Annotated in this window: 40 protein-coding genes, 1 tRNA gene and 4 pseudogenes; 9 read left to right on the top strand and 36 right to left on the bottom strand. The window is 35.2% G+C overall.

Annotated features, from left to right (window positions below):
- Positions 1-6,611 (bottom strand): KxYKxGKxW signal peptide domain-containing protein (locus KQI58_RS17650; RefSeq protein ID WP_216410309.1); only part of this gene is annotated, 6,611 nt, incomplete at its 3' end.
- Positions 6,612-7,209: 598 nt separating this feature from the next.
- On the opposite strand from KQI58_RS17650, the gene KQI58_RS17645 reads away from it, so the two are divergent.
- Positions 7,210-7,298 (top strand) — tRNA-Ser (locus KQI58_RS17645).
- A gap of 57 nt (positions 7,299-7,355) precedes the next feature.
- Here KQI58_RS17645 and KQI58_RS17640 read toward each other — a convergent pair.
- From KQI58_RS17640 to KQI58_RS17540, 21 genes and pseudogenes are all read right to left on the bottom strand, one after another.
- A complete protein-coding gene (locus tag KQI58_RS17640; RefSeq protein WP_216410308.1) occupies positions 7,356-7,988 on the bottom strand; it encodes a hypothetical protein in 633 nt (210 codons plus the stop codon).
- A gap of 22 nt (positions 7,989-8,010) precedes the next feature.
- Positions 8,011-9,402 carry a hypothetical protein gene (locus tag KQI58_RS17635; protein WP_216410307.1) on the bottom strand — a complete coding sequence of 464 codons (1,392 nt, stop codon included), beginning with the start codon at positions 9,400-9,402 and terminating at the stop codon, positions 8,011-8,013.
- A gap of 47 nt (positions 9,403-9,449) precedes the next feature.
- Positions 9,450-9,854, bottom strand: coding sequence for a hypothetical protein (locus tag KQI58_RS17630; protein WP_216410306.1), 405 nt, complete (start codon positions 9,852-9,854; stop codon positions 9,450-9,452).
- Positions 9,841-10,875: a hypothetical protein gene (locus tag KQI58_RS17625; RefSeq protein WP_253296017.1), complete on the bottom strand. Its 1,035-nt coding sequence runs from the start codon at positions 10,873-10,875 to the stop codon at positions 9,841-9,843. Before KQI58_RS17625 ends, KQI58_RS17630 begins: the two co-directional genes overlap by 14 nt.
- Entirely contained in the window at positions 10,862-11,854 is a 993-nt protein-coding gene (locus tag KQI58_RS17620; RefSeq protein WP_216410305.1) for a helix-turn-helix domain-containing protein, read from the bottom strand. The genes KQI58_RS17625 and KQI58_RS17620 overlap by 14 nt, the downstream gene beginning before the upstream one ends.
- Before the next feature lie 63 nt (positions 11,855-11,917).
- Positions 11,918-12,103 (bottom strand): hypothetical protein, encoded by a 186-nt coding sequence (locus KQI58_RS17615; protein ID WP_216410304.1) that lies wholly within the window; start codon positions 12,101-12,103, stop codon positions 11,918-11,920.
- Positions 12,104-12,171: 68 nt separating this feature from the next.
- The gene (locus KQI58_RS17610) at positions 12,172-12,618 is read right to left on the bottom strand and encodes a hypothetical protein (RefSeq protein ID WP_216410303.1); all 447 of its coding nucleotides are present in this window, start codon (positions 12,616-12,618) and stop codon (positions 12,172-12,174) included.
- Positions 12,619-12,642: 24 nt separating this feature from the next.
- Entirely contained in the window at positions 12,643-13,023 is a 381-nt protein-coding gene (locus KQI58_RS17605) for a DUF3110 domain-containing protein (RefSeq protein ID WP_216410302.1), read from the bottom strand.
- Positions 13,024-13,036: 13 nt separating this feature from the next.
- Positions 13,037-13,888: a hypothetical protein gene (locus tag KQI58_RS17600; RefSeq protein WP_216410301.1), complete on the bottom strand. Its 852-nt coding sequence runs from the start codon at positions 13,886-13,888 to the stop codon at positions 13,037-13,039.
- Positions 13,878-15,323, bottom strand: a complete 1,446-nt coding sequence (locus KQI58_RS17595; RefSeq protein WP_216410300.1) for a glycosyltransferase — start codon at positions 15,321-15,323, stop codon at positions 13,878-13,880. Before KQI58_RS17595 ends, KQI58_RS17600 begins: the two co-directional genes overlap by 11 nt.
- Positions 15,324-15,382: 59 nt before the next feature.
- Positions 15,383-16,267, bottom strand: coding sequence for an accessory Sec system protein Asp3 (gene asp3 / locus KQI58_RS17590; protein WP_253296016.1), 885 nt, complete (start codon positions 16,265-16,267; stop codon positions 15,383-15,385).
- A 13-nt stretch (positions 16,268-16,280) separates the two neighbouring features.
- Positions 16,281-17,867, bottom strand: a complete 1,587-nt coding sequence (asp2, locus tag KQI58_RS17585; protein ID WP_216410299.1) for an accessory Sec system protein Asp2 — start codon at positions 17,865-17,867, stop codon at positions 16,281-16,283.
- The gene (gene asp1, locus KQI58_RS17580) at positions 17,851-19,458 is read right to left on the bottom strand and encodes an accessory Sec system protein Asp1 (protein ID WP_216410298.1); all 1,608 of its coding nucleotides are present in this window, start codon (positions 19,456-19,458) and stop codon (positions 17,851-17,853) included. The genes asp2 and asp1 overlap by 17 nt, the downstream gene beginning before the upstream one ends.
- Positions 19,459-19,482: 24 nt before the next feature.
- Positions 19,483-20,697 (bottom strand): accessory Sec system protein translocase subunit SecY2, encoded by a 1,215-nt coding sequence (locus KQI58_RS17575; RefSeq protein WP_216410297.1) that lies wholly within the window; start codon positions 20,695-20,697, stop codon positions 19,483-19,485.
- A 39-nt stretch (positions 20,698-20,736) separates the two neighbouring features.
- The gene (gene secA2 / locus KQI58_RS17570) at positions 20,737-23,112 is read right to left on the bottom strand and encodes an accessory Sec system translocase SecA2 (protein WP_216410296.1); all 2,376 of its coding nucleotides are present in this window, start codon (positions 23,110-23,112) and stop codon (positions 20,737-20,739) included.
- A 64-nt stretch (positions 23,113-23,176) separates the two neighbouring features.
- Positions 23,177-23,830: a winged helix-turn-helix domain-containing protein gene (locus KQI58_RS17565; RefSeq protein WP_216410295.1), complete on the bottom strand. Its 654-nt coding sequence runs from the start codon at positions 23,828-23,830 to the stop codon at positions 23,177-23,179.
- A 446-nt stretch (positions 23,831-24,276) separates the two neighbouring features.
- Positions 24,277-25,380, bottom strand: coding sequence for a tyrosine-type recombinase/integrase (locus tag KQI58_RS17560; protein ID WP_216410294.1), 1,104 nt, complete (start codon positions 25,378-25,380; stop codon positions 24,277-24,279).
- 1,888 nt (positions 25,381-27,268) lie between these two features.
- Complete coding sequence (gene sstT, locus KQI58_RS17555) at positions 27,269-28,504, bottom strand: serine/threonine transporter SstT (protein WP_216410293.1); 1,236 nt, start codon at positions 28,502-28,504, stop codon at positions 27,269-27,271.
- Positions 28,505-28,542: 38 nt separating this feature from the next.
- Positions 28,543-29,491, bottom strand: a pseudogene (locus KQI58_RS17550) (IS30 family transposase).
- Between the two features lie 240 nt (positions 29,492-29,731).
- Complete coding sequence (locus KQI58_RS17545) at positions 29,732-31,267, bottom strand: hypothetical protein (RefSeq protein WP_216410292.1); 1,536 nt, start codon at positions 31,265-31,267, stop codon at positions 29,732-29,734.
- Between the two features lie 528 nt (positions 31,268-31,795).
- A complete protein-coding gene (locus tag KQI58_RS17540) occupies positions 31,796-32,086 on the bottom strand; it encodes a hypothetical protein (RefSeq protein WP_216410291.1) in 291 nt (96 codons plus the stop codon).
- A gap of 412 nt (positions 32,087-32,498) precedes the next feature.
- Between KQI58_RS17540 and KQI58_RS23210 the strand changes: the two are divergent.
- Positions 32,499-32,555: pseudogene (locus KQI58_RS23210) on the top strand (hypothetical protein); the annotation flags it as partial.
- Between the two features lie 42 nt (positions 32,556-32,597).
- Here KQI58_RS23210 and KQI58_RS17530 read toward each other — a convergent pair.
- Positions 32,598-32,964: pseudogene (locus KQI58_RS17530) on the bottom strand (IS30 family transposase); the annotation flags it as partial.
- Positions 32,965-33,036: 72 nt separating this feature from the next.
- On the opposite strand from KQI58_RS17530, the gene KQI58_RS17525 reads away from it, so the two are divergent.
- Positions 33,037-34,199, top strand: a protein-coding gene (locus KQI58_RS17525) for an IS3 family transposase (RefSeq protein WP_216410289.1) whose coding sequence is annotated in 2 segments (ribosomal slippage) — positions 33,037-33,313 and positions 33,313-34,199 — 1,164 coding nt in all. Because the reading frame shifts where the segments join, the coding sequence is not laid out codon by codon here.
- 195 nt (positions 34,200-34,394) lie between these two features.
- Here the strand turns inward: KQI58_RS17525 and KQI58_RS22830 are convergent.
- The 7 genes from KQI58_RS22830 to KQI58_RS17495 all read right to left on the bottom strand — a co-directional run bounded on the left by KQI58_RS22830 (position 34,395) and on the right by KQI58_RS17495 (position 40,968).
- Entirely contained in the window at positions 34,395-34,631 is a 237-nt protein-coding gene (locus KQI58_RS22830) for a hypothetical protein (protein WP_253296015.1), read from the bottom strand.
- Positions 34,632-34,673: 42 nt separating this feature from the next.
- Complete coding sequence (locus tag KQI58_RS17520) at positions 34,674-35,186, bottom strand: hypothetical protein (RefSeq protein ID WP_253296014.1); 513 nt, start codon at positions 35,184-35,186, stop codon at positions 34,674-34,676.
- Between the two features lie 22 nt (positions 35,187-35,208).
- A complete protein-coding gene (locus KQI58_RS17515) occupies positions 35,209-35,370 on the bottom strand; it encodes a hypothetical protein (protein WP_216410288.1) in 162 nt (53 codons plus the stop codon).
- Between the two features lie 13 nt (positions 35,371-35,383).
- Positions 35,384-36,268 (bottom strand): nucleotidyl transferase AbiEii/AbiGii toxin family protein, encoded by an 885-nt coding sequence (locus KQI58_RS17510; RefSeq protein WP_216410287.1) that lies wholly within the window; start codon positions 36,266-36,268, stop codon positions 35,384-35,386.
- A complete protein-coding gene (locus KQI58_RS17505; protein WP_216410286.1) occupies positions 36,269-37,135 on the bottom strand; it encodes a hypothetical protein in 867 nt (288 codons plus the stop codon).
- 350 nt (positions 37,136-37,485) lie between these two features.
- Entirely contained in the window at positions 37,486-38,400 is a 915-nt protein-coding gene (gene trxB, locus KQI58_RS17500) for a thioredoxin-disulfide reductase (RefSeq protein WP_216410285.1), read from the bottom strand.
- A 102-nt stretch (positions 38,401-38,502) separates the two neighbouring features.
- Positions 38,503-40,968: a CoA-disulfide reductase gene (locus tag KQI58_RS17495; protein WP_216410284.1), complete on the bottom strand. Its 2,466-nt coding sequence runs from the start codon at positions 40,966-40,968 to the stop codon at positions 38,503-38,505.
- Between the two features lie 164 nt (positions 40,969-41,132).
- Here KQI58_RS17495 and KQI58_RS17490 point away from each other — a divergent pair, with 164 nt between their 5' ends.
- From KQI58_RS17490 to trxA, 5 genes are all read left to right on the top strand, one after another.
- Positions 41,133-41,447, top strand: coding sequence for a rhodanese-like domain-containing protein (locus tag KQI58_RS17490; RefSeq protein ID WP_216410283.1), 315 nt, complete (start codon positions 41,133-41,135; stop codon positions 41,445-41,447).
- 1 nt (position 41,448) lies between these two features.
- Positions 41,449-43,110 (top strand): FAD-dependent oxidoreductase, encoded by a 1,662-nt coding sequence (locus KQI58_RS17485; RefSeq protein WP_216410282.1) that lies wholly within the window; start codon positions 41,449-41,451, stop codon positions 43,108-43,110.
- Entirely contained in the window at positions 43,103-43,402 is a 300-nt protein-coding gene (locus KQI58_RS17480; RefSeq protein WP_216410281.1) for a rhodanese-like domain-containing protein, read from the top strand. The genes KQI58_RS17485 and KQI58_RS17480 overlap by 8 nt, the downstream gene beginning before the upstream one ends.
- A complete protein-coding gene (locus KQI58_RS17475) occupies positions 43,399-43,659 on the top strand; it encodes a metal-sensitive transcriptional regulator (RefSeq protein ID WP_216410280.1) in 261 nt (86 codons plus the stop codon). Before KQI58_RS17480 ends, KQI58_RS17475 begins: the two co-directional genes overlap by 4 nt.
- 82 nt (positions 43,660-43,741) lie before the next feature.
- Positions 43,742-44,053 (top strand): thioredoxin, encoded by a 312-nt coding sequence (gene trxA, locus KQI58_RS17470; RefSeq protein ID WP_216410279.1) that lies wholly within the window; start codon positions 43,742-43,744, stop codon positions 44,051-44,053.
- A 229-nt stretch (positions 44,054-44,282) separates the two neighbouring features.
- Here the strand turns inward: trxA and KQI58_RS17465 are convergent.
- Positions 44,283-44,513: pseudogene (locus KQI58_RS17465) on the bottom strand (zinc ribbon domain-containing protein); the annotation flags it as partial.
- A 119-nt stretch (positions 44,514-44,632) separates the two neighbouring features.
- Between KQI58_RS17465 and KQI58_RS23205 the strand changes: the two are divergent.
- Positions 44,633-44,719, top strand: a complete 87-nt coding sequence (locus KQI58_RS23205) for a type I toxin-antitoxin system Fst family toxin (protein WP_216410310.1) — start codon at positions 44,633-44,635, stop codon at positions 44,717-44,719.
- Between the two features lie 257 nt (positions 44,720-44,976).
- Here the strand turns inward: KQI58_RS23205 and KQI58_RS17455 are convergent, their stop codons facing one another.
- The 5 genes from KQI58_RS17455 to KQI58_RS17435 all read right to left on the bottom strand — a co-directional run.
- Complete coding sequence (locus tag KQI58_RS17455) at positions 44,977-45,117, bottom strand: hypothetical protein (protein ID WP_216410278.1); 141 nt, start codon at positions 45,115-45,117, stop codon at positions 44,977-44,979.
- Between the two features lie 208 nt (positions 45,118-45,325).
- Positions 45,326-45,916: an immunoglobulin-like domain-containing protein gene (locus tag KQI58_RS17450; RefSeq protein WP_216410277.1), complete on the bottom strand. Its 591-nt coding sequence runs from the start codon at positions 45,914-45,916 to the stop codon at positions 45,326-45,328.
- Between the two features lie 193 nt (positions 45,917-46,109).
- Positions 46,110-47,297 carry a hypothetical protein gene (locus tag KQI58_RS17445; protein WP_216410276.1) on the bottom strand — a complete coding sequence of 396 codons (1,188 nt, stop codon included), beginning with the start codon at positions 47,295-47,297 and terminating at the stop codon, positions 46,110-46,112.
- Between the two features lie 3 nt (positions 47,298-47,300).
- On the bottom strand, positions 47,301-47,564 hold the full coding sequence (locus tag KQI58_RS17440; protein ID WP_216410275.1) for a hypothetical protein: 264 nt from the start codon (positions 47,562-47,564) through the stop codon (positions 47,301-47,303).
- 24 nt (positions 47,565-47,588) lie between these two features.
- Positions 47,589-47,874, bottom strand: a 286-nt coding sequence (locus tag KQI58_RS17435; RefSeq protein WP_216410274.1) for a hypothetical protein, incomplete at its 5' end; no start/stop codon positions are given.

The raw sequence follows: 47,874 nt of genomic DNA, 5'->3' as shown, positions 1-47,874 counted from the left end.
GTACTTACAGATGTGCTTCCACTATAGCTTCCTGACTCGCTTGATGATTCACTTACACTTGTCGAAATAGATTCGCTAATTGATGCACTGATTGAATCACTAATACTTGTGCTTTCACTATTGCTTTCGCTTGTGCTAGTTGAGTTCGAATCGCTGATCGAAGTACTTTCGCTTGTGCTGTCGCTCGTACTTACAGATGTGCTTCCACTATAGCTTCCTGACTCGCTTGATGATTCACTTACACTTGTCGAAATAGATTCGCTAATTGATGCACTGATTGAATCACTAATACTTGTGCTTTCACTATTACTTTCGCTTGTGCTAGTTGAGTTCGAATCACTGATTGATGTGCTTACACTTGTACTGTCGCTATCACTCACGCTTGTACTTTCAGATCTTGAATCACTGATTAAATCGCTAATACTTGTGCTTTCACTATCGCTTTCGCTTGTACTAATTGAGTTCGAATCACTAATACTTGTGCTTTCACTATTACTTTCGCTTGTGCTAGTTGAGTTCGAATCACTGATTGATGTGCTTACACTTGTACTGTCGCTATCACTCACGCTTGTACTTTCAGATCTTGAATCACTGATTAAATCGCTAATACTTGTGCTTTCACTATCGCTTTCGCTTGTACTAATTGAGTTCGAATCACTAATACTTGTGCTTTCACTATTACTTTCGCTTGTGCTAGTTGAGTTCGAATCACTGATTGATGTGCTTACACTTGTACTGTCGCTATCACTCACGCTTGTACTTTCAGATCTTGAATCACTGATTGAATCGCTAATACTTGTGCTTTCACTATCGCTTTCGCTTGTACTAATTGAGTTCGAATCACTGATCGAAGTACTTTCGCTTGTGCTGTCACTCGTACTTACAGATGTGCTTCCACTATAGCTTCCTGACTCGCTTGATGATTCACTTACACTTGTCGAAATAGATTCGCTAATTGATGCACTGATTGAATCACTAATACTTGTGCTTTCACTATCGCTTTCGCTTGTGCTAGTTGAGTTCGAATCACTGATTGATGTGCTTACACTTGTACTGTCGCTATCGCTTACGCTTGTACTAATTGAATTCGAATCACTGATCGAAGTACTTTCGCTTGTGCTGTCGCTCGTACTTACAGATGTGCTTCCACTATAACTTCCTGACTCGCTTGATGATTCACTTACACTTGTCGAAATAGATTCGCTAATTGATACACTGATTGAATCACTAATACTTGTGCTTTCACTATTACTTTCACTTGTGCTAGTTGAGTTCGAATCACTGATTGATGTGCTTACACTTATACTGTCGCTATCACTCACGCTTGTACTTTCAGATCTTGAATCACTGATTGAATCGCTAATACTTGTACTGTCGCTATCGCTTACGCTTGTACTAATTGAATTCGAATCACTGATCGAAGTACTTTCGCTTGTGCTGTCGCTCGTACTTACAGATGTGCTTCCACTATAACTTCCTGACTCGCTTGATGATTCACTTACACTTGTCGAAATAGATTCGCTAATTGATACACTGATTGAATCACTAATACTTGTGCTTTCACTATTACTTTCACTTGTGCTAGTTGAGTTCGAATCACTGATTGATGTGCTTACACTTATACTGTCGCTATCACTCACGCTTGTACTTTCAGATCTTGAATCACTGATTGAATCGCTAATACTTGTGCTTTCACTATCGCTTTCACTTGTGCTAGTTGAGTTCGAATCACTGATCGAAGTACTTTCACTTGTACTGTCGCTATCACTCACGCTTGTACTTTCAGATCTTGAATCACTGATTGAATCGCTAATACTTGTGCTTTCACTATCGCTTTCACTTGTGCTAGTTGAGTTCGAATCACTGATCGAAGTACTTTCACTTGTACTGTCGCTATCACTCACGCTTGTACTTTCAGATCTTGAATCACTGATTGAATCGCTAATACTTGTGCTTTCACTATCGCTTTCACTTGTGCTAGTTGAATTCGAATCACTGATCGAAGTACTTTCACTTGTACTGTCGCTATCACTCACGCTTGTACTTTCAGATCTTGAATCACTGATTGAATCACTAATACTTGTGCTTTCACTATCGCTTTCACTTGTGCTAGTTGAATTCGAATCGCTGATTGAAGTACTTTCACTTTTACTTTCACTATCACTTAATGAATCAGAAATTGATTCGCTGATACTCTTGCTTTCACTATCAGATAAACTTTCGCTTTCTGAAACTGATAACGATTCAGAATCAGAAACGCTATTCGACGTACTTTCACTATCAGACAGACTGCCGCTTTCGCTTTCACTTTCGCTCAATGAATCAGAAATTGATTCGCTGATACTCTTGCTTTCACTATCAGATAAACTTTCGCTTTCTGAAACTGATAACGATTCAGAGTCAGAAACGCTATTCGACGTACTTTCACTATCAGATAGACTGCCGCTTTCACTTTCGCTTTCGCTCAATGAATCAGAAATTGATTCGCTGATACTCTCGCTTTCACTATCAGATAAACTTTCACTTTCTGAAACTGATAACGATTCAGAATCAGAGACACTTTCTGATATACTTTCACTCTCAGATATGCTCTTACTTTCGCTTTCTGATTCAGAAATGGATTCACTTTCTGATAGTGATTCCGATAGTGATCCACTTTCACTTTCTGACTCAGAAGTAGAATCACTTTCTGATGTCGATTCTGATAATGATTCACTTTCACTTTCTGAATTAGAGTTAGATTCACTTTCTGATAGTGATCCACTTTCACTTTCTGATTCAGAAGTGGAATCGCTTTTTGATGTTGATTCCGATAATGATTCACTTTCACTTTCTGACTCAGAAGTAGAAATTGACTCGCTCTCAGATATGGATTCTGATTTAGAAATACTTTCGCTTTCTGATATTGATTCGGAAACTGACTCAGAAGTAGAATCTTCAGACTGAGAGATCGATTCACTTTCTGAAACAGATTGAGACTCTGAAGACGAGCTGCTTTCTGATGTCGAATTCGAAATTGATTCACTTTCACTTTCTGATATTGAAGTTGATTCACTTTCCGATGTGGATGTTGATTCAGAAATTGGATCCACCTCATAGTTGACGACAAAGGCTTGTGGAGATCCATCAATTGAAAGTCCGGTATTTGATGTCGTGTCAAAAATACCATTATTAGCTAACGCTTCAGCTAAAGAATTGTAAACTTGTCCATCTGGACCTGTAATTGTATAAATATAACCATTTCTAACTAAATCTGCATCTGTTACGCCTAACGTAATCGTTCCATTAGAGACACCCGCAGTCCCGTATTGACCTTCGGAGACATTTGTTGGTATTTGCTCATATAGGTCTCCCGTTGCTGGATCAGTTGCTGGTTGGTTATTGGAAATTACTCCTGCTAACTGATAATCTGGATATAATGTGATCGTTAATGATTGTGGATCAGAGTCAGTTGTACTCGTTCCGTTTGGAGTCAAGTCAAAAGTGAACACGCCTGTACCATCCACATAGTATCCAGCTTCAGTCAAATAGCCGTATACTAAATCAGCATAACTAACTTCTGCACCAGAAGTACCATTAATGGAAACATTTGGTACTTGACCTACTAAAGAAGTCCCATCAGAATTTACAAAAGTAACATTAACGGTCTGAACATCAGCTGTAACATAAATTGTTACTAAAGTTGCATCCGTTCCTACTGTCGTACTTGTTGGTTGTACAAATCCGTTCAATTCAGATCCAGTGGCGTAATGATAGCCGTCAGCAACATTTGTCTTAGTATAATAATCGTTTAACCAATCAATCACATTTCCATAGTTCGCTGGTGGTAGATTAGTTCCCGATGCTTCTTGACCGGAACTTAGATAGTCCGCAGAAACGACCATACCTGTCTTAGCATCCACATATTGATATTGAACGTTATTATTTGCTACACCATAAACATAGATGTTATATGTTAATTCATTTCCAAACATTGGAACCAATGCATAATTTGCCTGTCCATAGGAATCTCCGTTATCAAGTACAGAATTGGAATCTCCTCCAGATTGTCTATCAGCTATAGCTCCTGAATATACTTGAGATGCCAAAGCCCACATATAATTTTCTGGCATATTTACAGTTGCATACTCTGATGTTGCTAAATCAATAGTCTGTCCAATATAATTATCAGCATCACTCAAAGGAATTTCTATCGTACCTACAACTTTACCATAGGAATCAACATAATTTACTTTAACTGTACCAACTGATAATTTATTAGTCGTAAAACTATTTATATATCCAACATTTGAGTTTAAGTAGCTTCCTGCATCATTAACTTGATTTGGCACGCCCATAGATGACGAGGACGTAGATATTATTAAATTAGTAAATTGACTTGTTTTATTCGCTGATGCATTTCCATATACCCCTCTAAAGTTAATTGAAGAGTTATTTATTTGTACAGATGAATTAGCGTTTGTAACATATATCGCTCTTCCGCTTCCTGGTGAACCATCCGAATTAACTCGTGCAATCGTAAAGGTTCCTGGATTATCAAATATAACTTTTGTATTAGCACCAGAAATATGAATAACGTAATTATCCACAGTATTTAAAGATATATTAGAATTTGCTCCAAAATAAGCATATAGATTTCCATCAGATCTAATAGCAGCAGTTGGAGATTTTTCCACATCAATGTTACTATTCTGTCCAAAAATAACCTCTCTTTGTGCTGCTGTGTTACTAGAGTTATAGGTACTATTACCTCTATTGTCATCAATAAAGTATTGTGCCCCCATTTGTTTCCATGTGACTCCATCACCAGCAATAATTGATTTCCAATTGTAATACACAGTGGCATATGAAGGTGACCGATATGCGTCTACAAAAGTCAAGTTAGCTCCATCACCAACAGTGAAAGCATGAGAAGCTCCAGTATCAGTTGCATAGCTACTTGCTCCTCTTCCTCCTCCGATATATGAGAAGAAGAAGGAAACTCCCTGACCACCACCATTTGCTTTTTGAACTTCTAAACTAGTGCCATTCGCAATAGAAACACTTCCGTAATTGACAAATTCTGCCTTAGTTACAAAGTAGTTATTACCAGAGAAGTTTAAAGCGGTATGATCTCCATCAATCAACCGATTCGCATAGTTAGCAGCAGTTGATCCCGATGGATCCAATTTTACTCCCGTAGCATCGGTCATAATAATATTATCAAAATTGAATGTATAGTTCCCTAATGCACTGTTATTAGTCAACGTGATGACATTTCCGCCAGTTTGGTTTCCTAATCCTGCTGTTGTTGAATCCACACCTGAATAAGTTGATCTTTGATGAAGTTTTAAACTAGTAAGTGTAACAGACGGTTGTCCACTTGCCGGTTTACCAAAAGCTAAAACATTATTTAAGCCTAAACCTAATAAGTGTTGATTACTACCTCCATCAATAATTAATTTAGACGAACTCGTTCTTGCATTGGCAGCTCCTAATGTTGCTGAACCAGTTGAAAAAGAAACATTATTGGTTAATTCAATATAAGTAATGCTATTGTTCTTGTATGCAGTAACAAATCCATCCCAACTACTAACGGCTGCATATGTTCCTTTAGCTATTGCATCAGCCTTATAGGCTGCTTTATTGGCAACTTCATCTGGTGTTTCTACTAGTACAGATGTTGGACTTGATGTGTTCCCATTATTAATCTTATCTTCAAAATCCTCACGATTAACATCTGGATCAGCTGAAACATTTACTTTTGTTGATTTACCATTTACTCCACGAACTGAGAAATAAGCGATTAAATCGTTTGCTGCCGCATATTTCTGTGCTGCATGAATCAAAGCAGTACTAGGAGCCATCCCTGTTTTCATTGTGAAAACAAGTTCCTTTGTTTTTGAATCAACTTTTATTTCAGTTCCTTTAGGAATAATTTGATCGAAGAGCTCTTTTGCTTTATTTGTTTCATTTTTACTTTGTTCTTGTACAGAAGGTTGTTTGCTTTTTTCTACACTTAGAGATTTTGCAGTACTTCGTTGTTCAGAATTACTCATTGACTCAGAGAGACTATCTGAAACCCATGAACTTGCAGATTCAGAATTACTCATAGATTCAGATATACTAGTTGAGTGTTTCTCATCAGTTGCTGCAAGTGCACTAGATGATGTAGATTCACTAATTGATATTGATTGACTCATTGAATCCGATAAACTAATTGAGTCTGACGAACTAATTGAGTCCGATAGACTAACTGATTCAGAAATACTAGCTGAATCAGTGTTACTTTCCGACTCTGTTTCACTTTCTGATGCTATTTCACTTTCTGATTCAGTACTACTAGTAGATTCTGTTTGACTGGAAGATTCTACCGTATTTTCTGAATCTTTGACAATTGAATTGGTTGTACTTTCTGATTCTACAGATGTACTATTTTGCGTTGAAGATGCTGGTATCTGGGTGGTGTCCTGATTCGCGAGAATCTGATCTGTATCTGCCTCCATCCCAGCATCATTTTGAGGACTAGTTGATGTTGCATGTGCATCTTGTGTAATCAAGGTACTAGTACCCAAAACACTCGTAAATGCTGTAATTGTAGCAAACATCCAGTGTTTACCACTTTTATACATTTTGTATCGTTCTTTCTTATTCGATCTTAAAAGCTTGTACAAATTATTTTTACGACTCATAATTCAGTACAACTCTCCTTTCTCTTCATTTTTTCTATATTTTTTGAAGCGTTGAAAGAATTATCTCACAGCAAATTGCAACCAGATTAAAATGTACCAATATTGGGAAGTGTTTTTTTCTTAATATATTTTTATTAATCAAAAGCCAAACACTTTTGATTACAAAATGAATATTAAGCATTAAATTTCTTTGTTTTTTTTAACCCTTTTATTATCAAAGTTTTATAGTTCACTTTATTTCACATACGAATGAGCGGTCTTGATGTATAGAAATATAAAAGTGCTGAATATCAGCACATATTTCTTTAATTTCAAAAAATAGAAAAATTTCTTTTTTTGTAAAAAAAAATCAAAATCTATTCCAACCGATAATTACAACATTTTTATATTTCCTTTAATTTTATAACTCATTTTCCGTTAAACTTAACAATATCAATCATTATTTTTCTCTATAAAAAAGCTATTTTCTGTCTTTTTCTTTTGGAAAATGATTGGTTGACTAGAATTTAACTATTCGTTTATAATAAAAAAGTCAATTGGGGAAGTACTCAAGTGGCTGAAGAGGCGCCCCTGCTAAGGGTGTAGATCGATAATCTCGGTGCGAGGGTTCAAATCCCTCCTTCTCCGTAAAATTTATTATATTAAAATCCCCGTCCAACTAGTTGGACAGGGATTTTAATATATCTAATGACTTACGTTTAAATCAAACGTTGCTACTCTTTGTTCCCCAGAAACAAAATCAATTTCTACATTGTCAAACTTTTCTCCATCAACAGGCAGCTTCCAAAAAATTTGAGTCGTACCTGACTTTCCCTTAGGTACTTCATTTTGTCCTCGCTGTTGATTAATTGCTTCTAGGCGTTCCCCTTTTTTCGAATAAGCTTGAAAAGACTGCGCATAAGGTAAAAATGGTGTATCCATATTTATATTAGAATACTCAATTTTTACAGCAAGCATCTGTTTGGTATCATAGTTTTCGAGTTCAATCATTCGCTTTGGAAATGCTGACTGTTTTGTTGTAACTTGTACTACTTTCATTTCTGCTAATTTTTTTTCACCATCTCCGAACTCAATAGCTTCATTCGCAGAAAAACTTTTGACTTCTTGTGTAAATCTAGCTTTTTCACTGGGGTGAGTTTGTTCTTCATTTGTTCTAATTTCTGACAATTCCTTTTTTAATTTAGAATTCTCAGTTTGCAATTTTGTGATTTCAGTTTGCAAACTAGAATCTGTGGCAGTAGAACCGTCCTCAGAACATCCAGTTATCAGGAAAAGTAAAACTATAAACAAACTTACAACTACTTTTTTTAATTCCATAGTCCAATTCTCCTTATAACTTCTATAAAGAGTCCTCATCTATCTCAACTAATGAACTTAACAGATCATTTTGTTCTTTTAATATAGCCTCAATTTCTGCTTCTTCTGAAATCTCTGCTACTTGCTCATCATTTTCATTAACTAATCCTTCTGCATTCGAAAAATCAGCTTGTTTAGATTCAGATTCTATTACTCGCTCATCTAATTCTTGAACATTAGCCATCTCAATTTCCATTGATGTAGAACTAGTCTCTTCCATTTCAAGATTCGGTTCAACCATCTCTGAAGCAGCTGTCTGTAAAATACTCTCTGATTGTACTCTCTGATCATCTTCAATACTGTTGAGAAAGTTATCTCCTAAAAAAGTAGTTCCAAAAATATACAAACCTTTGGCGCTTTTATTATCAAAGCTTGTACATTGCAATCCAAAATTATCAAGGTACTGATTGACAGTGTTTTGATTGATAATGCTCATTTTTAAATCTCTAACAATAATGTTATCCGCATATTGAACATCTTGGTCCTTAGTTAAATAGGATAAAACTTTCTTTGTTTCCTCTGTAATTTCCGCCTGAATTAACGCATCTAAATTGATTTGCTGGCGTCCATTTATCGTAAGAATGCTTTCATTATTGGTTATTGTGTTATATACCATATCTCTATCAATTTGAAAGGCCCTCTTATTATTTTGAACACAATTGGTTTTGTATTCCTGAACAATTCGATCTGAAAATTCATATATTCCATGAGAAACATTCTCACTTTTTATTAGTTCGCCATTATCATATACATCACATTTCACAAAATGATCACTTACATCAAGAACATAATTTAATCCATCAAACGCTTGCATTGCTTCCTCAGTGGTTTCAAAATTTCTTCCTTCATTTTCTAGGATAGAACAAAATGTTTTTGGAACTAGAGCTACTTTTTCTACATTAATAGAATATTCTTCACCATCAATCAAAGTAGTATATTTTCCTTCAAACTTATATTCAAATTCATCTAATTCATTTGAACTTTGAGAATTTACACCAATACATAAAGAGCAACTAAGTTGATTTTTGTCTCTTTCTTCAAATAATTCACGTTGATTCTTTGCTAAATAAGATAAAACACATCGAACAAAATTCACTGTATCGACTGTGTCTAGTCTATTAAGCACATCACCAAACGTATGATACGCCTTTGAACGTCGACTTTGACGTTTCTTTATTCCCCAAGAAATTGAATCTGAAAATTCTTCTAATTTTATTTCGCATCCTTCTATTCCACCAGATTGTTCTTTAATAAAAGAAGGTTTCCATGAGTTCTTTTTAACATCTGAGTAGAGTGAACTAAAAACCTCTTCATATTGTAGTCCATATACTCCTACCCTAAACTGATCAATATCTAATGCAATTATTCTTTTCACTGTAAGTACCTCCGATTGCTATATCTATTTTTTTATTTCTGTTGGTTCTACTGCTGCTCCGAATTCTGAGTGAGATTCTCAATCAAACCTGGTGACATCACCAAAGTAGAGAGCTCTTTTAACTGTTCTTCTTGTTTCTCAATCATACTGGAGACACTAGTTAGATCTTGCATCAAAGGTCCCACTTGTTTATAACATGCTGTAAATCCTTTAATATAAGAACTTATTTCATTAATTTTTGTGTATTCTACTGTCAAATGATTGATCTCTTCTCTTAATTGGATAAAATTATCTATTGAAACCCTCTTTTGATCCTTTACCATCGAAACTAACTTATTTACTTCATAAATTTTCTCATCACGAACTTGTATGTGTGATTTAATTTGTTTCAACAACTCATTTAAGGTTGCTTTGCTGGCAATAGGTCCATTCTCTAATTCATTTACTGTCATTCACTATCTCCATTTCTTTAAGAAGAAGAAATTGTTCTACTTGAATTAACGCTTTTTTAGTAAAAATTCCTTCTCTTAATAAATAGCTGAATTTATTTACTCTATTTTTTAGATATATTTGTTCATCTTCATCGATATGCTCCATTAATGAATCGATTTCAGCCAACGAGTCAATGGAGTATCCTAAGTGATATTTATCAATAAACTCTGAAACAGCAGAGTTACGCCAAACAATTACTGGAAGTCCTAAAGACAAATATAACGAAACTTTATGCGGTGCATTATATTGGGTATATTCTCGATACTTTCCGCCATTAGGCAAATCATCATCCCAAGCAATCCCAAAGCAATTTTTGGGTATTACTCTTAGCAAATCAAATTGAGAATAGACACCCTTATACTCTACATTTTTTCCTAATTTCGAATCATCTTTTGCTCCAAAAACTTGAATTTTGGTTTGATAGTCCCAGTCTTTTAAAAAAATAGATTTTTGAATATTCCCCGCAAAAACAATGTCTTTTTCCAAAGAATCTTGCATCAATATTTGTTCATTCGGTATCAGATAATCAAATAATTCTTTGGATACCATTGTCGTACTAATTCCGAATTTTTTTAATTCAAGCTCCATTTTTTCTCCATGTGTAATTAACATATCCGCTTGATTAAACAGGTCAATTTCTTTTAAAAAACTGTTATCTCTTAATAACTCAGAATCGTGAATCAACAAAACAACTCGAGCTCCGCGTTGTCTTAACCGTTCGACAAAGACTGTTTCAAATTTAAACTGGTTATAGCTTGGATATTGATACACAATTACGTCGCCTTTTGAAACACCTGCTGTAATCCCATCAATTCTCGAAAGAAGAGACTGATCACTTTCCAATTCATCAATGTATCGATAAATGTATAGTTTTTGAAATCCAATCTCCTCGGCAATCTCTGCAACATCAGCTCGAGCTTTTGAAACAGAATCTACCGAATGCCCTTCTACAATATTAGTTATCCATTTATTCAAAGACATATTTCTCCTTGATTGATAAATTTCTGAAGAAATCAAGTTCATTTCTCGGCAAGTAGAAGGATAGATGGTTCATGCCGGACTTAATTTTATTAATAATAGTATCTTCACTAGATATATCTTTTGTAACGTAAAGATAAGCCAGTAATTGAAATATTTCTTTTGTCTGCTGATTCTCTGCATTTTGCTGTTTCAAAATTGTTGTGGCCTTATTAAGTAATTTAATAGCCTGTTCATGATTATTCATATCAACAAAGCATAACGATAGGTCAATAACACAACCAATTAAAATATCTTTCCATTCATTTGATTGATTATTAGAAAATTTCTTAAGTAAGCTATTTTCTAAAATAATACTTTCTTTTTCCATTACAGAGTTGACAAGTGAATAATTTAGACTAATTCGTAAAGTTGCTAAATATAGTAAAATGTCAAACATTGTAAAATAATCAATTGATGCAAAATACGCTTCAATACGTTTTAGCTCAACCAAGGATGTATTTCCACTACGACAATGTGCAACTAAATCGGCATAAGTTAAAACTAATTTATAGGCACTATTATCTTCACTAGAATTTTTATATTTTTCCAACGATTTTCGTAAACTCAAAAACTGTTTAAAATCCTTTTCTTGATTTGACATAGATGTATAAATGACTAAACCTAACATTTGGATTTGCTCATCCGTAGAGGAGACAAATAGATTTAATAATTCTCGATCTGACATATTCAAAACTTTTTTTAAGCCCATAACCAATTCTAAAGGTAAATCAGTTTGATAACGTAACCAACGATAATACCTAGATTTTGAAAGATTGATTTTTCTCTCCAAAGTACGAATTGAGACGCCTTTTCTTTTTCTAATTTCTTCAATAGATTCACGATCAATATTTACAGCCACAACCGAACTTTGTGGTTCAGTCAAAGTTGGATTCATCGTATTAATTAACCTACAAATACTCAATAGACTACTCTTCATCATTTCACACGCTCCCGCTAATATGTCCACCTCAATTTTTTTAAACTAGGGTCAATAGGGAAATAATTACTTTCCAATAGATTCAAGTAAGGAATAAACCAGTGATCCTAGGATAACTCCTGACATAATCACTGAAATAATTATTGTTAGCAGCTTTGATTGTTTTTCCTTATTCTCCGCTTTATCTACAACTTTATTACTTTCCTGCTCAAATTTTTCTTCAATTTTTCTTGATAGTTGATCCTTTTTCATTGGATTCTCCCCTTTAAAATAAGTTCCAAAAGGATATATGTGTAATTCATGGAAACATTATTAAAAAATTATCCCTCTTCAATAGAACTAATAATCTCACTTAATTGAGCAATTTGTAGGTCTTGTTCGGTAGTCCTTTCGACAATTTTGGTAAGCACCTGATCACTTTCGCCAAAAAAGCAGTGTTTCAAAACATATTTTTCTGTAGTAAATGAAACAAAAATGGTCAAATAAATCTCTTTTAATGAGTTATATTCTTCTTGATACGCTTGATAGGTTTGGTTGAATTTTGCTTTAATATTCTTAATGTCGTCGATTGACACACCTGAATTCTCTTGCATTGCAATCATTTCTTGATGCAAATGTTGAAGCTGAGATACTTTATCATGTTGTCCATTCACTAGTTGTTGAGCCTTTTCTTTTTCTGTGGCAAATCCTAGTATAGATGATGTATTTTCGTCTAATAATTGATTTATTTTGGTTAATAGCTGATCTGCTGAGATTGTGTTTGTCATTTATACTTCTCCTTTTTCCTTCCTTTATATTTCATCCACAATATTAGAAATAATTTTTTCATTTTCAGTAATATAGTATTGCTTAGCTATAAATCTCTCAGTATCATAAGAAACCTTCATCGTCACCAAAATCTCTTTTAATGAAGAATACTCTTGTTTATACTTTTCAAAGATAGCATTAAAGTCAGCTTTCAATTGTTTGATCTGTACAATAGCTGATTCCTTATTCGTAGCTAATTGTTTAATTTGTTCATTAATAGCTTGCATAACATTCACATGTTTTTTTTGTTCTTCAAATAACTGTGTAGCTAAGTCCTTTTCTCTTTCAAAATCCAAGAACGAGTCTGGATTTTCATTCGATAATTTATGAATCTCATTGAAGATTTTTTCTGCTGGGATTGTCATAATTTCAAACTCCTTAATCAATTTTAGTTACTTTATCTAAACAAACATTTTTACCTACTAATTTGTTATAATGCTCACGCGACATCTTTACTTCCTGAATATAAGGAATTTTATTTTCTAATATGCTCAATAAATTTCCTTTAATACATCCAGTACCAGTCAAAGGAGATTCAGTTAAATAAAGGACATTCCGTGATTTTGTTTTTTCCAAGGCGAATAATTCTAACCCCATGTAGGAAATTGAGACATTGTCTTTTTCAGTTACTCGATTTGCAACCTGATCCGTTAAAAATTGAACAAGACTACTGTATTTATTAGTAACTTTCCCTGTATTTTGATCTCTCACAACAACTAAGTTGATTTGCCCCTCATAAAAGAAATACTGAATAATCGGAAATTGCTTACTGTTGTAAAAATCAATCTCATGGACTTTGTCATTAAAAAAGAAAATATTACTATATAGTTGACCATCGTCAGCGTATTCTTCAATAAAGTCTGTTGTATTATCACTATTTAAATATTTGACCTCTTTTACATGTCTTCTAGTTTCAGGATAAGTAGCTACTCGAGCGATTTCCGTACCATCGTTTATGACCGAAATCGATCGATCCTCATTCATAAAAACTTCGGCTGAAACCGCCGTTGGTATTTGATTGAAAAATAGAAAATTATCCGGATGATACTCACGTTTTGTTAGTTCATCTAATAGATTGATTCCCTCTACACCTTCTATTTTTTTTAATTGATTAAAATTTGGACTTGGAGAAAGAGAGATCACTTTTCCGTTTTTTTCAATCAAACGCTGTTTTTGGGTCTGCCATATTTTATCTATTGGTTTTATAGCACTAACTAACTCATAGTCCATTGATAAGCTCCTTCCATTTATCTGCAATAATTGAGTCCTGGTATTCTTTGACAGACTCTCTTGTCTGTCTCACTATTCTTTGTTGATCAGATTCAAGAAGTTGAACAATACCCTCGGCCAATTGTTGCTTACTATACTCTTCATCCGTGCGTGAGAAATTTTTTAAATAACCATTCAAACCATTTTTTATCAGCTCCATAGCACCAAATCTTGCTTTAAAAGTAACGATTGGAAGACCTGCATCTAAAGCTTCAATATATGTTAATCCAAATCCTTCTGAGTACGAACCAGAAATAAATGCATCATACTTTGGATAAACTTGAGAAATTTTGTTTGAATGCCCCTTCAAAGTAATATACATCTCAGCATCTAATTCTTTGATTAGTTTACGTAATTTACTATCTTCCCCACCTTGGCCATAAATATCCAAAGAAATATCAGGAAATTTTTTTCTTGCCTCACAAACTGCATGAATCACAAGATCAATATGTTTCTCAGCGGCTAAACGTGAAACTGTAATAAATTTACGAAGAGAACGACTTTGTGTTTCTATTTTCCTCTGTTGTAGTTCATGATCTCGAATTCCTCCAACTGGAATCGCCCATATTTTTTGCGTTTCCTTTGGAAAATCTAGTAAAAGATCTTGCCTCTGTAGCTCTGTCGCAACCACAACACGATCCGCCATTTCCATATGCGTTAATAGGTATTCATAGTAATTGTTCCATAACGGTGCACTCGGAACATCGCGATCAGAAAGATGATCCGCATGAATAATCTCGATGATGTTTGTGTCTTTTGGTTTATGGTTAAAGAGCGCTGATTCAGACTCTTGTCCTCGATCAATGATAAAGTTTTTTGTTCCTTCAAATTGCGCTGCTAAGTACTCGAAAAAAAAGCGCTGTAATAATACTTCGTTCTGGAAAAACAGGTGCTCTCCTTCAAAATCAAAGAGATGAATGTTACTAAGTAACCGACCTCTATGCTTATGATCAACATACTCAAACATGACTTTTCTTTTCCGTGTTTTATAATCAAATAACTCGATTTTATATGTTGAAACTAAAAGTAAATTTTCCTTCTTTTTACTTGGTGATTTTTCTAAATGCTCCACAACCAACATGCCTGAAGATGTGATCGTTTCTTTTATCCGATGAGTATTGGTGAAATCTAATAAAACATCTTCCTTGTGTTCATATCTTTTTTTAGCGCCATTTACTATATAATCTCGCCCAAAAACAAAGAGTTCCCACATATTGATCACCCTATTGTCTGGTATATCCCAAGCAGCCATTGCTTCGTGCAAGTTCTTTACTAATTCAACAAAAATATACTTATACGGAAGTTTGACTTTTTCAAAACATTTCGCTCGATAAAACTGTGCATGTTCAACTCCTGAATTGCCTAGTCCCATCGCTTTATTAATAAAAAAGTTCATTTCTTCTTCCCCCCTGATTTTCATTCATTAAATTACAGATTATTTCCATTGATATTTTATTACTCATTTTTTGTAATAATTTGTCGCAAAATGCTGATTGCATATTCATTGATTTGTGCTCGATCTTTTAAATTCGTCCATCCAGCTGCAGGTTTAGATAGAAAATTTGTCATTCTATCTGATGGGATAACAGCTTCCAACACAGAGGGAAGTAATTTGAATTTATCCTCTAATGTATTAAAACGTGTTCCTTTTTCAATCAAGAGTGATTTAAGTTGCTGATTATTTTTTATATCATTACACATATGTGTAGCCGCATCTAACCAAGCTTTTTCGGACTGATCTCCAATCAAGAAGTAATAATTCATATAGTCTTCTATTACTAAACTCGCCATATATTTCGTTTTTTTCTGTATAACCACTTTTGTTTTGATTCCTTCATATGGATGTTTTACCTTGAAGAAAAATGCTTCAGTACTCTTATTGGGCTTAATCTCGTATCGTTCTTTTAGAGAATCACTAAAAATGGTTAAGTACCTAAAAATAATAAATTCATGTTTTTTATTTACTAATTGAACATTGTAGCTAATCGCTTCATCTGGAAAGGTAAAGTGCCCCTCCAACTCCTTGAAATGTATTTTTTCGATCACACTATTATTCACATCAAAAAACTCGATCACTAATTGAACCGCATCTTTTCTATCGAATTCTGCATGTACCTGTATGTTATATCCTTTACCATTCAGCAAAATTGGCAACATTGGAGACTTACGGGCCAAATGAAACTCTGTTTTTGAATACCATGTTTTTATAGGGGTCCCTGTGGGCATAAATGGAGAAGAAAATCGTATAGAATCATCCTCTAAAAGACGTATATTTGCTCCATAATTGTAATTATCATTAAAATCAATCCCCCACTTTATCATGTAAAAATTTTCCAACATTTCACCCCTCTAGTTATTCAAAATCATCCATGACTCTGTGAAAACTATTGAATAAGATATTTCGATATTGTTTTAAAAACCATTTGTTTATTCCAGTACTATTGTCGTTATGTCGGCCGACTAAGCCTTTGTACAAGACCCTCGCAGTTGAACGATTTTCTTTTAACACTTTAAATAATTGAGGAAAAGCTTCCTTGTCATAGTCATCTTGCTTCATATAGGCAATAGCAAAAGTAGTATTGCTATAATCACCAGCAGAAAACTTATCCCAAAATTTTTTATTTAGTCTTTCAGCGGACTCAATTGTAGATTCTCCCATGTTGTAATAGAGCATATCTAATGAAGTTGGGAAGCCATTGGGGCGTAACACTCGTTCATTCAAAGCTATCGTTCCGATATTTGCCAATGGTTTACCTATAATGACACTATTGGGTTTTAAATCACTGGCATAATATAGTGCTCCAAAAGTTCCCATAGATAACCCTGATAAAATCAAGTCCGAATTTTTAAAACCTAGCAGATTTAACTTATCCAGAATGACATCAACAATCTTTTGCTCGAATTTTTCACTTCCCAAATAGAAATTTCCACCTTCTAATCTAGGATCGGCGATCAACATAAACGGTCCACCGCCCATACTGCTCATCATTCGGCGACCTTCAAAGCCTTCTGCTGGACGATACCCAGAGAAATAAATCGCTAATGGCGGTTTTAGATCCCCTGCATTAAAGTAATAGAATACCTCTCCTGAAAGATTCTCTTCATCCACGATTCGGTTTCCTCCGGGAATCATCGCACTTTTATCCGCTAATGCTTTTCTTATATGAACTTGACTTATTTTAATTTTTCCTTTTTTCCCACGAGCATAGAGCGAAACATTAATGTAAGTGTTCACTGGCTGTTCGAAAACAATCTTATCCTTCTTCTGAAGATTTTCTACTGGTACTTCGATGATTTGTACTACTTCAGATGTATTTTCTTTTACTAGAAAAATCTTGAACAGCAACTCAAGGTCTCCTGAAGGTACTGATAACTCAGAATAGAACTCCATTTGTTCTTCTGCCTTAATAAGATTCGTCATTTTCCATGAAATTACTTGTTTGAACTGCTGTGAGAAATTACCTTCAAGTTCAATATAAGAATTACCACACTTTTGAACGGTTCCATCAAAATTTGAATCAATTTTGATATAATCATTTGACAATTTATAGCCAGATTGTCTAACTAAATATTGCTTATTAATGAACTGGAACACTGAAGTAATGTCTTCCAAACCAACAGGAATCGCTTCTTTTAGTGTTAGTATCCTTTCTATTTCAGAAGAAACTTCTGAATCTTTAGCGTAAAGTATTTGATAAGCTGGTAGTTGTACCAACAAGTCACTACTCAAAGTGAAATTACCTTCATTTGAGCCCAAAATGAAAATAGCTCTTGTAAATTTTTTATTGAATTTTCCGCCAACAAAAAGTTCTAGCTCTTGTTCATCTAGCTGAAAATTGTAATTACTCGGTACCCAAATATACTGAAAACTGGAGGATAACGGTTTTAAATTCACTATTTCCTGTTCTCCAATATGAATAACTCTAATTTTCTTGGACATCTAAAACATCCCTCCATTTTTCCATTATGACTTGTGGACTAAAGTCCTCGATCACAGAGACATTTTTAACTAGTGCATTATTCCAATTATTCAGTTTTTGTAAAAAATAGGTTAAAGCAGGTTCTAGCTCAGATGTTCTTCTGACGACCATTCCATTCTTTTTATCCTCAATAAAATCCGTTTTTACTTTAGCAAGTTGTGGAATTCCCGCACTGATTGCTAACGATTGCATCTGCAAATTGTATTTTTCATTAATATCCACATAGAGTCTGGCTTTATGAAAATCATTTCTAACAGAGAGAAGCGTAGGCTGTACTCGGAATTCAATTCGGTTATATACATTGATTGCCTTAACTAAATTTTTCCAAGAATCACTTTTTCGAATTTCTTCAATCGCTATTTCATCAGCCTTATATAAGTGTTTAGTTCTTTTCGCTTCAATAAAATGAGCAGTTTTTTTGAAGTCATCCGATTCGCTATCTACATCAAAATAGGAATCGATAATTTCTTTTTGGCGATCTTGTAATTTAACCTGATCCACTCGTGTACCAACTTCTACGATTAAGCTATATTTGGTATTATCAATCAAGTTTTTAATAAAAATTTGGTTTGCTTCAAGCAGAAAGTCTGTCAGTTGTTCCACTCGCCAATAGATAATTAGTTGAGCAATTGAGTTACTCATACCTAAAAATAACTCTGTATTAAACATAGGAATAGTTGCTAATTTTGTATCAACAAGTTCTGAATTTGCTTTTTTCATAGTTAATAATTCATGCGATTTTCCTTTTGTATCAGTCACAATATACTTGGCTTTTTTCAAGCTTTCTATAAGTAGGTGTTTATCGTATAGATGGAGATCATCATCATCTGAAACAATACGTACCAATGATTCCTCTTCTTGAATTGTTTGTGTCACTCTTAGAATGTCATTATCTGTCGTTGTAATTATTTTTTTATTACTATCTTTAATTTGATTTAATTCTAATTTCAAGACTTCTTCTACGACCTCTTTCATAGAAGAGAATTCTTTCGTTTTTAAACTATCTGCTCCAGCCTCTTCAATTATTATCCTTGGTTCATTTTCCAAAATTTCTGTAATAGTTTTTTCACCGTATTCATTGAAGAATTCTCGTCTAGTGACTGTGTTTTGTTTTGTTGAATACTCAATTAGTGACAAAAAACCTCGATCATCGTAATACTCAAAGTAGTCATAATCTTCATTAAAGTATTTCACCCCTTCAATACAACCGTACTTATTGAATTTTACCTCTCCAAATTTTCTATTTTTTTGAAAAAGAACAATTCCAAAAGGGGTATAGATTGTCTCAACATCACTTGGAAATGAAAGATCTTCAAAACTTAAAGGATGTCCTTCTTGTATAGAAATATTTTGAATCACATCGTAAGCACGCCAATATGAATTGGATAGTAACGAGTGCTCTTGTGCCTTATATCTTAAAAAAGGCAAGTGATTTAATAGAAAAATCTTATATTTTTCATTATTCTCAGTAAAAAGCTTGATGATATTTAAAACTCTGTCACTCTCTAAACTATTATCTGCTTGTTTCCAATTTGGAATTAAGTAAATCATTGATTTTTCCACTCCTGCTTCTCACTAAAAAATTTTGTAATTACGTTTCGAAAAAATGAATTTGATTTCTTGAGTGAGAGTATCCAGGATAATAATCAGCATAAAAACACTCCCAAAATAAAAGGCCAAGTTGGCAATAATCTCTATTTTTAACCCTATAAACAACGGAATGAGAGAGACGACTACTAAATACGAGTTCCCTACCATTGCGATAGTAGATAATTTCTTCTTGATATATTTTTCTGTTTCCACTCCAGGTACAACCTCATAAATGTAATCACCAGATTCTTTAAGATTCTTCGCAATATCATGTGGTCGTACATTGATATAGCTAAATCCCATTCCTAATGCGTAAAGGATAATTCCATAAGTTATTATTCCCTCAACAGTATTAAAGGAGAAAAGTCTAGAAAGAATACTAGAAAAAAGTGTATTGGTCCAACGATCGTTTAATAGTAATAATTGAGGAATCGAAAATACAGTTACCGCGAACATAAAGGGCATCGCCCCAGCTGTTAATAATCGAATTGGAATATATGAATTGTTAAATTTATTCTCTATCCCTGTTCGTTGGATGTGGATTCGGTATTCTGAATTGTATAAAAAAATTGTTACTACAATATAGATTAAAGTAATAATAAGAAGACCGATAAAATATCGACTGTCTAAACGTAAGGTACCACTTTGTCCAGAAACCAACATTGCTGGTAAATTGGAAAGTAATCCAGGTAAAATAAACAAGCTCTGTGCTCCGAGACCCTTTTCACTATTAATATCAGATATCCAAGAAATAAACATTGCCCCAGTGGTGAGTATGACAATACTCATACAGAATATTGCAAATTTATTGATCCCTGGAAATTGTTCATAATTTATCAATGTTTTAAACTTAAGTGTTAAAGCGATTGCTTGAGCAATTGCAAAAAGGAGTGTTAGACCCCTTTGAATGTATCCTCTTTGTTTAACAGAAAGGTTTTTAATCCTATCGGTATCAATCATACTTATAGTGGTCCAAATAATTAATGCTGTCATATATGGACCCATCCCCAAAGAAAGCAGAGTGGGCTTTGATAGGTTCCCTCCTGTGGTTGTTGATAGAAAACGAAGAATCAAATTTTGAGTCTCCCCTTTCGGCACATCCAAAAAACCTGGAACTTCTATTTTTTTTCCAAAGCCAACAACAATAAGTAATAAAATACTCCAGCATATCCGTTTGACTATTTCTTTGTTATTTTTCATTGCTAACCGCCCTTTTTTAAATACTAAGTATTAGCTTCATTATGGGAAATCTACATCAATAGAACCATCGGAATTGTAAACTAAATCCGATAACAATAGATTTCTTAGCATATTCAGCCATATCTCCTCCTTCATTTCAAAAAAGGATCTCCTTGCTTCAATTTGAAATTCATAAATGGGTCTGTGTTGTCCCCAACTCCTACCATTCACAATAGCTTTCAATTGTTGTAAATTATCAGATTGTTCTATCCACATTGTGTCTACAGCTTTCAAAACAACTATCCTTTTAAAATAGAGTTGTTGAAAACTATCTGGTATTACAGAGTGGAGAGTATTGATTTGATTTGAAATTATCTTGCTTAAATACTCACTCACTGATTTCTTATTGTATTCTGTTATATCTTGATCTATTGAAGAAGCATCAAAATTATAAGCGATATTATTGTAGATAAAATCAATCAAATCGTTTCTATTCAAGTTCGCTTTTTTTGAACTAAAGGAATCAATTGTATTTTTTACGGACTGTCTAATAATGTCCTCCATAAAATCTGGAGAAGCACTCATAACTTTATTTCTTGCAGCATAAATCATCTCTCGCTGAACGCTAATGACTTCATCATACTCAAGGATATTTTTACGACTTTCTACTTCTTGATTTTTTCGATTCGCCTGAGATTTTTGAATAATTTTGTCGTATTTTTTTTCTTTTAGCGGTTGTGTTTCCTCAGCTTCTTTTGATTCATTTTCTGCGATTAGTTTCTTTCTGGTTTTAGCAACCCATTTAGGGGCACTTTCCACAACTATTTTGTCCTCCATTGATACAAAAAAGACAGTATCTCCAGGATCTCCTTGCCTGCCGGCACGACCTCTAAGCTGATAATCAATTCGATCACTGGTCATTCGTTCGGTCCCTAAAACCAATAACCCACCGCTCTCTCTTGCTTCAGGATCAAGCTTTATGTCTGTCCCTCTTCCAGCCATTGATGTAGCAACAGTCACAGCCCCTTTTCTACCTGCTTCAGACACAATTAAAGACTCCTTCGCAACCGTAGTAGCATTTAAAAGGTTGTGAGGGATTTTTTGTTGTAACAGTAATAGTGAATATAAATTAGACATGGCGACAGACCCCGTCTCCACTAAGACGGGACGATCCTGTTTAAGTGCTTCTTTAACCGCGTTGAGTGATGATAATGCTTTGGCTTTATTTGTGATATACACTTCATCAGGGTGATCAACCCTTCTTATTGGTTTATTTGTTGGGATTTGGATAACATTCACGTTATATGTTTCACGGAATTCTTCTGCATCTGTTTTAGCCGTTCCAGTCATCCCAGACAGGATTCGGAATTTCTTAAAGAGGTTTTGATACGTGATTGAACCCATTGATCTCGTCTCATTTGTAATTTCTACCCCTTCTTTTGCTTCAATCGCTTGATGGAGTCCAGCCTGTAATTTTGTTCCAATTAGTTTCCTTCCATTTGCTTCATCTAAGAGTAATATTTCCCCCTCTTCCACTACGTAATCTCTGTCCTCTTCTAATAATTTATTAGCTCTCAAAGACAAAACTAAATGTCTGTACAAATCATGCCATTCTTCTGTAAGAATCCCCTGAATACCAAAATATTTCTCCGCTTTCCCAATTCCTTCTTCTGTAAACCACACATTTCTTCTATCTTCACTTTTTAGATAATCTTCACCCTCTGATAAACTCTTAACAAACCAATCTGATGTTTCAAATAAATTCGACTGCACTTTAGGTGCTCCTGAAATAATTAATGGGGTTTGAGCCATATCTAGCAAGATGGCATCAATCTCATCAATTAAGACATAATTGAAATTATTAACGAATTGTTCTTCAAGTGTTGTTGCTAAATTATCGAAAAGGTAGTCGAAACCTAAAGCACTATGTGTGGTGTAAACAATATCCGATCCATATACTTCTTCTTTATTTATTTCTTCCTCGCTGGCATCTTTTGGAACACCGACAGAAATCGTTAAACCTAACCAACGATAAACTTTCCCAACCTCTTCTGCATCCCGCCACGCGAGATATGAATTTGAAGTGATCAGAAAATTTCCTTTCCCCATTAATCCTCTAAGATACATTGGCATCGTTGCAGTAAGTGTCTTTCCCTCACCGGTCTTCATTTCTGCAACATTTCCATAAAACAAGGCAATACCGCCTAAGATCTGAACATAATACGGATCTAATCCAAGAACTCGCCTGTCTGCTTCTGCAACTACAGCGAAGGCGTCCGGCAAAAGCTTATCAACCTTTTCTCCGTTAGTTAGCCTTTCCTTCAGAATTTTCGTTTGATTTTGTAAATCACTATCTGACATCGCTTTATATGTAGGCATAAGTTTGATTATCTTGTTGGCAATTTTTTTGTACTTCTTAATATTTTTATCTTTCATAGTAATCCTACTGATTCCTTTTATTTTTTATAAGCAAGCATTCGAATATATTGGAAAAGAACAATCAATCAGCAATAATTCGATAACCTTTCCCCCAAATTGTCTGTAAATCACAGTTAACAAAATCAGAATTTTCAAGTTTCAATTTAATTCTTCGAACAATTGTAGATGTTTGAGCAAGATTAGAATTAGTTACTTGTGCCCACACTTTTTTACATATCTCTTCTCTTGATACAACCTTACTCTTAGCGTCATATAGAATTTCAAAAACCTGTCGTTCCTGATTACTCAAAACCAGCATAGAATCAATATCTTTAATATTGAAAGACATTATATTCGGTTTTCTATTGGCTTGATTTTCATCTTGATTTCTCCTCAGCTTTTCTCCCATTTCTTCTAGAGGATCATCCATGAACAAAAAACTGATTTTCTCATCTTCGTATTCTTTATGTCTTTTTTTTGAAAATGTAGTAGCTTTTCTAAAAAGAACCGCATTTTGAATATTTTTATTCTTAACTACTTGCCCAACTTCATCATCTGATACTGTTTCACTAAAAATAATTGTGGGAAAATAGTTGATTACTGGAGTATTTTTTATATCCTTTTTTAGCTCATCAAGAATCCGGTTGCTACAAAATACTTCATGACCAAGCAAATTTAATTTTTCTACCAATTCATCTTCAGCAAAAACACATTTCGTTAATATCAATACATTCATTTTTATCTTCCTTTTCTTTTTTTATCTAACAGCCCACCAGCGGTATCAACAATCATTAATTCATTAAAATTGAAATATCGATAAGAAACACCATATTTATCTCTAATTCTCCAAAAATTTGTTATTATAAAAAATGAGGAATTCAATTCTTTTAAATGGGAAAAGTTTTTTACTAAGCTCTCTATTTCTTATACAAATTAGAATTATTCTTAGTCTTATGAAAACTAAGTCAAGAGCTCCTATTCCTTTAAAAATAAGGAATAGGAGCTCTCTTTGACGACCTAAGACGGCTTATAATTTTTTTGAAGGAATGTCCTTAAAAATTTCATCTTAAAAATGTTACCTTCAGCCAAGCTGTGGTTAAAAATGTGCAAAAGCAAATCTAGAAAGCGCTTTCTTAAAAAAGAGAAAAAAGTGCTCCCCATTTCCAAAAAAGAAAGCGCTTTTTAAATAATAGATTTCTCCATTTTCTCTATCACTAGATATCTTTGTTCCAACAAAGCATTCACATAAGTATCTAATGTCATTTGCGTAGAAGCATGGCCTAGAAGGGCACTAACCGAAGAAATATCTCCTTTTGATTCTAAGCAACGTGTAGCAAATGTATGACGCAGTTGATGGAAATGTATATGTGGTAAATTAGCTTTTGAACGAACTTTATGAAAGTAATAAGTTAGTAATCTAGGCTCACAAGGTTTTCCATTATGAGAAAAAACAAATTCTCCTTTTGATATTTTTCTATGAGCTAATAACAGCCTTCTTAACGCATGGCTTATAGGAATTACTCGTATAGATGCTTCCGTTTTTGAGCTTGCGAAATTTAACTGAGTCTTTTTATTTCCCTTCGAAATTCCTATTCGTTGGTACGTATGATTTACATGTATCAGACTTGATTCAAAATCTATATCTGACCAACGTAAAGCAGAAATTTCTCCAATTCTCATTCCTGAATGTAAAGCTAATAGCACTGGTAGACCATTTCCTTTTCTTTCATTCAGAGCGGTTTTCATTAACTTTTTTTGTTCCGAACGAGAAAGTGCTTCAACTTTCTTTTTCTTAACTTTAGGCAATTGTAGACTCTCGAAAGGATTAGAAAGTATTTTTTTCGTCTTTTTCGCATGATTCAAACATTTATTCAAAATTCTAAAGATGACATGGATGGTTGATCTAGCAAGTTTTTGGCTAAGTTCTTTAAGAATATCTCTTCCTTGTTCTATAGATAGTTCATTTAAGGGAACATCTTTTAATGTTGGTAGTACATACTTATAAATTTTGTAGTAGTAACTTGCAAAAGTTGATGGTTTTACTTCATATTGTACATGTTTTAACCAGTAACTCACCCACTCCTCAAATGTTTCACTTGAATTTCCTTGAATTTGTTGAATGGTCGCATAGTGAATTCTAAGTGGAAATAATTTTTGGCGAACTTCCGTGTATGTTTTTCCATACACGTATCCATACCTGATTTTTCCATTGCTTTTTCTTCCTTTTGAATAACGACCTTCCCAACGTCCATCTTTTCTTAAGTAGATATTTTCTCCTTTTCTCATCAATGTTTACCTCCAATTTTGACGGCTTATATGACGGTTTATTTCTTTTGTAATTAAGATTTAATTCTTAAAAATGAGAAATTCGATGTTCATTTTTGTCATTCATTTTTAAAGAGAATTAAAAATAATAAAATTTAGATATATTATTGATTAATTCTAATCACTATTTTATAATAGCATTACAAAACGATTTTAAACCTAAAGACAAATAACTTAATTTATTTTTTGAAGAAATATTTCTTTTCTAGTTTTTCATAAGACTAAGTAATCCTAGTGGTGGAAATAAAATAGATTGGCTATAATTTACTGCAAATGTAATCTAGATATAGTTCTGTTAGTAAGGTTAGAAATAACGATTGAACTGTCATAAATTACTCTAGCAGTGGAAAAATTTTCTCTAAATGGTTCATATAAGCTACTTAGTTGTAGTCACCTAAATAGTCTTTTTGATATTTTTTGAAAACATAGCCTTTTTTTAACAAAAAAATATGTAGTGTAGATTTTTTACAGCTTACTATCCTCCTCAATTGATCTTGATAACGATCATCACTAGTTACGAATCATTATCAAAATTTCATCGTAAAAATTAGATTTTTCCTCACTGCTAGGGCTCTTTCAAAAAGAAAAATCTGTTGGCGTGCCTATCTCAGTAAATTACAAGGCTGCGAATGGTTCCCTGAAAAAAAACATGAAATTGAATGACACGACTCCCTATAAAGCTGACTTAATCGAGGTAGAACTTCTGCTTATTCAGCTAGCTTGTAATTCAAAACAATACGCGGTGCAACGATTGAATCACGAGAAGTTAGAAAAAGAAACAGCCGCTTAATTTCAAAAAAGGAATCTTTGAAATTGGATGAGTGCTTGCTTTTCTGTAAAAGTGAATTATGAAACTGGCTCACTTATTCAGCTATGTATTAGTTTCTCCTAACAAAACAAGTTAAACTTCTTTTTGAACAAATACTCCTTCTAGCTTTTAAATCCCTTTTTTTAAAACCGAATAAATAGCATCCACTTTCTCTGAGAAGTATTATTCAATATCTTCAAAGTTGAATTGATTAACCATCTGTTGTTTGTATTTTGACCTGGCTTTATGACATGATATAATCATGCTTCTCACGTTCCGCTCAAGGCACAATATCGCATGAAAAGATGTTGCGTTATTAACGGGGCTTCACTTTTTTGTAGTAAATTGAAGAAGCATGTATACACTATAAATCACGGGGAGATAAATACGTACGAAGAATCACTTTTCAACCTTTAATCAATATACGTGTAGCTTGTCGTTTCCTCGAGAAAGCATTAATCACGGTTGCTCATTGTTTACTTGTGCTAATCTAGCATACTCTCAAAAAAGATGATATTTATAATACCGTTCTTTATCACTCCCAAGAATATGCCACCCGATATAGGAAGCTGTTCAATTGCCAAAAATCAAGAATTTCAAGTCGCTTGTTATGGTTCAAAAAACGATATCAATTTACCTTATTTAGTGTGGACATTTTTCATAATTATGTTAATGATCCATATTACATTTTTTCAAATGCATTCCTCCTATCTGTTTTCTTATGGTACACCCCTCCAATTATATCAGCCTAGTCAATTAGAAATTCTTCATTACTCTTAGCTATGAAGAATTGAAAGATTACTTTATTATTCTAAAAAAATCTAATCACCAAATTGTATTATGATAATAGTTATCTTCGTCTTATTATTATTCTCTATACTTTTCGCCGCAAATAAAAAGATAGGAATAGAGATGAAATTGAAGATTCATTGATTTCCACCCTATTCCTATTTTGCATTTTTCTAACAAGTATTTATCGCAGTCATTTTGACTAGGTTAACATACCTTCATCTTTGAATATTACAACTACCTAATAAAATTCTATTTACCTGCTAAACGTTTCTGTAAATCTATCTTTTCTCCACGCTTACGAAGATCTGAAAATTCAGCGATAGCAGTGAAAAATAAATCATTTGATGAATTAACTGCTGTCTCAACAGAATCTTGAATCACACCAATAATGAAACCAACACCGACAACTTGCATAGCAATATCGTTATTAATTCCGAAAAGGCTACAAGCTAATGGGATCAACAATAACGACCCACCAGCGATTCCAGAAGCTCCGCAAGCAGCTAGAGCTGACAATACACACAAAATTAAGGTCAAAGTAAGCGGAACTTCAATTCCCAATGTATGGACTGTAGCTAAAGTCATTATGGAGATAGTGATAGCTGCCCCACCCATGTTGATCGTTGCGCCTAATGGTAACGAAATAGAATACGATTCCTTTGTTAAACCAAGGCGTTTGGCCAGCATCATATTGATCGGGATATTTGCCGCAGAACTCCGAGTGAAAAATGCAGGAAGTGCGCTTTCTTTTAAACAGAACCAAACGAGAGGATATGGATTTTGCCTAATCAATACAAAAGCGACTAAAGGATAAATAACTAAATCTACGACTAGCATTGTCCCTACCAACAGAAGCAGAAGTCGCCCATATTGAGTTAAACCTGCTAAACCAGTGGAAGCAACTGAATCAAAAACAAGTCCAGCGATCCCAAATGGTGCCATAGCAATCACTAGTTGAACAACACCAGTAATCGCTTGAGAAAACTCATCAATGACTTCTTTTACTGAATTTTTCCGAGTACGCATAGCAAAACCAATGATTGCTGACCAAAATAGAACGCCTAAATAATTTCCTTCAATCATTGCCTGTAACGGATTTTGAACTACATTATTCAAAATCGTCGCCAATACATCTACCAATGCTTTTGGTGCTTCTTGCGAACCTGAAACCTCTTGTAATGTGATGGTTAAAGGAAAGATATAACTAGCTAATACAGCAACTGTTGCAGCTAGTAAGGTAGTAAATAAGTATAAAGCAATAATTGGCTTGATGAAAGTTTGTGTTTCTGACTGGTGCTTGGATACAGAAGCCATAATTAATACAAATACTAGTAGCGGAGCGATGGCTTTCAATGCACCAACAAATAGACTTCCCAGTATCGCAATAAAACTCCATTTGGGAAGGAAAATCCCTAATAGTGCCCCAACTACAATCCCAATAACAATTCGCTTGATTAGCGAAAGTTGCTTAAAAAAATCTAACAAAACAAGAATCTCCTTTTTCTTTTTTAATCTCCTAAATGTCAAATTAAACTGGACAAATTCTCTTCATTCATGTAACCCAAAAATACCTCCAATGGTGTTCGGTAATTCAATGACCTTATAGGAATATGATTTCTCCTAGAAGCAACGGATTGAATAAATGACTCTGGTACATTGGTAAAATCCATAGCTTTTTTCAAGCCATCTTTACGCAATAATCCGTTAGAATGCTCATTTAACCCACGTTGTGATGGGGTGCCTGGATCAGCGAAGTAAATGTCTATGTCATTGACATTACTAATTGCTTTCCAGTTTGAAAATTCTTTTCCACAATCAAACGTGATTGATTTGAACACGTGACAAGGAAACGTTTGAAACCATTGATTCATTCTGTGTTCAATATCTTTTGCCTGTCGACCATCTGGTTTGAGTGTAATAATCACTTTGGTTAAGCGCTCCACCAAGGTAATAACTGCACTTTTATGTTTCGCACCAATGATTGTATCTCCTTCGAGGTGACCAAATTCTTTGGAATAATTTGAATACTCTTTGTTTCGTTGACGAATCGAGCGACGAAAAGCTTGTTTTCCACGTTTTTCTTGATGTTCATTCGGTTTGCGTTTTCCTTTCAAATGGAGGGACAACGCATCTTCAAACATCCGATACAGCGTACGAACAGAACAAGCAATTGGATACTCCGCACGGCCAATAATCACATCAGGTGTCCATCCTTGAGCCACCTTGTTTTGAACATAGTCTGATTGTTCAGCGGGTAAAACGACCGCACGTCTGCCACAACGGGATTTATTTTGTTTGTATCGTTGGTAATAGTCTAAAGTGGTGTTTCCTTGTTCCAAGAAGTGATACACATTGTATATGGGTTGTCTTGAACGCCGTAAACTACGGGCAACATTGGCGACAGGTTTCATTGATTTTGAAATAAGCGTCTATCATCACGAGTTCATCTGGTGTAAGATGAGTGTAGGTCATTTGTACTCACTCCTTATAATTCTTTGGACGGAACTATTTTGAGTGTAGCACAAATGACTTTTTTAGTTATCTAGTTTAATTTTACAATTGGCGATCGTATTAACATTATATAAAAATTAGACTTCAATTGAAATAAGATAGTATTACAACAGTTCAATTAAGAGTTGGTTAGATTACTTATCGGAAGGTCAAGTTTTTTATTGAAAATAGAGCCTCTCTCCATGATAGAACCAACTCCTTTTATGCTTTGTCAATTACAACGTATTCATATGCTACCCAATTTGAAGGTCCTGTTCCGATTGCATACACTTCCCAATCGAACGGATGAGGCATTGGAAAAATATTTGTCGGTAAAATTTTCTGTACTAGTTTATAACCTGGGATATCCTTAGGAAGCTCTACTAAATCTCCTGGCATTAGTATTTCTGAACTAGGTAGGTTCGCAGTTTCTAATGCCTGATTAAATAAGTCAAGTTCCTCCTGAGTATACTCTCCAGTCAAACTATAAGAGTACCTCATAGTTACTTCTTCTGGAACAAAAAGATATTTCAATCCTTCAAAGTTTCCCACTTTGAAGGCTTCATCATAAATTCGATCTCCAATAGTGTATGAAATCCCCTTATAAGTAACTTCCCCGAAAGAATAGCTCCATTTTGTCACAAAATCTTTTTTCGGATCAATTGGTAAAATCTTTACATACCCCTCTTCTTTATTGTACATAAAATACGGAGACGTATAGAACCAATCAGAAAATGAGTACAACGTCGCGCCAGTCTCTTTATCAAACAAATACCCTGTTCCACCTAAAGTATCTAGAAAAACACCAATAATTAAATTCGAATCAGCATTATTATTATCTTTATTCCAAACACTATCAGAAGCAGACATTGATAAACTATTGACTAAACTATTTCTTTCTGAAAGACTATTACTTGTTGAGTTTGAAATAGCAGATAATGATTCATATCTGTTGGTTTGACTATTTGAAACAGACTCTGAGACGCTACTCAGATTACTTGTTCTAAGAGATTGACTGTTTGAAATAGAATCTGATACACTGCCCAGATCATTTAGTCTAAGAGACTGACTATTTGAAACAGATTCTGAGATACTACCTAGATCATTTACTCTAAGAGACTGACTATTTGAAACAGACTCTGAGACACTACCTAGATCATTTACTCTAAAAGACTGACTATTTGAAACAGACTCTGAAAAAAAGGTTGACCCACAAATAGATTCTGATAATGATATTGACTCGCTACTAGGTTCTGATAATGACATTGACTCGCTACTAGGTTCTGATAATGACATTGATTCGCTACTAGGTTCTGATAATGATATTGACTCGCTACTAGGTTCTGATAATGATATTGACTCGCTACTAGGTTCTGATAATGACATTGACTCGCTACTAGGTTCTGATAATGACATTGACTCGCTACTAGGTTCTGATAATGATGTCGTCTGAGAATTAAGCCCACTAATTGAAACTAAATTTTCCTTAGAAACCGACGAATACTCTGGACTCTTTGTTAAGTCCGAACTAACTTGTTTTTCTGATGATGCAGGAATTTGTGTACTTTCCTCTGTTGCTAGTAAGTTTTCCGTGTTAGTTTCACTCATCTTTTCATTTTGAATATCTGTTACTGCAGCAGAAACGTCATTAGAAAATGCTGTCCCTCCCAAAATACCGCCTACTGCCGTAATTGAAGCGTAAAACCAATTTTTCCAACTTTTAGTTGTTCTTTTTTGTTTTTTTCTCATGTTATTCATAATAATCCTCCTTAACTGTTTTACATATGAGTGTTCCATAGTTTACATCATTGATTTCAGAACCGTTCAAATTGATTCAATATTGGGACAATTTAGATACGTCGCTAATTTTTTTATATTAATTTTGATGTAAAGCCGACGCTATCGAACCCGGTTTTGTTAAATTGTCCTGAAAGATCACTATTAACAAACCACTACTCCTCCAATTAAAACTGGTTGTTTACTAGTTTCCTAACAACCATATCAACCTTCTCGTGCTAAGAGCGACTCAAAGAAAGACATCTTTCAGAAATTATCCAATTTCTAAAAGATGTCTAGTTCGATAATTCGGAAATATCCTTTTTTTGTTCATTACTCAGCACACACTTTCGTCGGTATGCCATTCTTTTTATAAAAAATCCATATGTTTAAATTAATGATTTTGTGTTTTCATACGTATTTAAAAGCTCAATTTAAAACAGATGATAATTGACTTTATAGTCTAATTAGACAAAAGTGCTTAAAGAGATGAATGGTTATTTACACCGTTTATGTTACACTCTCGTTTTCTGTGTTTGGACTATGAAGAACTTTTCTTGCAATTTTCTCAACCCGCTCAACATCACTTTGGTGCTTCAAATTTCTTCTTAGTATTCTGTAATACTTGCTCCTTTCGATTCTGTTATTCCTGCAAAATTCAGAAATATTCCCTTTATTTTTATCATTTAATAAAATCTTTGATATCAACTTATCACTTGCTTTTAGATACTTTCCTTTGCCGGTAACATAATTTATTTTCTTTTTTTCATCTCGTAATATATTAGCCACTACTAAAATCACATAATCCCCAATATCCCCAGTTTGAATGTTTTGGTTGTCAGTATCGAGTCTAATATCTCGAAAAATTTTTTCAGCTTCATCATCAGCAGCATTATAGTTTTCTTCAGTTAACTCCGGATCATAATTAATAACTGCTTCTGCAATTTTTTTATATTACTTAGATAACTTTTAGAGAATTTTATACTCTTAATAGGATCACAATATTTTTCCTCGCCTGTATCTTTCATATATTCTTCTCTTTAATTCCATTGTATCGTATAAGACTTAAACGATACATCTTCTGGTTATCCATTGGCTGCCCTAAATGTATAATCACTCTTACGAAGCTCAAGTAGTTAACAATTATTTTTTTTGCTTAGACAGGTTATACTAAAGTAGACACTAAATTAAGGTAATTCGAGGAGAAATTACTATGAAACGTAGATCCTTCACACAAGAATTCAAACAGCGAGCTGTTTTACTCGTCCTGAATGAAGAAATGCCTGTCAAAACTGTTTCAAAAAAATTGGAAGTCCGTCTCTTCGTAACACCCCAGTTGAAAAGGTGTACCTGGATCTTCAAAATAGATATCAATATTGTGCTGATTACTTTCCAGTTAGAAAATTCTTTTCCACAATCAAACGTAATAGATTTTTAGAAATAGTTTGAAGCCAGTTGCTTAAGGATGACTCAATATTCTTTGCTTTACGACCTTCTGGATTTAACGTAATAGTTGCTTTTGATTGGCGCTCCACCAGTGTGATTACTGCATTTTTATGATGCACCCCAACAATTGTGTTCCCTTCTAAATGCCCAAATTCTTTCTGAAAATATGGGTGATTTTTGGTTCGGTCTGACAAGTTTCGCCTAAACGCTTGTCTTCCACGTTTTTCAGTATGAATCGGCTACACTAGACTAGACAGAAAAAATAAGGTGTGTAGAATAATAAAAAACATACTGGAGGATTTTTCATGTCAAGACGTCAACGTAGAACCTATTCAAAAGAATTCAAACAACAAGTCGTCGATCTCTACCTTGCAGGCAAATCCCGCGCAGAAATCATTCGAGACTATGAGCTGACCGCTTCAGCTTTCGATAAATGGGTGAAGCAGGCTCAGTCGACGGGCTCGTTCAAAGAAAAAGACAACCTAACCCCGGAACAAGCAGAACTGATCGCACTTCGAAAGAAAAATAAGCAGCTCGAAATGGAGAATGATATTTTAAAGCAAGCAGCGCTGATATTCGGACGAAAAGACAAGTGATTGATACCAACAAACACAAATACTCGATATCAGCGATGTGTAAAATCTTAAAGATTTCCCGTCAGACTTATTATTATCAAGCACAACCTGTCAAAAATGAGTCCGAGTTAGAAGAAGTCGTACAGGAAGAATTTATCCGCAACCGAAAAGTCTATGGCACACGGAAATTAAAAAAATGTTTAGCTAAGCGTGATCTTCAAATCAGTCGGCGCCGAATTGGGCGGATTATGAAACAACGTGGATTGAACTCTACGTACACGATCGCTCATTTTAAAAACCATACAGCGACTTGTAATGAAGCAAAAACAGCGAATGTACTGAATCGAAACTTTACACAAGAAAAACCATTGGAAGCCATTGTCACGGATCTTACCTATGTTCGCGTTGGAAAAAAATGGCATTATATCTGTCTTATTCTGGATTTATTTAATCGAGAAATTATTGGTTATTCTTGTGGGGCGAAAAAAGATGCCGCATTGGTAAGAGAAGCCTTTGGTCGGATTCCCTATCCATTGACAAACGTGAAGCTTTTTCATACAGATCGTGGAAAGGAATTTGATAATCAAACCATTCATGAGATTTTGAATGGTTTTGAGATCACGCGCTCGCTGAGTAAGAAAGGCTGTCCCTATGATAATGCCGTTGCGGAATCTACCTATAAATCTGTCAAAGTCGAATTCGTGCATCAATCTCAATTTGAGACATTGGCACAACTACGCTTGGAATTATTTGATTATGTGCATTGGTGGAACTATCTGCGATTACATGGCACATTGGGGTATGAAACACCGATTCAGTTTCGTCAACAGAGATTGGCGAAGCGGACCCTTGATAATGAGCACGGATCTGATACCTCTGGAGAGGCAGCGTAATTGAATGAGCACGCTTCTGCCAGAAAGAATCCGATCCGAGGAGGCTCATTGTCAAGGGCAATCGGAGCCATAACACCAAGGGATTCACAACACCTTATAATTTTTGTCAAAAAAAGTATTGCCATTCCAGTATCTATTCCTCTTATCCAGAGTAGCCACTACCTAAATTTTCTATTTCATTGAAAGTTTTTTCCTTTACCAGTTTTCCCCGCAACTGCCATTCATATTGCTCATATTCTCTGGAAAATTCCCGATCGGGAGAATAGACAAGTAGCTTTCTCCGAGTTCATCTTCAATCTTCAATATGCCCTTCCCTCTCTTTACCGGACAAATGATCGCAGATTGAATATCTTCAATGTCTTGCCAATAATTTTCATCTTCAATTTTATGAGGCATCCCTCTGATGTATTGTAGGCAATTCACATATATCATTTCCTCTTTCCCCAAAGGACAAATTGAAAAAGAATACAATAATTAAGAGACCTCGTTTGAAACTGAGGCGATTTGTTCGAGTATTGTTTCGCCGTCAGTTCGTTCGTATCCAGCGAATTCCAACAGCTCATCCGCGAATTCATTGGATATTTTTTTAAAGGCATCTTTCAAACTTTCAGCAATATATTGGTCTTTTATCTTTACTCCCAACAAAAAAGAAGGTCGATAAATCGTGCCTTCTCGTTCCAATAAATTGACTGTTTCTTGGGAGTAATACTCGCCAAGCTCAGGATTATTTTGATCAAAACCTTCAGACAATTTCGTGAATCGACTGGATAAATTCATGGTTCGTGGGAACATGATTAGCTCCGCATCCTCATAAGGCGCCAGAAGCTGCATCAAATTTGCCATTTGTTCTTTGTTTTCTTGAACCGCTTTTAAATTATTTATCGAAATCGTTTTTGGTGATACTTGGTAATATGCCCAAATATCGTTATCGCTTGTTAACAATAACTTTCCTTTTAATGCTCGGATAGGACTTTTTACAATTGACATACAGAAGTATCTCCTCTTCTAATTATGTCTTCAACAACGACGGTAATAATTCTCGTACATATTCTAAGCTATAATATTCCAATAATTCTGATACTGCATCTAGCAATTGTCGCTGCACATGTGGCTCTACATTTTCTTGTTTAAGTATTCCAGCAATATGCGCAAGATATTCATCCTCTGTCACCTTAGTCACTCCCTTAGCTATTCTGTCTCAAATATTCTTGTTGGAGTTGTTTGATATAACTTTCAAACAACAATAAAATATCTCCTAATTTCAAATTTTCTGCGTATGAACGTTTGGCTATATAATTGGGCCAATACGTTTTCTGGATAAGTGTATCCTGTTTTATCTGATCAATAACGAATAACCATACTTCGAACAGTTCTGCATCTAAAGGCAAACCACTACGATAAGTCCATGTATTCGAAAATGCTGAATAACAGGCTTCAATTGAAGGAAGCTCTGGATCAGATAAAATTAGATAAATATCATAAAAATCCTTCATACGAGAATTAATTGTACTTAATGTAAGAATCGTTTCCGTCTTTTCAGCAAGGATCGTCTCTACTGGATAAGAATAAATCTTGATAGATTTACTTTCATGCTTTGTATCATTGAATAGCAAAGGAATCTCACGTAAGTTAGGCTTAGGTGTAATCACATCGCCCACTCCAATATCCAAAGTAAAATTATAGATTGAGTTAGCATCAAGAAATTTTAAAATCATCTTTGCTCTGATCCCTGCGTATTTCTTTTGCTCCTGGATGGTTTCAATACTTGATACTTCAATCGTAACATTATCATTCAGATCCACCGCAGCGATTGTTTCTAGAATAACCAAAAGTTCTTCTTTTTCATTAGTGATATTCCGAATCAACGTATCTAAATCTTGCGTAGTACGTTGTTGAATATCATAGATCGTTTCTAACAAAAATCCTCCTTTGATAATGAATTTATCTAGATAGGGCGTCTTTTGCAATCTAGCAAGAAATCGTTCAGTTGCAAAACGAACATAATACTCTTCAAAACTTACATTGTCAGGCATATTCTTGATCAAATCTTTAAGCCGTTGTGAGTTCAATCAATACAACCTTCTTTCTAAATAGTAATTAACTTTATTTAATACCCCATCAATTGACGCACGATGTTGAAGTCTTGGCAGCATTTTTTGATTTTTCTCAATATATTGTTTATATGCCTGAACTTTAACTTCTTCTTCTACTGAAAATTGTGGCTTAACAATGTCTATCAACGTTTGCTCAAGAGGGGTAATCAAGATAGGTAGTCCATTTTCCAAAGACATTTGGGTACTTTGATTGATCGTTGCCTTTACATTTTTCATTAGCAGGATTGGATCATTGTCTGGGTAAAAAATCTTTAGTTGTTGTCTCGTTTCAGAAGTAGTTATATCTTTTACTTCTACTAGAGAATGCTCTCCAAAATTGATTTGTTTCAAATTGTAAGTTCTAGGCATATACATGATCGTTTCTTTTGGAATCACATCAGAATAGCCATAATAGTACAGCGCTGATTCCAACGCAATCGTGGCCTTGCTATATTTTTGTTGGAACATAAATGGAGCATCTATTGTACTGTTTGGATAAATGTATGATCCTGTTGTAATTTCCTGCAACTGATATTTTTCTACAAAAGACTGAAAGTTATATCTACTAATATCTTCCTTAAGAATAAGTGTTCGGATAATATTTCCCTTGTACTTACTGGCTAACTTTAGAAACGTATATTCTTGAGAATCTGGATTGGGCATTTCATTTCCTAGCAAATAGGGCTCTAGAATATCCTTTTCGTACAGAGGCTCAATAAAGTTCATTAGTTCGCATAAATGTTTAGACGATAATTTCTCAGTTCGTTGAGAGATAAGTTCTCGCAATTCCTCATTTGAAAATCCATCTTCTTTCTTCTCATATTTATCAAATCTATAAGACATCAGATTCCCTCCTTTCAACTTTAACAGCAAAATGAAGCGATTTATGATTTAATATTATCATAATATCATAATTATGGACACAATTTTTAAACATTAAATCTTAATAAGGATTCTATTGCGTTAAATATCAAAAGAAGTCTTTGGAACAAATATAACTACAATTATAGTGGATCTGTGTCAATAAAGTGGACTCATTTTTTGAGAATTTTTTTGAAACCAATCCACTCTCGAGTTGTTTCATGATTTCAGACAATCGTCAAACCAAAACCGTTTGACCCTTCTCTGAAACCATGAAAAGAGATAGATTAACGTATGATAAAGGGAAGAGTGAGATACTTCCCTTTATCAACTTAGTTTTGTGCTTCGATATATTTATACACCTGTTGTCCAACGATTCCTCCCTCGCCGACTGCTGTTGTAATTTGTCGCAGCTCTTTTTCTCTTGCATCTCCAATGGCAAAAACGCCTGGGATTTTGGTCTTCATCTCCGTATCGGTTTCGATCCAACCAGCATTATTTGTGATCCCCATTGCTTTGAATGGTTCAGTTAATGGTTTTAGTCCAACATAGACAAATACACCATCTGTTGGTTCGACATACACTTCATCTGTTTTAGCATTACGAATCCGTACGCCAGTTACGGCCATGTCTGTTCCGACAATTTCTTCCACAACACTATCCCAGATAAATGATATTTTCTCATTTGCGAAGGCCCGATCCTGAATAACTTTTTGCGCTCGTAATTCATCTCTTCGATGAACAACAACAACTTCAGAAGCAAAACGCGTCAAATAAATAGCTTCTTCGACTGCTGAATCTCCACCGCCAACAACAACTATGCGTTTATTTTGAAAGAATGCACCGTCACAAACAGCACAGTAAGAAACTCCCATACCAGCAAAGGCTGTTTCACCAGGAATCCCTAATTTACGATGCTCACAGCCTGTCGCGATAATAATTGTTTTTGCTTGATAGATTTGATTTTCTGTGATCACTTCTTTATAACTTCCATGATCTTTAATCTCTTGAACAATTCCATACGTATTTTCAGCTTCAAATTTAGTAACACTGTCATACATTTTTCTTGCTAGTTCTGATCCCTTAATCGATTCAAAACCTGGATAATTTTCAACATCTTCTGTATTATTCATTTGTCCTCCAATTGCGCCACGCTCAATCAAAAGAACTTTTAGGTTTGAGCGTGAAGTATACAAGGCTGCGGTTATTCCTGCTGGACCAGCACCAATAATGATAACATCATACATATTTTTTCTCTCCGTTCGTTTTATTATAAGATCACTGTGTCAATTCTTCCTCTGCATAGCTGCAACAATTCTATGTTTACCTCGCATACTGTCTATCACGACCTAAATAAATAGGTTTAGGTTTGAATCTTTCGTATCACCTAAGTAAGTTGCAACTCCACCATATTCAACAAAATCAAATAGCTCATCACGTTCAATTCCCATAATATCCATACTCATTGTGCAAGCTACAAATTTTACGTCCAATTCGTTAGCCTTCTTAATCATTAATGGTAAGGAATCAACATTTTTTTGTTTCATCACTGATTTAATCATTTTTGCACCTAATCCACCCATATTCATTTTAGATATTGGTAAGTTATTTGCTCCAGCAGGAAGCATCAGATCAAACATTTTTGCCATTCTATTTTTTCGTATCTTCTTTTTCTTTAAGATACTTAAACCCCAGAATGTAAAGAATATGGTTACCTTTTTCCCCATTGCTGCAGCGCCACTAGCAATAATCATTGATGCCAACGCTTTATCCAAATCACCACTAAAAACAACCATAGTTGCGCCATCTTTAGTTTCATGAAGCACTCCTTCTTTTGGCAATTGATTCTGAATGCTCGTTGAAGTCATTTCTTCAGTTCCTTTGGCAATAATCGCAGTAACTTTATTTCCTTGAATTCTATTATCGAGCAGCGTATTTCCCGTATTTTTACACCAAGCTTCAATATCAGCAACAAATCCAAAATCACTTGCTTGTACTTCAAGCTTTTGACCATCCTTCATCTTATCGACAGATTCTTTTACTTTTAGAATAGGTCCCGGACATTGTAATCCACAAGCATCAACTTGAATAAAATCTTTAGATTTAGTCGGAACTTCATTTTTCATTGGCTTAGAAGAACTAACGATTTTCTCTTCTTGATTTTTTTTCACCTCGTAATGAGCTTGTTTATAAGTTTTATATCCGCCATCAATATTTTTTGCACGGAATCCGTTTTGCGTTAGTATCCTTGCCGCATTATATCCTCTTAATCCAACTTGACAGTACACATAGATTATCTGATCTTTAGGGAGCTCATCTAAACGACCGCGTAGTTGAGAAAGTGGGATAATGTGGCTATTAGGTAGTTCCCCTGTAGCTCGTTCAAATTCTTCTCTTATATCTAATAAATAGGCTTTATTCTCTATTAAATCTTTTACTTCACTCCAAGAAACGGTTTCAATTCTTCCAGATAATAGATTATCCGCTGTATACCCCAACATATTTACTGGATCTTTTGCACTAGAATACGGCGGTGCATAAGCAAGTTCGATACTAGCTAATTCATCGGCTTTAGCTCCAAATTTCATTGCTGTTGAAATCACATCGATTCTTTTTTCAACGCCTTCCGTCCCTACTCCTTGTGCACCTAATATTTTTCCATTCATACCAAATAATAATTTTAATGCAATAGGACTAGCATCTGGATAATAGCCCGCATGTGAATTTGGATGGATATGGATACTTTTATATGGAACCTTTAGGCGTTGTAGAACTTTTTCCGAATTTCCTGTGGATGCTGCTGTAAGTTCGAAAATTTTTGCGACGGATGTTCCCTGAGTACCTTTATAGCTGGTATCAATACCATTAATAATATCCGCAACCAGACGTCCTTGACGATTGGCAGGCCAAGCCAAAGGAATCAATGTTGGATTTTCATTCACAAAGTCGGTAACTTCAATGACATCCCCAATAGCATAAATTCCAGGAATACTTGTCTCCAATTTATCATTGACTTTAATTGCACCACGTAAGCCTAACTCTAATCCAGCTTTTTTTGCTAGTGTATTTTCAGGAGTCACGCCAATTGATAAAATAGTTAACTCTGTAGAAATCACTTTTCCACTATTTAACAGTAACTCTTTCCCTTTTTCCTGAAACGCTTTCAAACCATCTCCCAATATAAGCTTTACACCATGTAGATCAATTTGAGCATGTAAAATCTGAGCAAGCTCAAAGTCGATGTTGGGCATTACCTGATCAGACATTTCAACTAGTTGAACGTGTATCCCCAAATCAACTAAGTTCTCCATCATTTCTAGTCCAATAAATCCACCGCCGATGATTGCCGCTTTTTTCACTTGATGTTCATTAATAAAAGCTTTTATTTTATCCATATCAGGAATATTTCTTAAACTAAATACATTCTCAGCAGTATTCAATCCTTCTATGGGAGGGACAATTGCTTTAGCTCCCGTTGAAATAATCAGAGAATCATAACTCTCTTCATAGGTTTCATTTGATTGATGATTTGTTACAGTCACTATCTTTTTTTCAGGATGAATAGATGTAACTTCTGAAAAATTTCGAATATCTAATCCATATTGCTCCGACATCCCATCGACTGTCTGCAACAGTAAATCGTCTCTATTCTTAATCGTTCCTCCAATATGATAAGGTAATCCACAATTCGCAAATGAAATGTATTCTCCTTTCTCAAAAAGAATGATCTCATCTTCTTCATTTAATCGTCGTAATCTCGTAGCTGCAGTTGCCCCACCAGCTACTCCTCCAATAATAATAATTTTTTTACTCATAAAAAAACTCCTTTCACAACCCAGATAATACCCTACAAGGGTATATGTAGTCAAATATAATTTTTTATTCTTGTTAAATGAACGATCATTCTAAATTTATTTATTGACAACACCTTATTTATCATGTTTAATATACCCACAAGGGTATAAAAGGAGATGTGATTATGTTTGGATTTTTTAGTAGTATTCCAAGTATTTCTACTGAAGAGCTTGCAAGAAAAACAGACAAAAGCTTTATTTTATTAGACGTTAGAACACCATCAGAATACCGGTCGGGGCATATAAAAAATGCTAAAAACATCCCCGTCAATAAAATCGAGAGTTATGAGCAAGATAAAAACGAGGAAATCTATGTTATTTGTCAATCTGGTGTACGCAGTAAACAGGCCTCTCGCATTCTAAAAAAGAAGGGCTATAAAGTAATTAATGTACGTGGCGGTATGAGTAGATGGAATGGTCCAACTAGAGGAGGAAAGTAGAATGACTAAGATAATTATTGTTGGTGGCGTTGCTGGCGGAATGTCGGCTGCCACTCGTTTACGTCGCTTAATGGAAAATGCAGAGATCGTTGTTTTAGAAAAAGGTCCTTTTGTTTCTTTTGCTAACTGTGGTTTGCCTTATTATGTTTCTGGTGAAATTAGTGAACGAGAAGCTTTGATCGTCCAAACACCTGAAACCTTGAGAGAAAGATTTTCACTAGATGTCCGACCGATGCATGAAGTACTTTCGATTCAGCCAGATCGCAAGACTGTAACTGTTAAACACGAAGAAGAAGTATTTGAAGAATCCTATGATTATCTGATTCTTTCTCCTGGTGCAAAACCATTCATACCACCAATTACAGGAATAGATTCTGCCAAGAATGCTTTCAGCCTTAGAAATGTACCGGATCTGGATGCTATCATGAACCAGCTCGACAATGTACAGCCAGTAAATGCAACTGTTATTGGTGCTGGCTTTATCGGACTAGAGATGGCAGAAAACTTACAAAAAAGAGGGCTTAAAGTGACTCTGGTGGAAAAAGCGCCCCATGTCCTGCCACCATTAGATGAAGAAATGGCCGCTTTCGTAAAGAATGAACTTGTAAAAAACGGCATCAGGGTGATCACCTCTCAATCGGCTGTTGAATTTAAAAATGAAGGAAAAGAAATCATCTTAGAAGATGGATCAAAGATAAATTCTGATTTAACTATCTTATCAGTGGGTGTCCAACCAGAAAATTCATTAGCTAAAGAAGCGGGTATCAAGTTAGGAATGCGTGGTGGAATCCTAGTTGATGATCATTATCAAACAAATATTGAAGGCATCTATGCTGTAGGGGACGCAATCATAGTAAAACAACAAATTACTGGTGAAGACGCATTAATTGCTCTTGCATCTCCAGCAAATCGTCAAGGCAGACAGGTAGCAGATATTATTTCTGGGATGCAACGTAAGAATAAAGGTAGCATTGGTACTGCAATCGTTCGCGTATTCAATTTGACTGCTGCTTCAACAGGATTAAGTGAGCGAGTTGCTAGACAATCAGGATTAAATTTTCAAGTGGTCCACACCTCTGGGAAAGATCATGCAGGCTACTATCCTGGAGCTATAGATATTACCCTAAAATTGATATTCAATCCAAAAACAGGTGAAATTTACGGTGCACAAGGAGTTGGTGAAAAAGGTGTAGATAAACGCATTGATGTCTTAGCAACAGCTATAAAGGGGCAGCTTACTATTTTCGATCTACCTGAATTGGAGCTCACCTATGCTCCACCATTTGGTTCTGCTAAAGATCCCGTGAATATGCTGGGTTACGCTGCCATGAATTTATCAGAAGGTCTAAGCGATAACGTTCAGTGGTATCACTTAAAAGAAGAAGTAACGACTAGAAAGAAAGTTTTACTTGATGTTCGTGAAACAGAAGAATTATCTACGAACGGAAGATTCAAAGCCGCGATTCATATCCCATTGAACGATCTACGTTGCCGCATTTCAGAATTAGATCCGAATAAATCATACATTGTCACATGTCATAGTGGTCTACGAAGCTACATCGGAGAGCGGATTTTAAAACAGGCTGGATTTGATGCTGTGAATCTTGACGGTGCCTTTTCTTTATACAATGAAGTATATCCGGAGGAAATTAATCATGTATAAATCCATTTCTATCGATGAATTTTATCAAAAACAAAAAAATGAAGAATTAACTATCTTGGACGTAAGAGAAATCTATGAATTTAAAAACGGTCATATCTTAAATTCAAAAAATATTCCCCTCAGCAACATAGATCAGGCTTATAAAAATCTAGATAAAACAAAACCTTATTTTGTTATTTGTCACTCTGGCTCCCGATCCATTAATGCTTGTATCTTCCTAAGCAACAATGGATTTGATGTGACGAATGTTATGGGCGGCATGTCTAGCTGGAAAGGTGATGTTGTCATTTGACGTCATGCAATAGAAAAATTGTTAATCGATTGAAGAGAACAGAAGGTCAAATTCGCGGTGTACAGAAAATGATTGATGACGAAAAAGATTGTATCGATGTCATCACTCAATTAAGTGCTGTTCGATCGAGTATTGATCGGGTCATGGGAATTATTGTCGCCGAAAATTTGAAATCCTGTCTTGAGAATCCAGAAACAAACAAGGAGCTTCAACAATTAAAAATTGAGCAAGCCCTATCTATGATTATCAAAAAATAGTATGGAATTTATTAAGGAATAGCCCGTTTGGGTGAAGGAAATGACGGAAGTCTTTTCAAAATATGAAGAATGAGGTTTTTTTATGAAAATTTTAAACGAAGCAAACTTTGAGAACGAAGTAAGCAATGGGTTACATTTGGTTGATTTTTGGGCAGATTGGTGCGCCCCTTGCAAAATGCAATCTCCAATACTGGAAGACCTGAGTAGAGAGCTTGCTCCAGAGTCCGCAAAAATAAGCAAGGTAAATGTTGACCAAAATCCTGGATTAGCTCAAAAGTTTGGAATTCAAAGCATTCCTACAATGTTAATAATATCAAATGGCAGAGTTGTCGATCGTTTAGTTGGTCTTAGAACAAAACAAGACTTGAAAACTGAATTAGGATACCATATGTAGCAAATTTACTCAGTGAACTACTCACCACTTAGCTAAACCTTACGGTTCTTAACGCTTGAAGTGGGAGCTTCTTGGGAATAGAGCATACTTGATAGCGTATTTCTTTACTAACAGCGGTGACTCTTATTTACCAAGCTATCCCCGTAGTCCCTACGGTTTCTGATTATATCTAATCTAATAATTGTATCCTTAGACCTTCGGTCAAAATATTGATACTAGCATTGATGTCTCAGTCATGATGGGCGTGACAAATAGGACAAGTCCATTCTCGAATATCAAGCGATTTCTTGCCGTCTTTATGTCCGCACTCTGAACAAATCTGACTAGACGGAAACCATTTATCTACTTTGATGATTTTCCGTCCATACCAGTCAGCTTTGTATTGTAATTTAGTGACGAAACTAGACCAAGACACATCAGAAATGCTTTTTGATAGTTTATGATTTCGCAACATACCTTTTCATCATCAATCACTTGTCTACGATATTTCGTTACTAAAACAAGTTAGGCCTACAATTACCAAATCTTTTACATGTGATATACTAATCACTGGCAACTGCCCCGTGAGGGGGTGTAAAGATGTTCACTGATTTAATTTCGTTTGTTATCGCCCCATTATTTGTGGATCTAGTTCTCGTACTAGTTGATCACTGGCTAGATGATTAGCGGATAACAGAAGCAGTTGCCTTCTAGCTCCAACGCTGGAGTCGCAACAGCGCAAAGAAAAGCCCTCCTACTGGTATAGGAGGGCTTTTTGGTGTAAAAACATTCACTTAATTTCGTTTCGCAAGTCTATTATAGCATAAATTTTTTCCATTTACCACTTAGGGATACATGGAACATCCATGCGAAAAAGTACCGTAAGATAGTAAATACGAATATTCTTATGATTTCCAACAGTAATTTATACTTGCCTATTTCATTTATTTTACCGAAAACAAATCAAAGAACTCACTTAGGGTAAAAATCAAAATCCGTTTCTCACCAAGCCGGATCAAAATCATTCCGTACTCAAAAGTTTCATTTCCTGTCGGTAGATCAATCACTGCACGTCCTTTCTCCACATTCTTCTTCGATTTTTTTATTGAGAAGGGCCTACAAAATTCTTTGACATCTTCCTAATTATCTTTTTTTATATAATATGTAGTGAGTATCTATATTCAGTCTACACGAACCACTTGGATTGAATAACAGCTTCGATTCTTCATCAGACAAATCCATATTCTCTTGAACTCCCTTCAGAGATTATTTTTTCCTACATTATCTCAGATTCTAAATAGAGAAGGTAGCAACTCTCGAACAAATAATCGCTGTTTGACTTGCTCCTTGGCCTTTGGAATTGACTACCGAATAGGTGAGTTGGTACACACCAACAAGGTTGGCATTTACCTCACCAATGTAGTTCACTTTCGACGTAAGATCGCCATCTGTTTTATCTGTTGCACTGACCCCAGCCATTGGATCAAACGCACTACCTTTAACAACCGTTTGGACAGGAATCAGATTAATCGCAGGACCAGTCTCTGACGGGACATTCGGTGGAAAGGGATTGACATCCAACGGGGTTGTGACAGAATCATGTGTAGGTGATTTTACAACTTCCGTTTTTTCCGGTTGTTCTATTTCCGGGACAGTAATTTCTGGCTCTCTTATGTTCCCTTGCGGGATTTCTGAAGGAGATGCCTCCTCTGGTGTTACTTCTGCCACAGCAGGTAGCACAATTTCTGGTGCCACCTCCATTTCCTGAATCCCCTCCTGATTTTGACTCACTTCTCCTTCTGTTGCGGCAACCGTTTGTGTCGCAAGAAAAGCAGCTAATAACATGGAGGCAATCGTAAGACTTGCCAAATACTTCTTCTTCATTCCTAATTTTTCCTTTTTTCTAATCCCTAAAAGGGAGTAGACCTAAAATAATCATTTGATCTATCTCAAAAAATGGAATCATCCCTTTCTCCATTTAAATTTTATGAGTAACTTTGCTTAAACTATTGCTACTACTCGATAGATGCTTTCCAATAGTCGAGCCACTTACTCCAACTTATTCACTTCTTACTCTCTATTCTTGCTTCTCATTCTTTAGTAGTGCACCTTTGGTCAATTGCTCGACTTTACTCTCTAGATCCGCGTAAAGCTCTAAAAAGGTGGTTTTAGATTCTTTCACTTCAAGCAAGATTTTCTTGGCACGATTGCTGATCGATTCCACTTCTAATTCTGCCGCATCAACTAAATGTTTGGCTTCTGATTGCGCTTCTTCAAGTGTTCGATTGGCCTGTTTCTTCGCAGTAAACAACACTTCCCCAATTTCCAGTTGTGACTGCGTCACCTCTGCTTTTAAGGCGTCATTCTTTTTCATTAAATCATCAATTGTTTGTTTGGCTTGTGCCAAGGCTTCTGGATCTCCAGCCATATCATTGGATTTCTTCACCAACAGTTCTTCTAATTGCTGAAGCTGGTGATTTTTTTGCTGAAGGACTTCTTCTGTCGTTTGTAAGCGACGCGTTACCTCACCCTTTTCTGCTTGAAGTTTCTGACAAGTCTCAGTCAATTCGACAATCTGTTCATTCAAGGTTGCTAATTTCTCCAATTGATCGGCATGTTCTTTTGTCGTGGGTCCACTTTGTTCCCCTTCTTCAGAATCTATAGCTCCTGAGGAGCTCGCTACCTCTTCCAGTAAACGAGTGATTTGAGCGTTTTTCTCCATCAACTTCTTCTCTAATTCGGCATTTTTATCCAATAATTCTTGATGATAAATCTGATCGTCTAACTGAGATTCCAATTTCGTGATCTCTTCTTGTGCTTGTAACAGCTCATCATTCAAGGCTTCTTTTCCTGCTTGAAAAGGTTGCGCCAACTCATTGGCATCATTTGATACGGCTTCCGTATTCCGTTGTTCCTGTGTTTCTTCGACCTTCCCTTCAGTCATTGCGTCTTTCATCGTTTCTATTGTCTGTTGATCCATTCTAATCTGCTCCTCCAATTGTTTGATTTTTGTCACTTGTTTATTTTTCTCCTGTTGCAATCGTTCATTAATTTCTGTTAATTGTGCGACTTCTTCGATTGAATGACTATGTTCTGACAGTAAGGTCGAATACGCCTCTTCCAGCTCTGCCAATTCAGTCGTTGCTGCGATTAATTCTTTGGCCTGCTGTTGATGGATCGCTTCTAATTTTTCAGCGACCTGTGCAGCTTCTTGCCTTTCTAAAAGCAAGTGATCGACTTGCTCATTCAATGCCGCAATTTCCATTTTCTAAATTCGAAACGTACTCTGTTCCTGATAACCGAACTGTTGTTCAACCTCGGTTTCGGTATCCTCATAACTCTTGTTCTCATAGGTAACCAACTGATCCCGAAGTCGTTGATTTTCTTGTACTTGCTGCGCAATTTCTTTTTCATACAACGCAAGTTGCTCTTTTTGCGCCTGTAGGCTTCGCTGGTGGATTTCTTTCGATTCAGTCAATTCTTCTACCAATCGACGATTGGTCAACTGAGCCTCTTCTTGTGTCTGGGACACCTGTGTCAACTGCTCTTCTAATTGCTACCGCTCTTTACTATACCCGACTTTTTCCAATTGCTCTTGTTCAATATCATCATTGATAAATTCGTTGATTTCTTCAATAAGGTTCTTATTGAAAAACCAGCCATTCTTCTTTGCCATTAGCCCTTTCCTCGTAAGCGTCAGATAATAAGGCGTCTCGTTTTCTCCTTCGCCGACTGCTAAACTTACTATATCAACTACAGGAGGTGTTCCAAATGGAGAAAAAAGAGATTGTGCCCATTCAGATCGTGGATCGAAATCCACCAATGGCACCCACTGCTCCCGC

The sequence above is a fragment of the Enterococcus raffinosus genome (assembly GCF_018917525.1).
Classification (GTDB): domain Bacteria; phylum Bacillota; class Bacilli; order Lactobacillales; family Enterococcaceae; genus Enterococcus_A; species Enterococcus_A raffinosus_A.
The sequence above is the reverse complement of the archived record's forward strand: the minus strand, read 5'-3'. Positions and strand labels throughout refer to the sequence as shown.

Coding starts and splice junctions, on each gene's coding strand:
- KQI58_RS17640 (WP_216410308.1), bottom strand. CDS start 7,988: ATGGAATTAAAAAAAGTAGTTGTAAGTTTGTTTATAGTTTTACTTTTC.
- KQI58_RS17630 (WP_216410306.1), bottom strand. CDS start 9,854: ATGACAGTAAATGAATTAGAGAATGGACCTATTGCCAGCAAAGCAACC.
- KQI58_RS17625 (WP_253296017.1), bottom strand. CDS start 10,875: ATGTCTTTGAATAAATGGATAACTAATATTGTAGAAGGGCATTCGGTA.
- KQI58_RS17620 (WP_216410305.1), bottom strand. CDS start 11,854: ATGATGAAGAGTAGTCTATTGAGTATTTGTAGGTTAATTAATACGATG.
- KQI58_RS17615 (WP_216410304.1), bottom strand. CDS start 12,103: ATGAAAAAGGATCAACTATCAAGAAAAATTGAAGAAAAATTTGAGCAG.
- KQI58_RS17610 (WP_216410303.1), bottom strand. CDS start 12,618: ATGACAAACACAATCTCAGCAGATCAGCTATTAACCAAAATAAATCAA.
- KQI58_RS17605 (WP_216410302.1), bottom strand. CDS start 13,023: ATGACAATCCCAGCAGAAAAAATCTTCAATGAGATTCATAAATTATCG.
- KQI58_RS17600 (WP_216410301.1), bottom strand. CDS start 13,888: ATGGACTATGAGTTAGTTAGTGCTATAAAACCAATAGATAAAATATGG.
- KQI58_RS17595 (WP_216410300.1), bottom strand. CDS start 15,323: ATGAACTTTTTTATTAATAAAGCGATGGGACTAGGCAATTCAGGAGTT.
- asp3 (WP_253296016.1), bottom strand. CDS start 16,267: ATGTTGGAAAATTTTTACATGATAAAGTGGGGGATTGATTTTAATGAT.
- asp2 (WP_216410299.1), bottom strand. CDS start 17,867: ATGTCCAAGAAAATTAGAGTTATTCATATTGGAGAACAGGAAATAGTG.
- asp1 (WP_216410298.1), bottom strand. CDS start 19,458: ATGATTTACTTAATTCCAAATTGGAAACAAGCAGATAATAGTTTAGAG.
- KQI58_RS17575 (WP_216410297.1), bottom strand. CDS start 20,697: ATGAAAAATAACAAAGAAATAGTCAAACGGATATGCTGGAGTATTTTA.
- secA2 (WP_216410296.1), bottom strand. CDS start 23,112: ATGAAAGATAAAAATATTAAGAAGTACAAAAAAATTGCCAACAAGATA.
- KQI58_RS17565 (WP_216410295.1), bottom strand. CDS start 23,830: ATGAATGTATTGATATTAACGAAATGTGTTTTTGCTGAAGATGAATTG.
- KQI58_RS17560 (WP_216410294.1), bottom strand. CDS start 25,380: ATGAGAAAAGGAGAAAATATCTACTTAAGAAAAGATGGACGTTGGGAA.
- KQI58_RS17545 (WP_216410292.1), bottom strand. CDS start 31,267: ATGAATAACATGAGAAAAAAACAAAAAAGAACAACTAAAAGTTGGAAA.
- KQI58_RS22830 (WP_253296015.1), bottom strand. CDS start 34,631: ATGATATATGTGAATTGCCTACAATACATCAGAGGGATGCCTCATAAA.
- KQI58_RS17520 (WP_253296014.1), bottom strand. CDS start 35,186: ATGTCAATTGTAAAAAGTCCTATCCGAGCATTAAAAGGAAAGTTATTG.
- KQI58_RS17505 (WP_216410286.1), bottom strand. CDS start 37,135: ATGTCTTATAGATTTGATAAATATGAGAAGAAAGAAGATGGATTTTCA.
- trxB (WP_216410285.1), bottom strand. CDS start 38,400: ATGTATGATGTTATCATTATTGGTGCTGGTCCAGCAGGAATAACCGCA.
- KQI58_RS17495 (WP_216410284.1), bottom strand. CDS start 40,968: ATGAGTAAAAAAATTATTATTATTGGAGGAGTAGCTGGTGGGGCAACT.
- KQI58_RS17490 (WP_216410283.1), top strand. CDS start 41,133: ATGTTTGGATTTTTTAGTAGTATTCCAAGTATTTCTACTGAAGAGCTT.
- KQI58_RS17485 (WP_216410282.1), top strand. CDS start 41,449: ATGACTAAGATAATTATTGTTGGTGGCGTTGCTGGCGGAATGTCGGCT.
- KQI58_RS17480 (WP_216410281.1), top strand. CDS start 43,103: ATGTATAAATCCATTTCTATCGATGAATTTTATCAAAAACAAAAAAAT.
- trxA (WP_216410279.1), top strand. CDS start 43,742: ATGAAAATTTTAAACGAAGCAAACTTTGAGAACGAAGTAAGCAATGGG.
- KQI58_RS23205 (WP_216410310.1), top strand. CDS start 44,633: ATGTTCACTGATTTAATTTCGTTTGTTATCGCCCCATTATTTGTGGAT.
- KQI58_RS17450 (WP_216410277.1), bottom strand. CDS start 45,916: ATGAAGAAGAAGTATTTGGCAAGTCTTACGATTGCCTCCATGTTATTA.
- KQI58_RS17445 (WP_216410276.1), bottom strand. CDS start 47,297: ATGGAAATTGCGGCATTGAATGAGCAAGTCGATCACTTGCTTTTAGAA.